Origin of the sequence: Mesorhizobium sp. CA15 (assembly GCF_020165215.1) — a bacterium.
Taxonomy (GTDB): Bacteria; Pseudomonadota; Alphaproteobacteria; order Rhizobiales; family Rhizobiaceae; genus Mesorhizobium.
The window spans coordinates 675619-730738 of sequence record NZ_JAIUHQ010000001.1 but is presented as its reverse complement, the minus strand read 5'-3'; the positions used below and the strand labels follow the sequence as shown (position 1 = coordinate 730738).

Annotated in this window: 55 protein-coding genes, 2 tRNA genes and 1 pseudogene (1 of these 58 cut by a window edge); 32 read left to right on the top strand and 26 right to left on the bottom strand. The window is 62.8% G+C overall.

What is annotated here, in order from left to right; genetic code table 11:
- Positions 1-129: 129 nt before the first annotated feature.
- From LB515_RS03525 to erpA, 4 genes are all read right to left on the bottom strand, one after another.
- Entirely contained in the window at positions 130-423 is a 294-nt protein-coding gene (locus LB515_RS03525; RefSeq protein WP_095765009.1) for a hypothetical protein, read from the bottom strand.
- A 71-nt stretch (positions 424-494) separates the two neighbouring features.
- On the bottom strand, positions 495-1289 hold the full coding sequence (gene xth / locus LB515_RS03520; protein WP_095765010.1) for an exodeoxyribonuclease III: 795 nt from the start codon (positions 1287-1289) through the stop codon (positions 495-497).
- Between the two features lie 7 nt (positions 1290-1296).
- A complete protein-coding gene (locus LB515_RS03515; RefSeq protein WP_224631787.1) occupies positions 1297-1689 on the bottom strand; it encodes a VOC family protein in 393 nt (130 codons plus the stop codon).
- 4 nt (positions 1690-1693) lie between these two features.
- Positions 1694-2041: an iron-sulfur cluster insertion protein ErpA gene (erpA, locus tag LB515_RS03510; RefSeq protein ID WP_042644753.1), complete on the bottom strand. Its 348-nt coding sequence runs from the start codon at positions 2039-2041 to the stop codon at positions 1694-1696.
- Positions 2042-2111: 70 nt separating this feature from the next.
- Between erpA and LB515_RS03505 the strand changes: the two genes are divergently transcribed.
- The 13 genes from LB515_RS03505 (at position 2112) to LB515_RS03445 (ending at position 18219) form a co-directional block, all read left to right on the top strand.
- A complete protein-coding gene (locus LB515_RS03505) occupies positions 2112-3341 on the top strand; it encodes a deoxyguanosinetriphosphate triphosphohydrolase (protein ID WP_224706751.1) in 1230 nt (409 codons plus the stop codon).
- A gap of 61 nt (positions 3342-3402) precedes the next feature.
- Complete coding sequence (gene argS / locus LB515_RS03500; protein WP_224706750.1) at positions 3403-5160, top strand: arginine--tRNA ligase; 1758 nt, start codon at positions 3403-3405, stop codon at positions 5158-5160.
- 103 nt (positions 5161-5263) lie between these two features.
- Entirely contained in the window at positions 5264-8776 is a 3513-nt protein-coding gene (locus LB515_RS03495; protein WP_224706749.1) for an SPOR domain-containing protein, read from the top strand.
- Positions 8777-8909: 133 nt separating this feature from the next.
- A complete protein-coding gene (nagZ, locus tag LB515_RS03490; protein ID WP_224706748.1) occupies positions 8910-9929 on the top strand; it encodes a beta-N-acetylhexosaminidase in 1020 nt (339 codons plus the stop codon).
- 62 nt (positions 9930-9991) lie between these two features.
- Entirely contained in the window at positions 9992-10792 is an 801-nt protein-coding gene (locus LB515_RS03485; protein ID WP_095765568.1) for a segregation and condensation protein A, read from the top strand.
- Positions 10789-11544 carry an SMC-Scp complex subunit ScpB gene (gene scpB / locus LB515_RS03480; protein ID WP_095765016.1) on the top strand — a complete coding sequence of 252 codons (756 nt, stop codon included), beginning with the start codon at positions 10789-10791 and terminating at the stop codon, positions 11542-11544. Before LB515_RS03485 ends, scpB begins: the two co-directional genes overlap by 4 nt.
- Before the next feature lie 179 nt (positions 11545-11723).
- Positions 11724-11942 carry a twin-arginine translocase TatA/TatE family subunit gene (locus LB515_RS03475; protein WP_027167260.1) on the top strand — a complete coding sequence of 73 codons (219 nt, stop codon included), beginning with the start codon at positions 11724-11726 and terminating at the stop codon, positions 11940-11942.
- An 83-nt stretch (positions 11943-12025) separates the two neighbouring features.
- Complete coding sequence (gene tatB, locus LB515_RS03470) at positions 12026-12733, top strand: Sec-independent protein translocase protein TatB (RefSeq protein WP_224636235.1); 708 nt, start codon at positions 12026-12028, stop codon at positions 12731-12733.
- A complete protein-coding gene (tatC, locus tag LB515_RS03465) occupies positions 12730-13593 on the top strand; it encodes a twin-arginine translocase subunit TatC (RefSeq protein WP_224602759.1) in 864 nt (287 codons plus the stop codon). Before tatB ends, tatC begins: the two co-directional genes overlap by 4 nt.
- A 206-nt stretch (positions 13594-13799) precedes the next feature.
- Positions 13800-15104 carry a serine--tRNA ligase gene (serS, locus tag LB515_RS03460; RefSeq protein ID WP_224706747.1) on the top strand — a complete coding sequence of 435 codons (1305 nt, stop codon included), beginning with the start codon at positions 13800-13802 and terminating at the stop codon, positions 15102-15104.
- Between the two features lie 4 nt (positions 15105-15108).
- Entirely contained in the window at positions 15109-15867 is a 759-nt protein-coding gene (surE, locus tag LB515_RS03455) for a 5'/3'-nucleotidase SurE (protein ID WP_224706746.1), read from the top strand.
- 31 nt (positions 15868-15898) lie between these two features.
- On the top strand, positions 15899-16552 hold the full coding sequence (locus LB515_RS03450) for a protein-L-isoaspartate(D-aspartate) O-methyltransferase (protein ID WP_224706745.1): 654 nt from the start codon (positions 15899-15901) through the stop codon (positions 16550-16552).
- A 137-nt stretch (positions 16553-16689) separates the two neighbouring features.
- Positions 16690-18219, top strand: coding sequence for a peptidoglycan DD-metalloendopeptidase family protein (locus LB515_RS03445; RefSeq protein ID WP_224601708.1), 1530 nt, complete (start codon positions 16690-16692; stop codon positions 18217-18219).
- Between the two features lie 110 nt (positions 18220-18329).
- Here the strand turns inward: LB515_RS03445 and LB515_RS03440 are convergent, their stop codons facing one another.
- On the bottom strand, positions 18330-19220 hold the full coding sequence (locus tag LB515_RS03440) for an NAD-dependent epimerase/dehydratase family protein (RefSeq protein WP_224706744.1): 891 nt from the start codon (positions 19218-19220) through the stop codon (positions 18330-18332).
- A gap of 111 nt (positions 19221-19331) precedes the next feature.
- Between LB515_RS03440 and LB515_RS03435 the strand changes: the two genes are divergently transcribed.
- A complete protein-coding gene (locus LB515_RS03435) occupies positions 19332-20153 on the top strand; it encodes a helix-turn-helix domain-containing protein (RefSeq protein ID WP_411969118.1) in 822 nt (273 codons plus the stop codon).
- A gap of 10 nt (positions 20154-20163) precedes the next feature.
- Here LB515_RS03435 and LB515_RS03430 read toward each other — a convergent pair whose 3' ends face one another.
- Positions 20164-21036 (bottom strand): ATP-binding protein, encoded by an 873-nt coding sequence (locus tag LB515_RS03430; RefSeq protein WP_224706742.1) that lies wholly within the window; start codon positions 21034-21036, stop codon positions 20164-20166.
- A gap of 267 nt (positions 21037-21303) precedes the next feature.
- Between LB515_RS03430 and yajC the strand changes: the two genes are divergently transcribed.
- The 6 genes from yajC to LB515_RS03400 all read left to right on the top strand — a co-directional run bounded on the left by yajC (position 21304) and on the right by LB515_RS03400 (position 26979).
- Complete coding sequence (yajC, locus tag LB515_RS03425) at positions 21304-21642, top strand: preprotein translocase subunit YajC (RefSeq protein WP_095765024.1); 339 nt, start codon at positions 21304-21306, stop codon at positions 21640-21642.
- Positions 21643-21696: 54 nt separating this feature from the next.
- Entirely contained in the window at positions 21697-24237 is a 2541-nt protein-coding gene (secDF, locus tag LB515_RS03420; RefSeq protein ID WP_224543651.1) for a protein translocase subunit SecDF, read from the top strand.
- A gap of 28 nt (positions 24238-24265) precedes the next feature.
- Entirely contained in the window at positions 24266-24655 is a 390-nt protein-coding gene (locus tag LB515_RS03415) for an Mth938-like domain-containing protein (RefSeq protein ID WP_224636242.1), read from the top strand.
- Positions 24656-25522 carry a phytoene/squalene synthase family protein gene (locus tag LB515_RS03410; RefSeq protein WP_411969117.1) on the top strand — a complete coding sequence of 289 codons (867 nt, stop codon included), beginning with the start codon at positions 24656-24658 and terminating at the stop codon, positions 25520-25522. It abuts the gene before it with no gap.
- Between the two features lie 81 nt (positions 25523-25603).
- Complete coding sequence (locus tag LB515_RS03405) at positions 25604-26029, top strand: hypothetical protein (protein ID WP_095765027.1); 426 nt, start codon at positions 25604-25606, stop codon at positions 26027-26029.
- The gene (locus LB515_RS03400) at positions 26029-26979 is read left to right on the top strand and encodes a sterol desaturase family protein (protein WP_224706741.1); all 951 of its coding nucleotides are present in this window, start codon (positions 26029-26031) and stop codon (positions 26977-26979) included. The genes LB515_RS03405 and LB515_RS03400 overlap by 1 nt, the downstream gene beginning before the upstream one ends.
- Before the next feature lie 8 nt (positions 26980-26987).
- Here LB515_RS03400 and LB515_RS03395 read toward each other — a convergent pair whose 3' ends face one another.
- From LB515_RS03395 to LB515_RS03375, 5 genes are all read right to left on the bottom strand, one after another.
- Positions 26988-27320 carry a type II toxin-antitoxin system RelE/ParE family toxin gene (locus LB515_RS03395; protein ID WP_224706740.1) on the bottom strand — a complete coding sequence of 111 codons (333 nt, stop codon included), beginning with the start codon at positions 27318-27320 and terminating at the stop codon, positions 26988-26990.
- Positions 27292-27594: a type II toxin-antitoxin system ParD family antitoxin gene (locus LB515_RS03390; RefSeq protein WP_224706739.1), complete on the bottom strand. Its 303-nt coding sequence runs from the start codon at positions 27592-27594 to the stop codon at positions 27292-27294. The genes LB515_RS03395 and LB515_RS03390 overlap by 29 nt, the downstream gene beginning before the upstream one ends.
- A gap of 70 nt (positions 27595-27664) precedes the next feature.
- Positions 27665-29074, bottom strand: a complete 1410-nt coding sequence (gene trmFO / locus LB515_RS03385; RefSeq protein WP_224706738.1) for a methylenetetrahydrofolate--tRNA-(uracil(54)-C(5))-methyltransferase (FADH(2)-oxidizing) TrmFO — start codon at positions 29072-29074, stop codon at positions 27665-27667.
- A 406-nt stretch (positions 29075-29480) separates the two neighbouring features.
- Positions 29481-29621, bottom strand: a complete 141-nt coding sequence (locus LB515_RS03380) for a DUF1127 domain-containing protein (RefSeq protein WP_071031998.1) — start codon at positions 29619-29621, stop codon at positions 29481-29483.
- A gap of 50 nt (positions 29622-29671) precedes the next feature.
- Positions 29672-29812 (bottom strand): DUF1127 domain-containing protein, encoded by a 141-nt coding sequence (locus tag LB515_RS03375; protein ID WP_095765031.1) that lies wholly within the window; start codon positions 29810-29812, stop codon positions 29672-29674.
- Positions 29813-30046: 234 nt separating this feature from the next.
- Here LB515_RS03375 and LB515_RS03370 point away from each other — a divergent pair, with 234 nt between their 5' ends.
- Both LB515_RS03370 and LB515_RS03365 read left to right on the top strand, forming a co-directional pair.
- Positions 30047-31165: a DUF2157 domain-containing protein gene (locus tag LB515_RS03370; protein WP_224706737.1), complete on the top strand. Its 1119-nt coding sequence runs from the start codon at positions 30047-30049 to the stop codon at positions 31163-31165.
- Positions 31162-31742: pseudogene (locus LB515_RS03365) on the top strand (GDYXXLXY domain-containing protein). Before LB515_RS03370 ends, LB515_RS03365 begins: the two are co-directional and overlap by 4 nt.
- 46 nt (positions 31743-31788) lie before the next feature.
- Here the strand turns inward: LB515_RS03365 and LB515_RS03360 are convergent.
- Together LB515_RS03360 and LB515_RS03355 are read right to left on the bottom strand one after the other, a co-directional pair.
- Positions 31789-32721 (bottom strand): hypothetical protein, encoded by a 933-nt coding sequence (locus LB515_RS03360; RefSeq protein WP_224706736.1) that lies wholly within the window; start codon positions 32719-32721, stop codon positions 31789-31791.
- Positions 32722-33033: 312 nt separating this feature from the next.
- A tRNA-Leu gene (locus LB515_RS03355) sits at positions 33034-33118 on the bottom strand.
- A gap of 444 nt (positions 33119-33562) precedes the next feature.
- Between LB515_RS03355 and tig the strand changes: the two genes are divergently transcribed.
- The 3 genes from tig to LB515_RS03340 all read left to right on the top strand — a co-directional run bounded on the left by tig (position 33563) and on the right by LB515_RS03340 (position 36376).
- A complete protein-coding gene (gene tig / locus LB515_RS03350; RefSeq protein WP_224628181.1) occupies positions 33563-35077 on the top strand; it encodes a trigger factor in 1515 nt (504 codons plus the stop codon).
- 195 nt (positions 35078-35272) lie between these two features.
- Complete coding sequence (locus tag LB515_RS03345) at positions 35273-35782, top strand: hypothetical protein (RefSeq protein WP_224628202.1); 510 nt, start codon at positions 35273-35275, stop codon at positions 35780-35782.
- 213 nt (positions 35783-35995) lie between these two features.
- The gene (locus LB515_RS03340; RefSeq protein ID WP_224543661.1) at positions 35996-36376 is read left to right on the top strand and encodes a c-type cytochrome; all 381 of its coding nucleotides are present in this window, start codon (positions 35996-35998) and stop codon (positions 36374-36376) included.
- 347 nt (positions 36377-36723) lie between these two features.
- Here LB515_RS03340 and LB515_RS03335 read toward each other — a convergent pair whose 3' ends face one another.
- From LB515_RS03335 to map, 8 genes are all read right to left on the bottom strand, one after another.
- A complete protein-coding gene (locus tag LB515_RS03335; RefSeq protein WP_095765573.1) occupies positions 36724-37197 on the bottom strand; it encodes an aminoacyl-tRNA deacylase in 474 nt (157 codons plus the stop codon).
- 129 nt (positions 37198-37326) lie between these two features.
- Positions 37327-37719, bottom strand: a complete 393-nt coding sequence (locus LB515_RS03330; protein WP_095765038.1) for a cytochrome C oxidase subunit IV family protein — start codon at positions 37717-37719, stop codon at positions 37327-37329.
- Between the two features lie 26 nt (positions 37720-37745).
- Complete coding sequence (locus LB515_RS03325; RefSeq protein ID WP_095765039.1) at positions 37746-38465, bottom strand: heme-copper oxidase subunit III family protein; 720 nt, start codon at positions 38463-38465, stop codon at positions 37746-37748.
- A gap of 10 nt (positions 38466-38475) precedes the next feature.
- Positions 38476-39180, bottom strand: a complete 705-nt coding sequence (locus LB515_RS03320) for a cytochrome c oxidase subunit 3 (RefSeq protein ID WP_224706735.1) — start codon at positions 39178-39180, stop codon at positions 38476-38478.
- On the bottom strand, positions 39177-40946 hold the full coding sequence (gene ctaD, locus LB515_RS03315; RefSeq protein WP_224706734.1) for a cytochrome c oxidase subunit I: 1770 nt from the start codon (positions 40944-40946) through the stop codon (positions 39177-39179). The genes LB515_RS03320 and ctaD overlap by 4 nt, the downstream gene beginning before the upstream one ends.
- A gap of 21 nt (positions 40947-40967) precedes the next feature.
- Positions 40968-41852 carry a cytochrome c oxidase subunit II gene (locus tag LB515_RS03310; RefSeq protein ID WP_224706733.1) on the bottom strand — a complete coding sequence of 295 codons (885 nt, stop codon included), beginning with the start codon at positions 41850-41852 and terminating at the stop codon, positions 40968-40970.
- Positions 41853-42000: 148 nt separating this feature from the next.
- Positions 42001-42762 carry a RadC family protein gene (gene radC / locus LB515_RS03305; protein ID WP_095765043.1) on the bottom strand — a complete coding sequence of 254 codons (762 nt, stop codon included), beginning with the start codon at positions 42760-42762 and terminating at the stop codon, positions 42001-42003.
- Positions 42763-42797: 35 nt separating this feature from the next.
- Positions 42798-43625 carry a type I methionyl aminopeptidase gene (map, locus tag LB515_RS03300; protein ID WP_224706732.1) on the bottom strand — a complete coding sequence of 276 codons (828 nt, stop codon included), beginning with the start codon at positions 43623-43625 and terminating at the stop codon, positions 42798-42800.
- A gap of 406 nt (positions 43626-44031) precedes the next feature.
- Here map and LB515_RS03295 point away from each other — a divergent pair, with 406 nt between their 5' ends.
- Complete coding sequence (locus LB515_RS03295) at positions 44032-44337, top strand: DUF982 domain-containing protein (protein WP_140840426.1); 306 nt, start codon at positions 44032-44034, stop codon at positions 44335-44337.
- A gap of 12 nt (positions 44338-44349) precedes the next feature.
- On the opposite strand, the gene LB515_RS03290 is transcribed toward LB515_RS03295, so the two are convergent.
- Positions 44350-45036: an aspartyl/asparaginyl beta-hydroxylase domain-containing protein gene (locus LB515_RS03290; RefSeq protein ID WP_224706731.1), complete on the bottom strand. Its 687-nt coding sequence runs from the start codon at positions 45034-45036 to the stop codon at positions 44350-44352.
- 220 nt (positions 45037-45256) lie between these two features.
- Between LB515_RS03290 and LB515_RS03285 the strand changes: the two genes are divergently transcribed.
- Positions 45257-45550: a hypothetical protein gene (locus tag LB515_RS03285; RefSeq protein WP_224543668.1), complete on the top strand. Its 294-nt coding sequence runs from the start codon at positions 45257-45259 to the stop codon at positions 45548-45550.
- A gap of 462 nt (positions 45551-46012) precedes the next feature.
- Here LB515_RS03285 and LB515_RS03280 read toward each other — a convergent pair whose 3' ends face one another.
- Positions 46013-46984: a LysR family transcriptional regulator gene (locus LB515_RS03280; RefSeq protein ID WP_140840422.1), complete on the bottom strand. Its 972-nt coding sequence runs from the start codon at positions 46982-46984 to the stop codon at positions 46013-46015.
- Positions 46985-47083: 99 nt separating this feature from the next.
- Between LB515_RS03280 and LB515_RS03275 the strand changes: the two genes are divergently transcribed.
- Positions 47084-47530, top strand: a complete 447-nt coding sequence (locus LB515_RS03275; RefSeq protein ID WP_224706730.1) for a cupin domain-containing protein — start codon at positions 47084-47086, stop codon at positions 47528-47530.
- Positions 47531-48700: 1170 nt separating this feature from the next.
- On the top strand, positions 48701-48886 hold the full coding sequence (locus tag LB515_RS03265; RefSeq protein WP_141245283.1) for a hypothetical protein: 186 nt from the start codon (positions 48701-48703) through the stop codon (positions 48884-48886).
- Between the two features lie 464 nt (positions 48887-49350).
- Here LB515_RS03265 and LB515_RS03260 read toward each other — a convergent pair.
- From LB515_RS03260 to phaC, 3 genes are all read right to left on the bottom strand, one after another.
- Positions 49351-49425, bottom strand: a tRNA-Glu gene (locus LB515_RS03260).
- 479 nt (positions 49426-49904) lie between these two features.
- Positions 49905-51065 (bottom strand): D-Ala-D-Ala carboxypeptidase family metallohydrolase, encoded by a 1161-nt coding sequence (locus LB515_RS03255; RefSeq protein WP_224706729.1) that lies wholly within the window; start codon positions 51063-51065, stop codon positions 49905-49907.
- Positions 51066-51391: 326 nt separating this feature from the next.
- The gene (gene phaC, locus LB515_RS03250) at positions 51392-53227 is read right to left on the bottom strand and encodes a class I poly(R)-hydroxyalkanoic acid synthase (protein WP_224706728.1); all 1836 of its coding nucleotides are present in this window, start codon (positions 53225-53227) and stop codon (positions 51392-51394) included.
- A 97-nt stretch (positions 53228-53324) separates the two neighbouring features.
- Here phaC and LB515_RS03245 point away from each other — a divergent pair, with 97 nt between their 5' ends.
- The 3 genes in view from LB515_RS03245 to LB515_RS03235 are tightly spaced (at most 57 nt apart) and all read left to right on the top strand, a layout consistent with a single transcriptional unit that may run on beyond the window.
- Complete coding sequence (locus LB515_RS03245; protein WP_224706727.1) at positions 53325-53729, top strand: hypothetical protein; 405 nt, start codon at positions 53325-53327, stop codon at positions 53727-53729.
- 41 nt (positions 53730-53770) lie between these two features.
- Positions 53771-54988 carry an LL-diaminopimelate aminotransferase gene (locus LB515_RS03240; protein ID WP_095765055.1) on the top strand — a complete coding sequence of 406 codons (1218 nt, stop codon included), beginning with the start codon at positions 53771-53773 and terminating at the stop codon, positions 54986-54988.
- Between the two features lie 57 nt (positions 54989-55045).
- Positions 55046-55120: the 5' portion of a homoserine dehydrogenase gene (locus tag LB515_RS03235; protein ID WP_095765056.1), read on the top strand. Its footprint extends 1239 nt past the window's final position; only the first 75 of its 1314 coding nucleotides appear in the window; the start codon lies at positions 55046-55048; its stop codon lies beyond the right edge, outside the window.

Genomic DNA, 55120 nt, shown 5'->3' with positions numbered 1-55120 from the left:
AGGTGGCGCTGCGAAGCAGCGACGGATTGGGGGAACCACCTGGCAATCAAGCCTCGGCCTGATCAGTCGCGCCAGTCTCAGAAGATGTGTGCATAGCGTAACCTGGATGGTGGGGAGATCAACGAGGCCTCAGTTCTCGGTCGGCTCCGTCGGCGTCTGGCCGGGCGTCGGGGTCGAAAGCGATGTCGGGTGCGGCTTTGGCGCTTCACCCGGACATTCGTCCTTGATCCTGGTCCAGGACGTGTTGTTGAGAACCATGTCGCAGCGGGCGAGGTAACTCTCGCCGGCCAGCGTCAGGCACGCTGTCTCGCCGACGTTGAAGGATTTGCCGTTGGCAAGACAGGTTGGCGCCGCCAGCAACGGCGCCGGCGCGGCAAGCGCCAAGGCAAGGCCGGCTGGCCAGAAAAGAAATCGGATCGCCATTCAACCCCCACAGCAAGCCGCATCAAAGACGGGATTTGTGGCGATACTGGGTCAGGGTGCCTGGCAACGTCTCAGGCGGGCTGCAGGCTGAGGTCGATGGCGACCGGCACGTGGTCGGACGGCTTTTCCCAGGCGCGGACGTGCTTTTCCACCGAGGCCGACGAGAAGCGGTTGGCGGCTTCGGGCGAGAGCAGCAGGTGGTCGATGCGGATGCCGTTGTTTTTCTGCCAGGCGCCGGCCTGATAATCCCAGAAGGTGTAGACGCCGGCCGAGTCGGTCACGGCGCGCACTGCTTCGGTGAAGCCGAGATTCTTCAGCCGGCGAAAGGCCTGCCTCGTCTGTGGCTGGAACAGCGCGTCACCCAGCCAATTTTCGGGAAACCGGGCATCGGCGGGTTCGGGAATGACGTTGTAGTCACCGGCCAGCACCAGCGCTTCCTCGAGCCGCAGCCGCTCCTGCGCCCAACGCTCCAGCCGCGCCATCCAGGCGAGCTTGTAGGAAAACTTCCGTTCATCGTCGACCGGATTGCCGTTCGGCAGATAGAGCGAAGCGACGCGCAAGGCGCCCTGGTCGGTGGAAAAAACGCCTTCGATGAAGCGGGCATGATCATCCGCATCGTCGCCCGGCAGGCCGCGATTGACCTCGTCGAAGGGAAGCTTCGACAGAAGAGCGACGCCGTTAAAACTCTTCTGGCCGTTGGTCTCGACATTGTAGCCCAGCGCCTCGATCTCGGCGCGCGGGAACTGGTCGTCGACAGTCTTGATCTCCTGCAGGCACACGATGTCCGGCGCGCTTTCGGTCAGCCAGTGGGTGAGGTTGCCGATGCGGGCGCGAACGCCGTTGATGTTCCAGGTGACGATCTTCATGAGGACCTCAATGCTCTTCGGGCGGCAGGCGTTCGACGAGGCCGATCGTATTGCCTGCGGGGTCCTTTAGAAAGGCCATCCATTCGCTTTCCCCCGCCGGGCCGAACCGCCCCTCGGTGTCGCGGTGGACGAGCGTCGGCGGCGCGGTGAAGGGAATGCCCGCGGCTTTCGCCTCGGCGTGGAAGGCTTCGAGGCCGGCGATGTCGAAATAGACGGTGCCGGCCGGAACGCCGTCAGTGAAGAGGAGGCGCACGTCACCGGCCATAATGAAGGCAATACCGGGCGGGTCGTAGCGAGCGTGCACGTTCAGACCAAGCACGTCGCGCCAGAAAGCAAGCGTCGCATCGAAATCGCGGCCAGCCGAGAGCGCGACCTGACGGACCGCGCCGATGGCAGGCATCGGACTATATGGAAAAGCTCGTGCCGCAGCCGCAGGAGGCGACCGCGTTCGGGTTCCTGATCTGGAAGGACTGGCCCATCAGATCGTCGACGAAGTCGATCACCGAGCCGCCCATATAGACCAGCGACAGGTCGTCGATCAGGATGGTTGCGCCGTCCTTCTCGATGGCGACATCGTCATCGTTGCGGTCGCCTACCAAATCGAATTTGTAGGAAAAGCCGGAGCAGCCGCCGCCTTCGACGGAAACGCGCAGCGCCGTCTTGCCCGGTTCGCCGGAAACAATCCTGGCGATCCGCTTCGCCGCGGCATCGGTCATCTCGACCTTCATGGCAGTCTTGGCATCCGCGCCCATCGGCGTCACCTTGCTTTCGGTTTCACATGATAGGTATGAAGCGGGCGGGGCCAAGTCAACTGGTGGATCAATGGACGAGCGGCAGGGCAAGGATGCTCTCGGCGACATCGGGTTCGGCGACCGGCCGCGCGCCGTCTATGCGAGCGATCCGGCGCGCTCGCGCGGTCGCCTGTTCGACGAGCCGGAAAGCCCGACGCGCACACCGTTCCAACGCGACCGCGACCGCATCATCCATTCCACCGCCTTTCGCCGGCTGAAGCACAAGACGCAGGTGTTCGTCGCGCATGAGGGCGATCACTACCGCACGCGGCTGACGCATTCGATCGAGGTGGCGCAGATCGCCCGCGCGCTGGCACGGGCATTGCGCGGCGACGAGGATCTCGCCGAAGCCGTGGCGCTGGTGCATGATTTCGGCCATACGCCCTTCGGCCATACGGGCGAGGACGCGCTCAACGAGAAGATGGCGACCTGGGGCGGCTTCGATCACAACGCCCAGTCGCTGCGTATCGTGACGCGGCTCGAGCGGCGCTATGCCGAATTCGACGGGCTGAACCTCACCTGGGAAACGCTGGAGGGGCTGGTCAAGCACAATGGCCCGCTGGCCGACGCGAGCGGGAAGGGGCTCAAGGGCCCGGTGCCGCAGGCGATCCGCGACTATTCGGAGCTGCACGATCTCGAGCTCGACCGCTTCGCCGGCATCGAGGCGCAGTGTGCGGCGATCGCCGACGACATTGCCTACAACGCCCATGACATCGACGACGGCTTGCGCGCCGGCCTGCTGACGCTGGATATGCTTGGAGAGGTCGGTCTGCCCGGCTCGATCCTGAACAGCGTGCGTGCCAAATATCCTCAGCTCGACGATGTTCGCACCGGCCACGAACTGATGCGCCGGCAGATCACGCTGATGGTCGAGGATGTCATCGCATCGACCATCGCCAATATCGAGCGGCTCAAGCCGGACAGCGCCGATGCGGTGCGCGCGGCCGGCGAGACCCTGGTGACCTTCTCGGCCAGCATGGCGGCGGCCGAAAAGGAATTGAAGGCCTTTCTCTACAAGCATCTCTACCGGCATGCGGAGGTTATGCGGGTGCGGGCCGATGCCGAACAGATCGTGCGCGAGCTGTTCGACGTCTATTTCGCCGATCCACGCGCTATGCCCGACGGCTGGCGCGAAGGGCTCGACCGGGCCGAGGACCGCATCAAGGCGCGCAGCGTCGCCGACTTCCTGGCCGGCATGACCGACACCTATGCACTCAAGGAACATCGGCGTCTGTTTGACCATACGCCCGATTTGAGCTAGGGCGAGCCTCGATTTTGCCGGCCATCGAGCCGGTCGCCTCTTAAAGCCCAGAGCACTTCCGATGAATATCTTCGCCGATTTCAACGCGCGGATCATAAAAGCCGTCGAAGCCCTTGACCTGAAAGACAAGGATGGGGCCGCGCCCGACCTGTCGCGTGTCGCGGTCGAGCCGCCGCGTGACGCCAGCCATGGCGACCTCGCGACCAACGCGGCGATGGTGCTGGCCAAACCCACCGGAGAGAACCCGCGCGCGCTTGCCGAAAAACTGGCCGAAGCGCTGCGGGGCGACGCTGATATTGCCTCGGCCGAGATCGCCGGGCCGGGCTTCGTCAATCTCAGGCTGAAGGACGCATTCTGGCACACGCACCTGGCGGCGTTGCTCGGCGAGGGGCGCAATTATGGCCGCTCGACCATCGGCGGCGGCCGCAAGGCCAATGTCGAATATGTCTCGGCCAACCCGACCGGCCCCATGCATGTCGGCCACTGCCGCGGCGCCGTGGTCGGCGATGCCTTGGCCAATCTGATGGCCTTCGCCGGCTACGACGTGACCAAGGAATACGTCATCAACGACGCCGGCTCGCAGATCGACGTGCTCGGCCGCTCGGCGTTGCTGCGGTATCGCGAGGCGCTTGGCGAAGCCATCGGTGAGATACCGCCCGGGCTTTATCCGGGCGACTACCTGATCCCCGTCGGCCGGGCGCTGGCTGAGGAGTTCGGACTCGGCCTGCTGGAGATGCCGGAAGAGGAGGCGCTGGCGATCGTCAAGGACCGCACAGTCGACGCGATGATGGCGATGATCCGCGAGGATCTGGCGCTGCTCAACGTGCATCACGACGTGTTCTTCTCCGAGCGCACGCTGCATGCCGACAACGCCAAGAAGATCCGGGCGGCGATCGCCGACCTGACGCTGAAGGGCCACATCTACAAAGGCAAGCTGCCGCCGCCCAAGGGCGAGAAGCCGGACGACTGGGAAGACCGCGAGCAGACGCTGTTCCGCTCGACCGCGGTCGGCGACGACATGGACCGGGCCCTGGTCAAGTCGGACGGCTCCTTCACCTATTTCGCCGCCGACGTCGCCTATCTCAAGGACAAGGTCGACCGCGGCTTCGTCGACCTGATCTATGTGCTCGGAGCCGACCATGGCGGCTACGTCAAGCGGCTCGAAGCGCTGGCGCGCGCGGTTGCCGGCGATGCCGTCAAGCTCACCGTGCTGCTTTGCCAACTTGTAAAACTGTTCCGCGACGGCGAGCCGGTCCGCATGTCGAAACGGTCCGGCGATTTCATCACGCTGCGCGAGGTCGTGGAAGAGGTCGGCCGCGACCCGATCCGCTTCATGATGCTTTACCGCAAGAACGACGCGCCGCTCGATTTCGACTTCGCCAAGGTCACCGAGCAGTCGAAGGACAATCCGGTGTTCTACGTGCAGTACGCGTCGGCGCGCTGCCATTCCGTTTTCAGGCAGGCGAGCGAGCAGCTCGGCGAGGCGAACTTCGATCGCAACCGGCTCGCGGCCTCGGTGGCTGCGCTGGCCGACGAGGGCGAGATCGCGCTGATCCGGAAGCTGGCCGAATATCCCCGGCTGATCGAATCCGCGGCGCTTTCGCTGGAGCCGCACCGGCTGGCATTCTACCTCTACGATCTGGCTTCCGGCTTCCATGCACAGTGGAATCGCGGCAACGACAACCAGGACTTACGTTTTGTTAAGGTTAACGACCGAGAATCAACTTATGCCAGACTAGGGCTGGTGCAGGCTGTTTCGGATGTTTTGACTTCCGGCTTGACGCTTATCGGGGCAGACGCGCCCATCGAAATGCGTTAGGTTTAACTAAAAAACCTGTCACCTTTTGCCCACATTGCGCTGGTAAGGGCCAACCCTGCGCGACGTCCATGGCGTCCGACTGTGTGCGAGTTCGGGAACAATAATGGCAGACAGAACCCCGCTGAAAGTAGCCGACCACAACGACATCGCCGACGATGATCCGTTCGCTGAACTGACCCGGATCATGGGTTTCGATCCGCGCCAGCCGGTGCGGCAGCCGGCCCCCGCGGCCGAGAAGGCCAATCAGGTCGTGGAGGCTGACGATTTCGACATCGACCTCGAGAAGGAGTTGATGGGCGAGTTCGATTCCGTCGAGGAAAGCGCGCCGGTCGTTCAGCAGGCTGCACTGCATCAGATCAGCAAAGAGCCGGCCTTCGAGGCTGCCAGCGCCGCCGCGAATGACGACGAGCTTACCGCTTCCTTCGAGCAGGATTTCGTATTCGACGACGCGGCGGATTATGCCGACTTCGCGGTGGCCCGTGCGCCGGAGCCGGATTTTGCGCCGCAGCCGCAGGCGGCGCCCGAACCGGAAGGCGCGCCAGAGGCGCATTTTGCATCTGAGGCGCATTTCGCGCCGGTGCCAGAAGAAGCTTCCGAGCCGGAGGTCGCTTTCGACGACGATTTCGACAAGGCCGTCGCCGGTTCGCTCGATGTCTCGCCGGTCGAAGATGATCTTGCGATCGACCGGGAAATGGCGGCTTCGCTGGACCAGGATTTCCAGCTCGACCATCACGAGCCTGCCAACCTCGACGATCAAGAGCTCGCCAACCTCGACGATCAAGAGCCGGCTGACGCGCGTCAGGACGCCGTCGAGGCCATGCAGGCCGCAAGCGAGGCGGCGTTCGACGCCGATTTCGACAACGCGGTCCAGATGTCGCTCGAAGACGAGCTGTCGTTTGAGAGCCAGGAGCCGGAGCAGCATGCGCAGGCCGCCGAGCCGGTCGAAGCTCACGCAGCCGCCCCGCTGATTTCCGAGGATGATTTTGCCGGTCATTTCGATCACGCGATGACCGATGTCGATATCAATCTCGGCCAGGATATGGATCTCGGCCAGGGTCAGGACCTTCAAGAGCCTGAGCTGTCGCTTGACGACGAGTCTGCGCCGGCTGTCGAGGCGCCGGCCGAGACGGCCGCCGCCGAGCCGGAGCTCGCCGCGCCCGAACCTGCCGCCGCGCTGACCCTCGATGACGATTTCGAGCTGAGCTTTCGCGATGCGTTGAACGAGGAGCCGCAAGCTCCGGCCGTCGAGCCTGTTGCCGCGCTGCAGCCGACCGTCGCCGAGGCGGCTCCCGTCGTCGCCGCTCCGGTTCCGCCGAGCGCCGCCGTTGAACCCGTGAAACCGGCCGCCAGCGAGCGCAGCCTGGAAGACGAACTCAATGCGCTGCTTGGCGCCATGACCGCGCGGCCGATGCCGGCTGTCAGGGAGCCTGTTCCGGCGCCACGGCTGGTCGCGCAACCTGCGAGCTACGAAAGCGAGAAGATCGAGGCCGACGATCTCGACTGGACTCTCGACGAGCAGCAGCCGTCGCAGAGCGGCCAGGGCGGTCAGCCGGTCGAAAGCGACCTGGACGACCTGCTCGCCAGCGAGCTCGATCACCAGGATTTCGCAACCTCGGCCAAGGCAGAGCCCGCGGTCGATTTTGATGACGACGAATTCGGCGCCGCTTTCGCCCGGAGTATCGAAGCCGAGCAGGAGGCCGCCCGGGCGAGGGCAAATTCGTCCGATTGGCTGCATTCGACGAACGCCGAGCCGGCAAGGTCGTGGAGTCGCTCGACCCCGACCGCCGCTCCGCCGGTGCAGGTTTCGTTTGCTGCGCAGCCGGCAGCCTCGACGGCGGTGCAGATGACCGCGCCTTCAGCGCCAATGCAGGTGGCGGCGCCGGCCTACCGCAGCGAACCGGCTACGGATTATTCCGCCTACGCCAAGCCGGCGCAGGCGCCTGTGCCTCCACAACACCCCCACGAGCATGATGACATTCCCGACGTCGAGACGGTCGACGTGCCGGAGCGCGTGGTCGCGCTCGCGGACGACCTCGACATTCCGGAGCTCAGCTTCGAAGAGGACCAGCCGGCGGCACCCGCATATGACGATCTCGATGCGGAATTCGCCAGCTTGCTCACCGACATGAACGCGACGGAGATCGCGTCGGCGCCGACACAGAGCCGCAGCTATGACGACGAATCCTATAATGCCGGCTTCAATGGCTATGATCGTCGCGACTTGCGTGTCGAGGCTCCGGCGGCTCCGGTGACCCCAGCTGCGCTTGCCGCCGCGAATGATTACGATGCCGATGATTTGCCCGGCAGCCGGCCGGTTTCGCAGGCGGACGAATTCGCCGCCGATGAGCTCGACTATGATCCCGAGCTCGAAGAAGCGATGGCGATCCCCGGGCTCGCCGAGCGCGAGGCGGCGCAGCCGCGCCGGCGCGGCGTGATGATCGCGGCGCTCGTCGGCGCAGTGGTGGTTTTCGGCGGCCTTGGCGCGCTGGCCTTCTCCTTCGGCGGCAAAAGCGGCAGCGCGGCCCCGGTGATCGTCAAGGCCGACAATTCGCCGATCAAGGTGAAGCCCGAAAATCCGGGCGGCACGGTGGTGCCGAACCAGGACAACAAGGTTTACGACGCGGTCGCCAAGGGCGGCGGCGCGGCCAAGCCGGCCGAGCCGGTGCAGCAGAAGCTGGTGAACACCACCGAGCAGCCTGTGGACCTGGCATCGAAGGAACCGCCGCAGAGCCGGGTGGTCGACCTTTCGCCCAAGGATAACGGCGCCGCGGCCGGCACTGACGCCCCCGGCGATCCAGGCACAGCATTGCCCGGCGTCGAGCAAACGGCTGTGCCCGCAAGCACGCAACCTGCCGCGCCCGCAAACGCGCAGCCTACCGCGCCGGCAAGCGCGCAGCCGGCGGCACCGGCGCCGAAGTCGGAAGACCGCATCGCCCAGGTGCTGCAGCAGGATGCCGAGAACACCGCCAACAACGATGTCGTCGCCGTCGCGCCGCGCAAGGTGAAGACGATGATGGTGAAACCCGACGGCTCGCTGGTGCCGCGCGAGGACCCGGCTCCAGCCGCCGCGCCGAAGGTCGCCGCGGCCGAACCGAACGATCCGGCGCCGCAACATGTCGCGCCGGCCTCTGACGGCCAGCAGACGGGAACGGTGGCTTCCGACGCGGGCCAGGCCGTTACGGACCAGGCCGATGCGCCGGCCGTCAAGCCGGTGAAACCCGCGAAGAAGACTGAAGCCAAGGCGCAGTCGGCCAACACGCCGGCAGTGGCGCCGGTGGCGCCGGCGCGTCCGTCCGACCAGCCGGTCGATATCGTCGGCGAGGTCAAGCCGGACCAGGTCGCTTCGATCGATCCGGCGGCGGCCGCCGGCGGCGGCTCGTGGTCGATGCAGATCGCATCGCAGCCGACGGTCGAAAGCGCGCAGTCGACCTATCAGGACCTGCAGCGCCGCTATGGCGGCGTGCTGTCCGGCCGCACGGCCAACATCGTCAAGGCCGAGGTCGCGGGCAAGGGTACCTTCTACCGCGTCCGCGTTGCGGCCCAGTCGCGCAACGATGCAATCAGCCTTTGCACCAGCTACAAGGCGGCCGGCGGCAACTGCTTCGTATCGCGCTGATTAAATCAAGCCTATCAAAGCCGGCGCCGCCGAAAGGCCGCGCCGGCTTTTCGTTGTGGACGGTTGCGGGCTTTGGCTGGTCCGAGGGCAGGGGTGATTCCCTTTGCTCGCTCAAAGCCTTAAGCTTCCGGGCATGAGCGAATCAAAATCCATGATCCTCGGCTGCGCCGGGAAATCCCTCACCGAGGACGAAATCCGCTTCTATCGGGACGAACGTCCCTGGGGCTTCATCCTGTTTGCGCGCAACATCGGCGAAGCCGGGCAGATCCGCGACCTTGTCGCCTCGATGCGTGACTGCGTCGGCCGCCCGGGCGCTCCGGTCTTCATCGATCAGGAAGGCGGCAGGGTGCAGCGCCTGCGTCCGCCGCTGGCGCCGAACTATCCGGCCGGGGGTGCGCTTGGCGCATTGTGGCGCGAGGATAAGGAAGCCGGCCGCCGCGCCGCCTGGCTGCTGGCCCGGCTGCATGCCTTCGATCTCTCGCGCCTGGGTATAACGGCCGACTGCCTGCCAGTGCTCGACGTTCCGGTCGAAGGCGCCAGCGACGTTATCGGCGCGCGCGCCTATGGCAAGGAGCCCAATGCGGTGATCGAGCTTGGCCGGGCCTCGGCCGAGGGATTGATGTCGGGCGGCGTGCTGCCGGTGATGAAGCACATTCCCGGCCACGGCCGCGCCTTTGCCGACACGCATTTCGCGCTGCCGACCGTCGATACGCCGCTCGATGAACTCAGACGGCATGATTTTGCCCCGTTCAAGGCGTTGAACGAGCTGCCGATGGCGATGACGGCGCATGTCGTCTACAGCGCGGTCGACCCCGACAATCCGGCGACGACGTCCGCCAAGGTCGTGGATCAGGTGATCCGCGGCGAGATCGGCTTCGACGGGCTGCTGATGAGCGACGACACGTCGATGAAGGCACTTTCTGGGGATTTCCCGACAAAGGCGGCCTCGATCCTTGCGGCCGGCTGCGATCTCGTCCTTCACTGCAACGGCGTTTTCGAGGAGATGTCGGGGATCGCGTCGCGCACGACGGCGCTGTCAGGCAAGTCTTTGCAGCGCGCCGAGCGGGCGCTGACCTATATAAAGGATCGCGACGTCGCCGACGAAACGGCCATACGCGCAGAATTCGCCACCTATTTCGAAGCGGTGGCCTGAACCGAAGGGACGAAAGGCAAGTGGCGGAGACATTGGAAGGCAAGGCCGCGAAGGCCGCACCGATGGACCGCCTGTGGGCCGAGAACGACGATTCCCGCCTGACTGGCGACCCGTCGCTGGTCGTCGACGTGGCGGGTTTCGAAGGCCCGCTCGATCTTCTTTTGCATCTTGCCCGCAACCAAAAGGTCGATCTGGCGCGCATTTCTATCCTGGCGCTCGCGGAGCAATATCTGGCCTTCGTCGAAAAAGTGCGGGCGCTTAGGTTAGAGCTTGCCGCCGACTATCTGGTGATGGCGGCGTGGCTGGCCTTCCTGAAGTCGAAGCTCTTGATCCCGAAACAGCCGGGCGAGGAGGGCGAAAGCGGCGAGGAACTGGCGGCGGTGCTGCAATTCCGGCTGAAGCGCCTTGAAGCCATGCGCGACGCCTCGGCGCGGCTGGTGAACCGCAACCGTCTTGGGCGCGACGTCTTTGCGCGCGGCATGCCGGAAATGGTCATTGTCGAGAAGCGCAACAGCTTTTCGGCTTCGCTCTACGATCTGCTCACCGCCTATGCGCAGCAGCGCCAGCGGCAGGCGATCAACAATGTGACGATCGCCCGGCGCGCCGTGTGGTCGCTCAAGGATGCGCGCGAGGTGCTGGCGCGGCTGATCGGCTCGGTCGGCGACTGGACGACGCTCGACAGCTTCCTGATCGAATATCTGGCGGCGCCGGAGGAGAAGCGCACGGCGATGGCCAGTTCTTTCGCGGCGACGCTCGAGATGGTGCGCGAGGGCAAATTGGAAGTTCGGCAGGATCAGGTGTTCGCGCCGATCTATCTGCGCGGCCGCGCGCAAGGGGTAAGGGCAGTCGAGGTGGTATCATGAGCGAACGCGCCAACGCTTCGGTCATCCCGTTCAAGGTCGAGGACGAACCGGAAGACGAGATGGCCGAGCAGGGTTCCATCGAAAACCCCGCCGAGCGGCTGCAATTGTCGGAAGCCGTGCGCATGGCCGAGGCGATCATTTTCGCCAGTGCCGAGCCGGTCAGCGAAAAGCAGCTTGCCGCGCGCCTGCCGGAAGGCGTCAACATTGCCGCCGCAATGGCGGATTTGCAGGAAATCTATGCCAAGCGCGGCGTCAACTTGGTACGGGTCGGCGATGCCTGGGCCTTCCGCACCGCCGGCGACCTGGCTTTCCTGATGAGCCGGGACTCCGTGCAGCAAAGGAAGCTCTCGCGCGCGGCGCTCGAAGTGCTGGCGATCATTGCCTATCACCAGCCGGTGACGCGCGCCGAGATCGAGGACATCAGGGGCGTCGAAACGTCGAAGGGCACGCTCGACACGCTGCTGGAAACGGAGTGGGTCAGGATGCGCGGCCGCCGCCGCACGCCCGGACGGCCGGTGACCTACGGCACCACCGACGCTTTCCTCGATCATTTCGCGCTGGAGGAGATCCGCGATCTGCCCGGCATGGAAGAGCTGAAGGGCGCTGGCCTGCTCTCGACGCGCATGCCTGCGAATTTCTCGATGCCGGTGCCGCCGGCCGATCCGGACGCGCTCGCCGAAGACGAGGACGCGCTGACGGATATCGACCTCGAGGAGCTCGGGCTGCTGACGCCGCGCGTCACCGACGAGTGATCATCAAATCGCCGCGAATGGTCTATTAGCAGAGGCTGCGCGGATTCGTAGCAAGCCGCTCACGCCGAAAGTGCGTGACATCCGCTAGCCATTTTATCAACTTCGTAGCGGTTGTGTTTGAATCCCTGAGCGAAAACGCATAGATCATCGCCGAGGGAAACCATTCGAGAGAGATTGTTATGGGTTCATTTTCGATTTGGCACTGGATGATCGTGCTGGTCATCGTGCTTCTGGTGTTCGGCCGCGGCAAGATCCCGGAACTGATGGGCGACATGGCCAAGGGCATCAAGAGCTTCAAGAAGGGCATGGCCGACGACGACGCCGACGACAAGCGTACCGTCGAGCATCGCGCTGACGAGACTGTTTCGCCGGCCAAGGAAAAGGTCAGCAAGAGCTGATCTTGGTTGTTGCTTTGAGCATGCCGTTGTCCCAAAACCGCTTCGCATTTTTGGGCGGCAGGCACCCGTCGGAATAGATTGTCATGTTCGAAGTCGGTTGGAGCGAGCTGCTGGTGATCGCGGTCGTCATGATCGTGGTCGTCGGGCCGAAAGATTTGCCCAACATGCTGCGCACCTTCGGCCGCACCGCGGCGAAATTGCGCGCCATGGCCGGCGACTTCCAGAAGCAGTTCAACGAAGCGCTGAAGGAAGCCGAGCTCGACGATGTGAAGAGCTCGATCGATAGTCTTCGCGGCCTCAATCCGATGAACGAGGTGCGCAAGCAGCTCAATCCGTTCGAGCAGGCCGCGGCCGATGTGCGCGCCGGCGTCGATACGATGATGAAGCCCAAGCCGGCCGCCGATCCGGCGGCGCCGGCAGCGGAAACGCCGCAGGCCGCCGAGCCGCTCAAGAACGGTGCGACGGACCTGCCTGGCGTCGGTGGGCCCGAGGCTAGCTCTGCCGCTCCAGCCTTCCCGGCCATGACCGACGCCTCCGTCACCGCACCGGTTTCTGACACCGCCGTGCCGGCCAGGCCGGCGAAAAAGGCGGTGACCGCCAAGGCAAGGACCGCCAGCACGGCGGCCAAACCGGTCGCGGCAACTAGGGCACCGGCAGCAAAAGCGCCGGCCAAAGCCGCAGCGCCTGCAACGAAGGCAGCGCCGAAGGCTGGGGCAAAGCCTGCCGCGGCGAAGAAGCCGGCCGCGAAGAGGGCAACCGACGGCAAGAAGATGACGGGCGGCACCAAGTGAGCGTTTCGGACAAGGAGCGGGAAGAAATCGAGAAATCGTCAGCGCCGCTGATCGAGCATCTCATCGAGTTGCGCCGCCGCCTGATCTGGTCGCTGGGCGGCTTCTTCGTCGCCTTTCTCGTCTGCTTCTTCTTCGCCAAGCGCCTGTTCAACCTTCTGGTCGTCCCCTTCAAATGGGCGACGCAGTGGGCAGGGCTCGACCCGCATAAGGTCGAGCTGATCTATACCGCGCCGCAGGAGTTCTTCTTCACCCAGGTGAAGCTCGCCATGTTCGGCGGCATGGTGATCGCCTTCCCGCTGATCGCAACGCAGATCTACAAGTTCATCGCGCCCGGCCTCTACAAGAACGAGCGCAGCGCCTTCCTGCCGTTCCTGATCGCATCGCCCATCCTGTTCCTGATGGGCGCCTCGCTGGTCTATTTCTTCTTCACCCCGATGGTCATGTGGTTTTTCCTGGCCATGCAGCAGACCGGCACCAACGACCAGGTGCAGATCTCGCTGCTGCCGAAGGTGTCGGAATATCTCAGCCTGATCATGACGCTGATCTTTTCCTTCGGCCTGGTGTTCCAGCTGCCGGTGGTGACCAGCCTTTTGACGCGCGTCGGCATATTGTCGTCGCAGGCGCTGGCCGAGAAGCGCAAATGGGCGATCGTCCTTTCCTTCGTCGTTGCCGCCGTGCTGACGCCGCCCGATCCGATGAGCCAGTGCGGCCTCGCCATCCCGACCATCATTCTCTATGAGGTCGCCATCTGGTCCTCGCGCATGATCGAGCGCAGCCAGGCGCGCGACCGCCTGGCGCGCGAGCAGGCGGAGGCGGGGAGCTCTGCCGCCAGCAACACGCCGGACGCCTCTTCCACCTAAGCGGGGCTTTCCAGCCGAGAAATCGCAGCTGTCGGCCTGGTCGCCGTCTTGCATCGATGGCGGATGCGGTTTACCCCCTCGATCCTTAAGGCGCGTCGCGCTCAATGTTTTAAGCGACGCGCTTTTAAGTCTCTATTTTCATGCATGTCGTTTTCCAAAACCGCTGCACATTTTTGGGTGACATGCATCTAGTTTGAGGATCGACCATGCTTGACATCAAATGGATTCGCGACAACCCGAAGGCCCTTGTCGAGGCGCTGGTGAAGCGCTCGTGGTCGGCGGGCGAGGCGCAGTCCACGGTCGACGATCTGATCGCGAAGGACGAAGCGCGGCGTTCGCATCTCAGTGAGCTGCAGGTCAAGCAGGAACGCCGCAACGCCGCCTCGAAGGAGATAGGCAACGCCATGCGTTCAGGCGATTCAGCGCTCGCCGAGAAGCTCAAGGGCGAGGTCAGCGAGATCAAGGCGTTCATCCAGAATGGCGAGGCGCGCGAGCGCGAGCTCGACAAGGCGCTGGACGACGCGCTGGCGGTTCTGCCCAACGTGCCGCATGACGATGTGCCGGTCGGCAAGGACGAGCACGATAATGTCGTCAAGCGCATCGTCGGCGAGGTGCCGACGCGTCCGAATTGGGTGAAGGAGCATTTCGAGATAGGCGAAGCGCTCGGCATGATGGATTTCGAGCGGGCGGCGAAATTGTCCGGCTCGCGGTTCACGGTGCTGAAGAGCCAGCTGGCGCGCATGGAGCGGGCGCTAGGCCAGTTCATGATCGACCTGCACACGACAGAGCACGGTTATGAAGAGATCATCCCGCCGCTGATGGTGCGCGACGAGGTATTGTTCGGTACCAATCAGCTGCCGAAATTCGAACTCGATCTGTTCTTCACGCCGCATGGCGACAGTCGGCTTGGGCTCATTCCGACGGCCGAAGTGCCGCTCACCAATCTCGTGCGAGAAGAGATCACCGCGCATGAAAAGCTGCCGCTGCGCTACACCGCGCTGACGCCATGCTTCCGCTCGGAAGCCGGCTCGGCCGGCCGCGATACGCGCGGCATGCTGCGCCAGCACCAGTTCTACAAGGTAGAGCTGGTCTCGATCACCGACCAGGAAAGCTCGCTCGCCGAGCATGAGCGCATGACTGAATGCGCCGAGGAAGTGCTGAAGCGGCTCGGCCTGCCGTTCCGCACCGTCACGCTTTGCACCGGCGACATGGGTTTCGGCGCGCGCAAGACCTACGACATCGAGGTCTGGCTGCCGGGGCAGAACGCCTATCGCGAAATCTCGTCCTGCTCGGTCTGCGGCGATTTCCAGGCCAGGCGCATGGATGCCCGCTACAAGGACAAGGATGGCAAGGGCAATCGCTTCGTCCACACGCTCAACGGTTCGGGCACCGCGGTCGGCCGGGCTCTTATCGCCGTCATCGAAAACTACCAGAATGAGGATGGCAGCGTAACCATTCCTGAAATGCTGCGGCCTTACATGGGTGGTCTCGCCAAGATCGAAGCGAAGTGACTTGATGCGCATCCTGCTGACCAATGACGACGGCATCCATGCCGAGGGGCTGGCATCGCTCGAGCGTATCGCCCGCACGCTGTCGGACGACGTCTGGGTGGTTGCGCCGGAGCAGGACCAGTCCGGTTACGCGCATTCGCTGTCGATCTCGGAACCGCTCAGGCTGCGCAAGATTGGCGAGAAGCACTATGCCGTGCGCGGCACGCCGACCGACTGCGTCATCATGGGCGCGAAAAAAATCCTGCCTGGACCGCCGGATCTGATCCTGTCCGGCGTCAATTCCGGCGCCAACATCGCCGACGACGTCACCTATTCCGGCACCGTTGCGGGCGCCATGGAAGGCGCGCTGCTCGGCGTCCGCTCGATCGCGGTGAGCCAGGCCTATTCCTATGTCGGCGAGGATCGCGTCGTGCCTTACGAGACGACCGAGGCGCTGGCGCCGGCGTTGCTCAAGCGACTGGTGGAGACGCCGCTGCCGGAAGGCGTGCTGCTCAACGTCAATTTCCCGAACTGCGCGCCCGACGAAGTGGAGGGGACCGTCGTCACCGCGCAGGGCAAGCTGGTGCACAGCCTTTGGGTCGACGAGCGGCGCGACGGGCGCGGCCTGCCTTACTACTGGCTGCGCTTCGGCCGCGAGCCGGTCGAAGGCAAGAAGGGCACGGATCTCCATGCGCTGCGCAACCGGCAGGTTTCGGTGACGCCGCTGCAGCTCGACCTCACCGCCCATGAGCTCCGCGACCAACTGACCAAGGCGCTGTCATAAAATAGGGTTTTGGCATGAACACGGTTTTGGCATGAATACGGGCATCGACGACCGCGAAGGTTTTGCCGCTTTCCTGCTCAGGCTGCGGGGCAGGGGCGCGGCGCCCAAGGCGCTGGTCGCCGCCTTCGAGGCGACGCCGCGGCGTGGTTTCCTGCCGGCGCAGTTCCATGCGGTCGCGTGGTCGGACGGCATGCTGCCGATCGAATGCGGCGAGGCGATCGAGGGCGCCGATCTGCAGGCGGCGGTGATCGCCGCGCTTCACATCGAGCCGGGCAACCGCGTGCTCGAGATCGGAACCGGTTCGGGCTATACGGCCGCTGTCATGTCGAGGCTTGCGGCGCGCGTCATCACCGTCGACCGCTACAAGACGCTGGCCGAGCAGGCAAAGCAGCGCTTCGAGGCGCTCGCGATCAGCAACGTCATCGCCCGTCAGGCCGACGGGTCCAACGGCCTGCCCAATGAAGGGCCGTTCGACCGTATCGTCGCCTGGGCCGCCTTCGACAGCCTGCCGCGCTTCCTGCTCGACCAACTGTCGAGCGGCGGCATCGTCATCGCGCCGATCGGTCCGGAAGAGGGCGAGCAGGTGCTGGCCAAGCTCACCAAGGTCGGCAGCCGCTTCGAGCGCGAGGACATCGGCATGGTCAGGCTGCAGCCGATCCTGCGCAGCGTCGCGATGGTGATTTAAGGGCTTCACAGCCCTCGCCAAAATTTCCGCCAATGTTTTAAGAAAATTTTTGTCGGATTCTAATGGGTTAACCGCCCAGTAACATTAACGCGCTTTAATCGTGATCAGTTTGTACCGGGTCTGTGCGGGTTAGTGCGATGCAATTCAATCACTTGAAGGCAAACAGACGTAATCTGGCGCGCGGTTGCGCTGTCCTGATGATTGCCGGCGCGGCGGCCGGGTGCAGTTCCCAGTCGATGCGCTTCAACGGTGTCGACGACGTGTTCACGTCGTCCACCAACAATCAGCGCGCCATCATAAACAAGCAGAATGTCGACCAGCCCTATCCGGGCGACACAGTCGCGCCGGCCCCTGTCGACGGCACCCACACCCAGTCGGTGAGCCGCTCGAGCCTCGAGCCGGTCACGGCGCAGCAGCTGCCGCCGCCCTCGCAGCCTGCCGCCGCGCCGGCCAGGCCGATGCGCACAGCGTCAGCCCCCGCCCTTGCTCCGGCTCCCGCGCTTGCCCCCGCACCGCATGTCGACAGGACGACCACCAACACCGTCGCGCCGGCCAAGCCGTTCAAGACGGCCGAGCCCGACGCCGTGCGCAACGCCAGTGCTGCCCCGCATGCGACCGAAATCGTGGTCAGGGACGGCGAGACGCTTTCGGGCCTGTCGCAGCACTATCACGTGCCTGCCGATGCCATCGCCAAGGTCAACGGGATCGATCCGAAGAAGGGCATCCGCAGCGGCCAGAAGATCGTCATTCCCGCCTATGCCTATTCCAGCAAGGAGCCGAAGGTCGCCGAGGGCAAGCCGGTGAATACGCCGAAGCAGCCTGCCGGCGCGCCGGAGAAGGTCGCGGTGCTGCCGCAGCAGCCGAAAATCAAAGACGGCAAGTCGGCCGCTCAGGTCGATACGTCGGCCGCGGCCAGCGGCTCGAAGGACCCCAAGCCAGCGGCGCAGATGGCTGAGGCCAAGCCGGCCGGCGCCGGCGGCTCCTACACGGTACAGCAGGGCGACTCGCTGTCGTCGATCGCCAGGAAGACCGGCGTCGGCGTCGTGGCGCTGAAGAAGGCCAACGGCATGCAGGACGGCCTGCTCAAGATCGGCCAGACGCTCAAGGTTCCGGCCGGCGGCACGGTCGCCGTTGCCGCGGCAAAGCCCGCGGCCACCAAGCCGGCGGTCGATCCGGTGACGACGGCAACGACGCCGCCGGCGGCCAAGACCACCGAGACGCTCGCCTCCTATACGCCGCCGAAGAAGGACGCCAAGGTCATCCAGCAGGCCGAGGACGACGATGCGGTGGCGCCCGACGCGACCGGGATCGGCAAGATGCGCTGGCCGGTGCGCGGCCGGGTCATCTCGGGCTTCGGCTCCGGCAAGGACGGCGTCGACATAGCGGTGCCGGAAGGAACGCCGATCAAGGCAGCCGAGAACGGCGTCGTCATCTATGCCGGCGACGGCCTCAAGGAATTCGGCAACACCGTGCTGGTGCGGCACGAGAACGGCCTGGTCACCGTTTATGGCCATGCAAGCTCGATCGAGGTGCAGCGCGGCCAGAAGGTCAAGCGCGGTCAGGAAATCGCGCTCTCCGGCATGAGCGGCACCACCGACTCGCCCAAGCTGCACTTCGAAGTGCGCAAGAACTCGGCCCCGGTCGATCCGAGCGGCTACCTCGAATAGAACAAGAACCGTTTGCGGGCCGCCTGACCTCCAGTCCGGCCCGCCGTCTTCAGCCCGCTCCGCAAGGAGCGGGCTTTTTCAGATTCGTGCAACATGCCTGCCCGCAAGGTTCAGAGATGATCACGGAGCGTATCGGCGATCATCTCTTCAAGGCTGCTGGCCTTCACGCCAAGAAGTGTCTCCGCGTCGGAGCTATCAACCAGCAAGGGGCTCTCGAAGAGGTACCGCATCTCGACGAGCTCATGCATGCCAAGGGCTTCCATCTCGGGGACGGAATAGGAGCGTGTCTCTGGGGTCTCGTGTCCGAGCATTGCCGCGGTTTTCCGGATAAGCTCGCGGGGCGAGGCGTATTGCGAAGGAACATGAAACGCCCGTCCCCATTCACCCGTGTAGCGGGAAGCCGCGACAAGCGTGCTCGCGACGTCCTTGGTGAAGGCCCAGGCATGAGTTGCGTCGAGGTCCCCAATGAAGGCGGTGGGCTTGCCTTCGATAATGGAAGGCAGCGCGACCAGCGAGAAGTAGCTGATCGCGCCATGTCCGAGATAGTCGCTGGACCGCACTTCGATCGCCGGCACACTGGCGCGGACCGCCCGCTGCCACATGATGGTCCTGGCGGTTCCCTTCTTCGAAGTCGGGTCTAGAGACATGTCGGAGCGAAGCGGACGGTCGGCATTTCCCCCATAACCATAGAGGTTGCCAAGCACGACGAGCTTCGCGCCGACGGCTTCCGCCGCGCGCACGGTGCCGTCGATTATTGGGAAAAAGTCGGTGGGCCACCGATGATATGTGGCCATGGCGCACATGAAAATGGCATCGGCGCCTCGGCAAACGCGTGACAGCTCCGCGGCGTCCGTGGCGTCAGCCCGTATCGTCCGCACATTCGGCAACGCGTTCGAACCGACGCTTCGGCTTGTGAGCACGACATCGTGTCCTTCTTCGCCAAGACGACGAGCCGTCTCGCGCCCAACGGGGCCCGCGCCGACAACAACATAGAAACTCATTGCAACCTCTCTTCCAAGCTTGATGGAGAGGCGTGAGTACGAGTTCACGGCGTTGAAAATCGCGCGGCAATTGCCAAATCTTGGACAGGTTCCGCCATGAATCGAGAGAGCATGCCTTCGCAATTCGAGCCGGCCCGATCCTCGTCCGACGTAGCAATGGTCTCCCGCCGTGTTGAAGCAGGCGTCCATCGCCTGTCCCGGGCGCCACACCATCGCATCATGGTGCATGCAAGCGCGGCAACGCGCTCCTACTGCAATCAGGTTGGGCGATATTTCGTCAGGCGCGCCGGCGATATCGACCTTGTGCCGGCTGGGGAGGAGGGCGGCTTCGAGGCCGAAACCCCGTTCGACACGATCGAGATCATCTTGCAGCCGGCGTTGATGGAAAGGGTCGCCGCGGAACTTGGCGGCAGGGCGCGAGCGTCGCGGCTCGACACGCGCCATTTGCTTCGTGACCAGCGCATCGAACATCTCGCCCGAGCGCTGCAGAGCGACCTCAATGCCGGCGCGCCGAGCGGCCCTTTGTTTGCCGACAGCATCGGCGCGGCCCTTGCGGTAAGGCTGCTCGGTCTCGATGGGCCGGACATTGTTCAAACGAACCGGTTGTCGGATGCGCAGCTCAAGCGGGTTCTGGAACACATAGAGACCGCTCTCCACGAGCCGCTTTCGATTGACCGGCTGAGCCGGGTTGCCGGCGCGAGCAGCTCGCACTTGCGGACGTGGTTCAAGGTGACGACGGGCGTCACCCTGCATCGCTACGTGCTGCGACGCCGCGTGGAAAGGGCGCGCGTTCTGCTCAAGCAAGGCGATCTGAGCACGAGCGAGGTGGCAGCATTGACGGGCTTCGCGCATCAGTCACATCTGGCGCATTGGATGCGTCGCGAAATCGGCCAGACGCCGCGCGACTTGCGACGAGCGCAGTCGCCCAGTTGACGTTAACGTTTCAATCCTTGAGCGGCTTGCCGAGCCTCCCGGCGAGGTCCTGCGTGAATTGCCAGGCGACACGGCCGGAACGGCTGCCGCGCGTGGTTGCCCATTCCAGCGCCTCCGCGCGCAGCTGCTCGGGGTCGATCGCCAGATCGTGGTAGCGGACATAGCCGTCGATCATGTCGAGATATTCGTCCTGCGAGCATTTGTGGAAACCGAGCCACAGGCCGAAACGGTCGGAAAGCGAGACCTTTTCCTCGACCGCTTCCGAAGGGTTGATGGCGGTGGAGCGCTCATTGTCGATCATGTCGCGCGGCAGCAGATGCCGCCGGTTGGACGTGGCGTAGAAGATGACGTTGCCGGGCCGGCCCTCGACGCCTCCTTCGAGCGCCGCCTTCAGCGACTTGTACGACGTGTCGTCGTGATCGAAGGAAAGGTCGTCGCAAAACAGGATGAAGCGCCAGGGGGCGGCCTTCAGGAGACCCATCAGCTTGGGCAGTGTGTCGATGTCCTCGCGGTGGATTTCGATCAGCTTCAGCGGCCGCTCGAGCTTGTCGGATGCGTTCACCGTGGCATGCACGGCCTTGACCAGGGACGATTTGCCCATGCCGCGCGCGCCCCACAAAAGCACGTTGTTGGCCGCATAACCGGACGCGAAACGCTCGGTGTTGTCGAGCAGGATGTCGCGCACGCGGTCGACGCCGCGGATCAGGCCGATGTCGACGCGGTTGACCTTGCGCACCGGATCCAGAAAACCAGGGTCCGCCTGCCACACGAAGCAGTCGGCAACACCGAGATCGGTCTGAGGAACCGGCGGCGGAGCGAGGCGAGCGACTGCCTCGATCAGGCGATCGAGTTTCTTGTTCAAGGCATCCATGCTGTCGGTCATATCAGGTCTTTTTGTTTAGGCATTTCAGCGTGTGGGAGCAGCTTCCATGACATCGCTGCAAGAACCAGCTCCAAGCTTTTGTTGGAGCATGATCTTTTCGGTGGCCTCGAAGCCGCTTCCGCTGCGACGCTCTAGCACGCCGCAAACGGCTGGAAAAGCAACGGATCGGGCTCGCAGCGCAGTTGCATTGGCAAGTTTACCGACTATATTCCGGCCAAATTTTCGCGGGGCCGCCGCAGCGGTATTTCACCATCCAGGAGTTTCTTGATGTTCGTTACACCGGCATACGCCCAGGGCGTCGGCGCCTCGCCAGACATGTTGATCTCGATTTTGCCGTTTGTCCTGATTTTCGTGATCATGTATTTTCTGATCATCCGGCCGCAGCGCGCGCAGTTGAAGAAGCGCCAGGAAATGCTGTCGGCGGTGCGCCGCGGCGACACGGTGGTGACCGGCGGCGGCTTCGTCGGCAAGGTGACCAAGGTGATCGACGACAACGAGCTGGAGATCGACCTTGGCGGCGGAACCAAGGTGACGGCGCTGCGCTCGACGATTTCGGACGTGCGCGTCAAGGGCGAGCCGGTGGCGAACCAGAACGCCAAGAAGTAATCCTAACCTCGATGGCGGAACGCTGCCGCTTGTACGCCTGAACGGATAAAACGAATGCTCTATTTCTCGCGCCTAAAGATGATCCTGATCTGGCTCGCGGTGGCCGTCACAGTGATCCTCGCCGCGCCCAATCTCTTCCCGGCAAGCATGCTGGCGCAATTGCCGAGCTGGGTGCCGAAGCGGCAGATGACGCTGGGCCTCGATCTTCAGGGCGGCTCGCACATCCTGCTGCAGATGGATCAGAACGACCTGATCAAGGATCAGCTGCAGACGACGCGTGACGAGATCAGGACGCTGCTGCGCGACGCCAAGATCCAATATACCGGCCTTGGCGGAACAGGCCGAACCGTGCAGGTGCGCATCAACGATGCGAGCCAGGTCGAAGCCGCCAAGACAGCGCTGAAGCCGATAACTAATCCGGTCACTGCCGGCCTCTTTGCCGGCGGTTCCGTGCAGTCGATGGCGCTGGACGATTCCGAGCCTGGGCTGTTGAAGTTCACCGTCACGGATGCGGGCATCAAATACCGCACCACGACCGCTCTCTCGCAGGCGATCGAGGTGGTGGAGCGACGCGTCAACGCGCTTGGCACGACCGAGCCGATCGTGCAGCGGCAGGGCGACGATCGCATCCTGGTCCAGGTGCCCGGGCTCCAGAACCCGCAAAGGCTCAAGGACATTATCGGCCAGACCGCCAAGCTGACGTTCCAGATGGTCGACACGTCGGTGCCGGTCCAGGACGCGATGAAGAATCGTCCGCCGGCTGGCGACTCGGTGCTTTATTCGCAGGACGATCCTCCGGTTCCTTACCTCGTCGAGAACCGCGTTATCGTCTCGGGCGAAGACCTGTCGAATGCGACGCCAACGTATAATTCACAGACCAATGAGCCGGTGGTTTCGTTCACCTTCAATTCCCGCGGGGCGACCAGGTTCGGCCAGGCGACCCAACAGAATGTCGGCAAGCCGTTCGCCATCGTGCTCGACAACCAGGTGATTTCGGCACCGGTGATCCGCGAGCCGATCCTTGGCGGCAGTGGCCAGATCTCCGGCAATTTCACGACCGAGAGCGCCAACGACCTCGCCGTCTTGCTGCGCGCCGGCGCCCTGCCGGCCAAATTGACGATCATCGAAGAGCGTACGGTCGGCCCGGGCCTTGGTCAGGACTCCATCCACGCCGGCAAGGTGGCTGGCGTGATCGGCTCAATCCTCGTCGTCGCCTTCATGTTCGTCGCCTATGGGTTCCTCGGTTTCCTGGCCAACATCGCTCTGGCTGTGCACGTGGCGATGATCGTCGGCGCGCTGTCGCTGCTCGGCGCCACGCTGACCTTGCCCGGCATCGCCGGCATCGTGCTCACCATCGGCATGGCGGTGGACTCCAACGTCCTAATCTATGAGCGCATCCGCGAAGAGCGGCGCAACGGCCGTTCGGTGATCCAGGCGATCGACACCGGCTTCTCGAAGGCGCTGGCGACGATCATCGATTCCAACGTCACCTCGCTGATCGCCACCGTGGTGCTGTTCTGGCTGGGCACAGGGCCAGTCAAGGGCTTTGCGATCACCTACGCGATCGGCATTCTGACCACGGTCTTCACCGCCTTCACCTTCACCCGCATGCTGGTGTCGATCTGGCTGCGCCGCGCCCGGCCGAAGGAACTGCCGCGCGCGCCGGTCACCTTCATTCCGCCGGGCACGAAGATCCCGTTCATGGGCATCCGCCGCTGGACCTTCGCTCTCTCCAGCACGTTGTCGATCCTGTCTGTCGTCGGGTTCCTGACTCTTGGCATCAACTACGGCATCGACTTCAAAGGCGGCTCGATAATCGAGGTGCAGTCCAAGAAGGGCGATGCCGATCTCGGCGACATCCGCAACAGGCTCTCCGAGCTCAATATTGGCGAGATCCAGGTGCAACAGTTCGGCGCGCCGAACGACGTGCTGATCCGTGTCGGCACGCAGGACGCCGGCGAAAATGCCGAGCAGACCGTGATCGACAAGGTGCGGGGCGAACTGCAGGACCAGTATGACTTCCGCCGCGTCGAGGTGGTCGGGCCGACGGTCTCAGGCGAGTTGGCCAAGCAGGGCACGATCGCCATGCTGATCGCGCTGGCGGGCATCCTGCTCTATGTCTGGTTCCGCTTCGAATGGCAGTTCGCCGTCGGCGCCATCGTGGCCACGGTGCACGATGTGGTGATGACGATCGGCTTCTTCGTCTTGACAGGGCTGGAGTTCAACCAGTCGTCGCTGGCGGCCATCCTGACCATCATCGGCTATTCGCTGAACGACACCATCGTGGTCTATGACCGCGTTCGTGAGGATCTGCGAAAATACAAGAAAATGCCGCTGCCGCAGCTCTTGAACAATGCCATCAACGAGACGCTGTCCAGAACCACGCTGACATCCGTCACCACGTCGCTGGCGCTGTTGGCACTGGTGCTGTTCGGCGGGGAGGTGATCCGCTCCTTCACGCTGGCGATGCTGTTCGGCGTGGTGTTCGGCACCTATTCGTCGATCTTCATCGCCGCGCCGCTGCTGATCCTCTTCAAGCTGAGGCCGCAGGCCTCGGCTGAGGAGCCGGTGAACGGCAAGGCGGTGGCGACCTGACGCCGTTTCGGCATCATGTTCTAGAGCCATGGCCAAAGGCATCATCATCCGCGAGGCGCATTTCCCGGGCAAGGCGCCGATCGAGGCCTATGGCAATGGCGGCTTTCGCTTTGCCGATATGTCGCATCGCGGATCGCTGCTCGTCCTGCCGTCCGGCATCCATGGCTGGGAGCCCGCCGATCCGCTGGCGCTGAAGGCCACGGATTTCGACAAGCTGTTCGCCGAGGCCGGCAAAGTCGAGATCCTGCTGGTCGGGATGGGCAAGGAACTGCGGCCGCTGCCGGCGGCGCTGCGCGCCGCGCTAAAGGAGGCCGGGATCTCGGCGGACCCGATGTCGACGGGAGCGGCGGTGCGGACCTACAATGTGCTGCTCGCCGAAGACCGCGCCGTGGCCGCGGCGCTGATCGCCGTCGATTGAATGGCCGGCACGTCCAAGATCATCAAGAATGGCGACATCGTCATGGGTGCGGTGCGCGCCGTCGACCATGACCGGTATCTGTCGGCGCTTTACGCGCCGGCCGACAAGCGCGACGCGCTGCTCGCGCTCTACGCCTTCAATGCCGAGATCGCCGGCGTGCGCGATCGCATCCATGAGCCGCTGCCGGGCGAGGTCAGGCTGCAATGGTGGCGAGACGTCATTTCGGCCGAAGGGGATGCCGAGACAGGCCACCCGACAGCCGATGCGCTGCGCACGACGATCGCCGCCTGCCGGTTGCCGAAGGCTGCTTTCGAGAACATGCTCGAGGCGCGCATCTTCGATCTCTATGACGACCCGATGCCGTCGCGGACCGATCTCGAAGGCTATTGCGGCGAGACGGCCGCGGCGCTGATCCAGCTTGCGGCCATGGTGCTCGATCCCGCCGCGGCGCCCGGCTTTGCCGAACTGGCTGGCAGGGCCGGCTGCGCGCAGGCGATCACCGGCCTGTTGTTGCTTCTGCCGCTCCATCGTCGGCGCGGACAGTGTTTTGTGCCCGCCGACATCCTTTCGGCGGCCGGCACGACGCCGGAAGAGTTCGTCAAAGGCGAAGGCGGGGCAGCCGCCGAGCGCGCGGTTGCGGCGATGATTGCGCTGGCGCGCGAGCATCTCAACGCCTTCGAGAAAGGTGCGCCGGCGCTTCCCGTTGCGCTGCGGCCCGCCTTCCTGCCGCTAGCGCTGACCCATGCCTATCTCGACAGGATGGAGAAGACGGGCAGGTCGCCGCTCAGTGCGACGGCAACGCTCTCAACCTTGCGCCGGCACTGGCTGCTCTTGCGTCATGCGATGCGGGGCTGGACGCGCCTTTGACGTAAACGTCAACCGTGATAGGGATTCCGTTGCGTGGACTCGCGTCGAAGAAATGCGGGCCGCCGGAGCAGCCGTCTTTCCATGAGCCTGCCAGTCCTGGTCGTCCTTGTCGTGTTCGGCATCGCGCTGTCGGTCGCGGCCGTGCATTTCACCGGCGGCACGACGACCGCGACGCTTGCCGGCGCCGATCATGCGCTCGCACGCTTTGCCGAGGATTTTCCCGACGAAAGACCGGGTTCAATACGGCTGACAGCCGACAGCCATGCCGCGTTTCTCGATCTTGGCCCGCAGCGCTGCGGCATCGTCCGGAGCATAGGCGATTGTTTTCTGACGCGCATCGTCACGCCCCACGACATTCTGGCGCTGACTAGGGAAGGCAATGTGGTCTCGCTGCGGCTCAATGATTTCACCTGGAAAGGCGGGCGGTTTGCTTTTGCCGACGAAGCCGGCGCGCTGGCCGTGGCGGCGGCATTGCAAAGCCATGATCGGATCCGGGAGGCGGCGTGATGGACGAGTATAATTTCCCGCAGGTCACCCAGCTTGCGATCCCATTCTTCGTCGCGGCGATCCTGATCGAGCTCTGGCTGGTGCGCACCGGCCGCGCCAGGGGATCGTTCGAAACGCGCGACACGCTGACCAGCCTGATGATGGGGACCGGCAATGTCGTCGCAGGCTTGCTGCTCGGCGTCGTGTCCTATTGGGCGCTGCTGTGGCTGTGGCAATTCCGCTTCTTCAACCTCGGCCTGTTGATCTGGGTGTTCGTCGCCGCCTTCCTGCTCGACGACCTGCGCTACTATGTCTATCACCGCATCGCGCACCGGGTGCGATGGGTGTGGGCCGAGCACGTCAACCATCATTCCAGCCAGCACTACAATCTCTCGACGGCGCTGAGACAAAGCTGGACGGGCCTGTTCACCTTCACCTTTACCCTGCAGGCGCCGCTGGTGCTGCTCGGCTTCCATCCTGCGGTGATAGCCTTCGTCTTCGGCTTCAACCTGGTCTGGCAGTTCTGGATCCACACCGAGACGATCGGCAAGATGTGGGGCTGGCTCGAATTCATCTTCAACACGCCTTCGCACCACCGTGTCCACCACGCCACCAATCCGCGCTATCTCGACGCCAATTATGCCGGCACGCTGATCGTCTGGGATCGCATGTTCGGCACCTTCGTCGAGGAATTGGAGGAGGACCGGCCGCGCTACGGCATCGTAAAGAACATCGGCACCTTCAATCCGCTGAAGGTTGCGTTCCACGAATGGATCGGCATGTTCAAGGATGTGCTGGCGCCGGGGCTGACGCTCGGTCAGCGTGTCAATTATCTCATCCAGCCGCCAGGCTGGAGCCATGACGGTTCGCGCGATACGTCGCAGACGCTGAAGGCGGCTTATGTGCGGAGGAATCCGGGAGAGGCGGGCAAGCCGGGCTTGCCGAGGGCAGGCGCGGAGCCGGCGGAGTAATCAACGCCTTAGGATTGATCGCCAGAACCACCGTCGCGCATCAATGTCTCGTAGTCGCGGCCGCCGTAGAAGATGTTGAGTATGAGAACGACATCGCTTTCGACAACATAGGTGATGACCGCGGAATGTTCGAAAGGGACGGTTCGTAGCCCGGGTGCGATGTCATCGCGCGAGCGGCCGCCGCGAGGTGCGTTGCCGATGCTTCGGCAGCGCTCTCTAACCCGATCCATGAAGCCATTGGCGACGTTTTCGCTGCCGCCCTTCTCAAGGATGTAGCTGCCAATCGCTTCGAGATCGGAGATCGCGTTTTCGCTAAGAACGACGACGAGGCGCTGGATCATCACGGCCTTGCGCCAGCTGTGAAATTCGGTTCTTCACCCGGTCGATTGCTTCATCGAGCGGGACGGCGGGTCTCTTGTCCTCGATCGAAGCCTTTACGCGCGCACGGATCGATGCCATGCGCTCGGCATGCTCTTGCTCCTCGCGCTGGAAGGCGCGGAGCGCGGCGCGGATGACTTCGCTAGCGGAGCCGAAGGAGCCGTCCTCGACTTTTTCGCGGATCATACGTGCCATGGCTGGCGTGACGGTGATGGACATTTTCTCAGCGGATTCCATGGCATTGCTCCACGCATAAAGTGGGATAGTATCCTACTTTATATGGGCCGTCCAACCCGCACCGAAAACCCTACTCCGCCGCTTCCGCCCGCGCCGGCAGCCCCAGCCACACCCTGCAATCGGCCAGAGCGCGCGAGGTGATGGCATGGCGCTTGGCGACGGTCTTGTCCTTGCCGCGCAGGCGCTTGCCTTCGGTCTTCGGCGCCTCGACCGGCGGAAACAGGCCGAAATTCACGTTCATCGGCTGGAAGGAGCGCTTGCCGGGCTCGTCATCCGAGACGATATGACCGCCGGTGATGTGGTTGAGCAGCGCACCGAAGGCGGTGGTCGAGGGCGGCAGCGATAGCGCCTGGCCGAGGCGTTCGGCGGCGGCGAAGCGGCCGGCGAGCAGGCCGATGGCGGCGCTTTCGACATAGCCTTCGCAGCCGGTGATCTGGCCGGCAAAGCGCAGGCCGGGGCGCGATTTCAGCTGCAGCGAAGGATAGAGCAGCGTCGGCGAGTTGATGTAGGTGTTGCGGTGCAGGCCGCCGAGACGCGCAAAGTCCGCGTTCTCAAGCCCGGGGATGGTGCGGAAGATGCGCACCTGCTCGGCATGCTTCAGCTTGGTCTGGAAGCCGACCATGTTGTAGAGCGTGCCCAGCGCATTGTCCTGCCGGAGCTGCACCACCGCATAGGCCTTGACCGACGGATTGTGGACGTTGGTCAGCCCCATCGGCTTCATCGGCCCGTAGCGCAGGGTCTCGACACCGCGCTCGGCCATCACCTCGATCGGCAGGCAGCCGTCAAAATAGGGCGTGCCTTCCCATTGCTTGAACTCGGTCTTTTGGCCGTCGAGCAGCGCCTGGACAAAGGACAGATACTGCTCCTTGTCCATCGGGCAGTTGATGTAGTCCTTGCCGGTGCCGCCGGGACCGACCTTGTCGTAGCGCGACTGGAACCAGGCGGTGTTCATGTCGATCGTGTCGAAATGCACGATCGGCGCGATCGCGTCGAAAAAGGCGAGCGCATCGGCGCCGGTAGCTTCGGCGATCGACTGCGCCAGCGAAGGCGCCGTCAGCGGGCCGGTGGCGATGATCGCCTGGTCCCAATCCTCGGGCGGCAGCCCCGGCACTTCCTCGCGCTGGATGGTGATCAGCGGATGCGCCTCGATCCTCGCGGTGACCGCGTCGGAAAAGCCGTCGCGGTCGACGGCCAGCGCGCCGCCGGCCGGCACCTGGTTCGCATCGCCGGCACTCATGACCAGCGAGCCGGCAAGCCGCATTTCGGCGTGCAGCAGCCCGACGGCATTGTTTTCGGCATCGTCGGAGCGGAAGGAATTGGAGCAGACCAACTCGGCCAGGCCGTCGGTCTTGTGGGCGTCGGTGCCGCGTACCGGGCGCATTTCATGCAGCACGACCGGAACGCCGGCTTGCGCAATTTGCCATGCGGCTTCGGAGCCGGCGAGGCCGCCGCCGATGACGTGTACGGGATTTTTGCTCATGAGCGCCGGAATAATCGCTTGGGGACGCGATTGCAATTGCCAGCTGACAACGCACGAGGCCGGTGCCTGCGCCAGAAACAACAACACCCGCCGGGGGAGGAGGTCCGGCGGGTGTCGTTTTGGGGGTCGATCCTCGGGAGGAGGTGAAGATCGACCTTCATTCGTCATTGCCGGGGAGGAGGTCGGCTTTGACGAAATTCCTTATCGCCCTTGAGGACGAAAATTCTTTTCGCCTTTGAGAAGGGGCGAAGCCTTCGAAGACGAACTGCGTTCGCTTCGGGAACAACGCCCGCCGGGGGAGGAGGTCCGGCGGGCGCCGTTTTGGTGGTCAACCCTCGGGAGGAGGTGAGGGTTGGCCGTATCCGTCAGGGTCGGGGAGGAGGTCGACCCTGGCGAAATGCCCTGCTTAGATCGCCTTGCGGGCGACCATCTTGATCTCGTCGCGAACGATGCCGAGATCGTGGAGCTGGCGGTTCGAAAGCCGACCCAGCTCAGCAACGGTGTCGCGATAGACGCGCCAGTTACGATAGCTGCGGATCAGGTTCATTGTCTTAACTCTCTTCAAAACTGGTTCGGACCATTTGCGGTCCGAGCGGATTAGACCGCCTTGCGGGCGACGTAGTGAATGTCGCTGCGGCTGATGCCGAGGTCGGTCAGTTCACGGTTCGACAGGCGGTTCAGCTCGGAGACGGTGTCCCGGTAGCGGCGCCAGTTGCGGTAGTTGCGGATCAGGTTCATGGTAGTTCTCGTTTCGTCTTTAACTTCGGATCATTCCGTTGTGTACGAACAGAAAATAGGTGGGATCATATCGGTTTAAAAGTGCCGTTGGCGCATGGCAGCAATGCAAATTGTGCAATGCAACATTAACGGCCGTTCACGCCTGCGTCGCAAAGAAGGCCGAATCGGAAAGTGCCGCCGCATCAACGGTTTGGCTGCCCCGGTTGAGGAAATGACCAGGCTTTGGGGGAAAGCATGGCGAGCTATACGACACGGCTAAGGGCGGATATCGCCCGCTGGCGGGAGAGAGGGCTGATCGATCCCGCCACGGCGGAGGCATTGACGCGCGACGTCGCTGCCAACGAGCGCGCGTCGCTGAGTTTCGGCTCGATCCTGGCAATGATGGCGGCGCTTCTGTTCGGTGCAGCGATCCTGATTTTCGTCGCCGCCAACTGGGAGGCCATTCCGCGTGTCGTTCGTGTGGCGGCGCTTTTCGCCGTCATCCTGGCCGGCTATGTCGGCGGCGCGGTGCTGAAGACGCGCGACCATGCCGCGATCGGCGAGGCGCTGTGGATCATTGCAGCCGCCGCCTTCGGCGGATCGATCGCGCTGATCGGCCAGATGTACCATCTTTCTGGCGACGAGGCCTCGGCGCTGGTGACATGGTGCGCCGGCACTGCGCTGGCGGCAGTAGCGCTGCGTTCGAACCCACTGACGGTGGCTGCGGTCGGCATTGCCGATGCCTGGCTGGTTCTCAAGGGGTTCGGCTTCTACTGGCGCGCGGAAATTCCTCATCTCTTCATCGTCATGGCGATCATCCTGTTCGCCATTTCGTTCTGGACGCGCAGCCGGGCAGCGCGCCACCTCATCGTCCTGTCTGTCATTCTGTATCTGGTCTTGCTGGCGACGGATCACGACACGCTGCCGGTGGCGATGTCGCTGGCCATCGCGTCAGTGCTGCTCTTCGCCGCTGCGGTCTTTGCCGGCGATCCGATCGACAGGATCCTGCAACTCGGCGGCCGGCTGTCCTTGCACGCCTTGCTCGGCTTCCTGACCGGCATGGCGATGATCCAGTTCGAGCTGGCGGATGAAAGCACCTATAACAGCGGTTTCGCCCTCGCCTCGATCGTAGCGCTTGCCGGCATCGTGGCGGCGATCATGTTGGCCGGCCGCGAGAGCAGGGGCCTGCGCTGGCTGGCCTATGCCGGCTTCGCCTTCGAACTCGCCATTATCTATAGCGTCACCTTGAGGTCGATGCTGGATACGGCCGGCTTCTTCCTGGCGGCTGCCGTGCTGCTCGGCGTACTGGCGCTGATCATCATCCGTATCGAGAAGCGCATGAGAGCGCCCGCCGAGACAGGAGCAGCAGCATGACCGGCAAGAAGCTGATCATCTCGGCGTTGGTGCTGGCGCTCGTCCAGATCGGCTTTCTCAGCTGGATCATCGCCGGCCGCGCCGCGATCCTGCGCAACGGCAAGGAAGTGCTGCTGAAAGTCCAACCGGTCGACCCGCGCGACCTCCTGCGAGGTGACTATATCTCCCTCAACAACAACATTTCGCGCATCCCGGTGAAGCTGATCGTCAACCTTCCGCAAGGCAAGTTCTCCAGCGACGACACAGCGATCGTGGTGCGGCTGAAGAAGGGCTCCGACGGCTATTGGCAGCCGACGGCGGCGTGGTTCGGCAAAGCGCCGGCCCAGCAGGCGCGGACGAAGCAGACATTGCCGGCCATGTCGGGGAAGGCTGGGGCCTCAGCGATCCGGAAGCGACGATCGCGCCCGACTACGGGATCGACCGCTTCTATCTGCCGGAAGGCGAAGGAATGGCGATCCAGGACGACATGCGCGTGCGGCCGTTCGGCATCAAGCTCGCGCTGTCGGCAGACGGCACGGCGCAGATCAAGGCGCTGATGGACGGCGACAAGACGCTGTTCGAGGAGCCGCTTTATTAAGTGTATAGGGGCTTGACGTCTGTGTCCGGGCTAACGGTGGTCCCGCTTATCGCTGGACACTCCCTGTCTCTGCGATAATTTTGGGATAGGGACCGATCGAAATCGTGTAGCTAAAGTTTGCCACGCCTTTTTCCTGCTTGTGTTTCGAGGGGCTGCGCACAACCCAGTCGTAGACGCCCGAGACCATGCAGCGATCGTTAGTGCAGTTGACCACGATGCTGTCCTTGCGGACGCTATATCTGCGTTCAGGCCATCGCCGGTAATAGTTCCTCTTGTCCTGAACGATCGACCTCAACTTCGTCAGCTTGCCATAATAATCGACCTTGGGAGCGTAGGATGCCTGAACTTGGGCAAGAGCGAAATCGTCGTTGTCGCCATGATGCTCGATGAGATCCCTGACGAAGGCGACCGCAATGCTTTCCGGCAGTTGCCTGGGGTCGGGTGCAGGGGCGGACATGGGCGCAGGATTGGGCCTCGTTAACACCTGTGAAATATCTGCCGGCGACTGGTTCGCTGCGGCATTGGTCACATGCAAGTCAGCCATTTCGCTGGCCGATAGATATCTTATGTCATGCTTGCCATAGCTCGAAGCCAATTCTATCAGCTTGGGGTCCACTCCCATCTCGACCACATAGGATGTGATTGCTGCCGTTCCGAGCTGGACGCGGGCCTTCGCTTCTTCGGTGGACATCCCGTCAGCCGGTTTGAGAAACGCCCGGTGGATGCCGATGGAACTTGGTTCGGCAACACGGTGGATGCCACCCAGGAAGGCCAGTGAGCAGGCTGAAGCGCACTGCAATTGGCCAACCTGAAGCGTATCCAACCCTGCTGCGCGGATCATACGCCCCAAACGAATAGCACCGCCGACATTGCCACCAGGGGAGTTGAATACAATCACCTTGGCCCCGCTGCTCGCAACCGCGCGGCTGAAGCCGTTCAAGGACTCATTGGCGCTAAACTCACCGGAGACAATGAGCATTGGCCGCTGACCCGGAAGAGAAGCCGGAGTGTACTCCAAAGCCTCAACCTGAGACGCCGCCGCGAGAGCTGACCCAAGCCCCAGAACCAGAGAAGTTACGCGCACGATCTGACAGAGCCCCGACCCGCCTGTTGCAACTAAGAACCTGTTAAAGGGCTATTTCAAGTGCGTCGGATGCGCAAAGCGGGACGGTCTCCGAGAGCGTGAGGGCCTTGCTTGCGCCGCCAGGAGATAGCCAAGGCTTCGGAGGACACCTTCGGCTCTTCGAGCCTCAGGTGGTGGCCTGCCATCCGAAGCTCGAAGAGCGAAGGATGGTGCGGATGAAGGGACTCGAACCCCCACGCCTTTCGGCACTGGAACCTAAATCCAGGGCGTCTACCAATTCCGCCACATCCGCTTTCCCCGGCAATCCCATGTAGCCATCATTCTGTCAATGTCGAGGCTCAAGTCATGCTTATCCGGCTAAAGCGCGTCATGTCGAAACGGCTCGGGTGACGCGCTTCAGGCCTAGTCTTGATGCATGCCGTTCTCCCAAAACCGCTGCGCAGTTTTGGGCGACATGCATTGGAGCGAAGATAGTTGAAAATTAGCCTAGCCTGTGACAAAAGGCGTGTCGAATGTGACGGAAAGTGAGTTTCCGCTTTCGCAAGATGTGAAAAGTTATAGGAAAAACAAAGACTTATTCGCATCCGGCAAGGCGCAGTTCAGGAGAATTTGAGCCGCATTCGCGGTCAAATCGCCAGGTTCCGTCCCAAAAGCCATTTCCGGCAAGATCATACCGGCAGGCTGTAAACGGCTAAAACCGTTCGGCAGTCTCATTGTTGAAAACAAAGGTTCTAGGATGCAGGTCACCGAAACGCTCAACTCCGGTCTCAAGCGCGAGATCAAGATCACCGTGCCGGCCGGTGACATGGAAGCCAAGCTGATGGCGCGGCTGACCGATGCCCGCGGCAAGGTGCGCATCAACGGCTTCCGCCCGGGCAAAGTGCCGGTGCAGCACCTGCGCAAGGTGTACGGCAAGTCGTTCATGGCCGAGGTCGTCAACGAGATCCTCAATGACTCGACCCGTTCGATCATCTCGGGGCGCGGCGAAAAAGCCGCCATGCAGCCCGAAGTGATCATGACCGAGGACGAGAAGGAGGCCGAGAAGATCCTGGCCGGCGGCGCCGATTTCGAATTCAGCCTCAACTACGAAGTCATCCCGCCGATCGAGATCAAGGATTTCTCCGACATCAAGGTGACGCGCCAGGTCTATGACGTGCCGGACGCGGAAGTCGAGGATCAGGTCAAGCGCGTCGCTGAATCGGCGCGCAGCTACGAGCCGAAGACCGGCGAGGCCGCCGAGGGCGACCGTGTGACCATCGACTATGTCGGCAAGATCGGCGGCGAGGCCTTCGCCGGCGGCGCCGGCACCGACCAGCCGCTGGTGCTCGGCTCCAAAGAGTTCATCCCGGGCTTCGAGGAGCAGCTGATCGGAACGAAGGCCGGCGACGAGAAGCAGGTCACCGTCACTTTCCCCGAAAACTACCAGGCGGCGCATCTGGCCGGCAAGGAAGCCACCTTCGACGTCACGGTCAAGGAAGTGTCGGCGCCCGGCGCGCTCGAGATCAATGACGAGACGGCCAAGAATCTCGGTCTGGAATCGCTCGAGCGCCTGCGCGAGATCGTGCGCGGCCAGATCGAGAACCAGTTCGGCTCCATGACCCGCCAGAAGGTGAAGCGCCAGTTGCTGGACCAGCTCGACGCATCCTACTCCTTCGAGGCGCCGTCGAAGCTCGTCGAGGCCGAGTTCAACAACATCTGGGGCCAGGTCAACCGCGACCTGGAAGCCGCCGGCCGCACTTTCGCCGACGAAGAGACGACGGAAGAAGAAGCGCGCGCCGAATATATGCGCCTTGCCGAGCGCCGCGTGCGCCTCGGTCTGGTCCTGGCCGAGATCGGCGAGAAGGCCGGCGTCACCGTGTCGGACGAGGAACTGCAGCGCGGCCTGTTCGAGCAGGTGCGCCGCTTCCCGGCCAACCAGCAGCAGGAAGCCTTCGAGTATTATCGCAGCAACCCGGAAGCCATCAACGCGCTGCGCGCGCCGATGTTCGAGGAGAAGGTGGTCGACTATCTGCTTGGCCAGATCTCGGTCAACGACGTCAAGGTCGGCAAGGACGAGCTGATGGCCGACGACGAGGAGGCCGAAACCGCGACCAAGGCGAAGCCGGCCAAGAAGGCTTCCTCGAAGAAGGCCGAAGCCAAGGCAAGCGACGCAAAGGCTGGCGAAGCAAAGGCAGGCGAAGCCACCGACGAGGCGGAAGAGCCGAAGAAGAGGGCCGCGCCGAAGAAAAAAGCCGCCAAGGAAGCCGAGTAACAGGTTTCAATGCCGAGACTTCGAAAGGCCGCCTCCGGGCGGCCTTTTTCATTAGGAGCTACTTTATTGTGGCGGCGCGGCAACACAGACAACTTGTCTTGAAGGCCTGCCGCTGGCGATACCAACGGTTGAACATTATCTGCGCTTCATCGCATTCGCGGGTGTATGGAGGCATTGGTGAGGCTGGGATTCACGATGAGAGACGTGGTCGTCGCCGCGGCGCTCATGTTTGCCGCAGCCGCCGGTGTCGCTCGGGCCGAGCCGGCTCTCGGCAACTGGAGCGTTGGCGCCGGCAATGATGGTCAGATCACGGCGTCGCTCCACGCCAGCAACAAACTGATCACCGGCGGCGGAGCGTTGGGCTACAGCCCTGTGCTGACATTGGCTTGCCGGCCCGACGGCGAACCACGCTGGAGCGAGTGGCTCCAGCTCAACGATGCTGTCTCCGCCAGCCGCAAGATCACCATCTCCGTCGCGGTCGACGGCGGCGGCAAAACCGATGAAAGCTGGTCGGTCGGCCCGCGCGGCAGAACACTGGTCAGGGATGGAGACGACGGCATCAAGCGTCTGGCTTCAGCGAACCGGCTGACGCTGTCGTGGCGCTTCGGCCTTTTGTCGGGACGCGGCGAAGCCGATTTCGAGCTTGCGGGCCTTTCGGACGTGATCGGGCAGATCGCGGCAAGCTGCAATACCGACCCGCCCTGACCGTCGCCGTTCAGAAGGCTTGGACCGCTTTTTGGGCAGTTAGTCCTCGTGCATGGCCTAAGCCTTCGCAGGCCGGCAATTTTTGCTCATTGGTTCGATTCTGTGGTATGTAGGTGCCGCAATTCCACTGAAGAGACGCGGCCGCCCGCCATGCAGGATACGCCAGCGTGGCGCGGGCCGTCCGACGTAAATGACGATCAGGGAGGAAGTGCCATGCGCGTAACCGCACTTTTCATCGTCTTGTCAGCTACGACCTTCTTTGCAAGTCCGTCGCAGGCGCAAGACGCCGCCGCAGGCGAGAAGGTGTTCACCAAGTGCAAGGTGTGCCACATTGCCGACCAGGACCAGAATAAGGTCGGCCCGTCTCTGCACGGCGTCATCGGGCGCACCGCGGGCACGCATCCCGGTTTCACCTATTCCACGGCCATGATCGAGGCCGGAAAATCCGGCATCAAATGGGACGAGCCTACGCTGACAAAATATCTTCACGACCCCAAGGCGATGGTCAAAGGGACGAAGATGGCGTTTCCCGGCCTCAAGAACGATCAGGACATAGCCAACGTCATCGCCTACCTGAAGCAGTTTTCCAAATAAACACCGCCGTCCAGACTCTTTTGATGGTCGCCTGCTTATCCGGAAGGAAGACGCCGGCAGTTGCGCAGATGAATATCGCCCCCAGTACCGTCACGCCGGCAGCGCAAAAAAACCCAATAGCAGCAGAATGACTATGCCAAGGCCGAGTATGAGAAGCGTCCGCGTGTCCATGACGTTCACCTTCGCATCTTGAGAATACCGAAAAAGCAGCCCTGGACGACTGGCGGTCGTGCTGCCGATCCTCGGCCCTGGCATGTTTTTACCGCAAGGTCGTAGAGCCGCCGGCTGCCCCAGACCGTCGAAGCAATCAGGCCCTGCCGTGACGCAGCGGCGGGAGTCTCTATGCGTCAGAAGGCCGGATAGCTGAACCGCGCCTGGCGCGCGTCCGTCGTCAGGTTGCGGAAATCCTTGCCGCTGACATGCACAAGCGTCTTGTGGTCGCCGCCCTCGAAATAGATATCGGCGGCATCACGCAGGCTTTCGTCCAGAATGACCGGCACATCATAAGCCGCACCGATCGGCGGTATGGCGCCGACGTCGCAATCGTCAAAGAGCGATACCACTTCGTCTTCGGAAGCGAGGCCGAGGCGTTTGTCCATGACGTCCTGCAGCTTGCCGAGTTCGATTCTGTGGGTGCTTGGCACCACGGCCAGCGCATAACCGAGTTCGTGGTGAACGACCACGGACTTCGCCATGATGCTGCCGGGCACGTGCGCGGCAATGGCGGCCTGCCTGCTGGTGGCAGTTCGATGATGCCCCACGGTATCGTAGGAGATGCCCTTGCGGTCGATAAAGTTTCTCAGTCTGTTCGCTATCGTCATTGTCCGCGTCCTTTGCTTGAGTTCACGGCGCATACGCCAGATCAAAATTGGCCGGCGGCCTGTTGTTTCAAGCCATCGGAACCGGCCGTCCCCGGCCCGTCATGCTGCGGCTGGACCCCGTATCGGGTGTCAGGGGCCAGGCCCGAAAAACGCGATACGAGTCAGCAGCGTATAGTCGGCCTCGAAGACCATCATCGCCACGAAAACCAGCACCAGTATCGGCGGCAGGATGATTGCATACATCATCGCCAGCCGCTCCCAGGCCATGTGCATGAAGACGGCGACGATCAGTCCTGCCTTGAGCATCATGAAGATCAGGATCAGCGACCACCTGAGATAGCCGTGGAGGCCGAAATAGTCGACCAGATAGGAGCAGGTGCTGAGAATGAACAGCCACGCCCAGACGACCAGATAGAGCTTGATCGGGTGCTCCTGATGCGTCTCCGCCTTGGCGACGATCGCCGCATCATGGGCGGGATGCAGTGCGTGTTGTCCAAGACCGTTTGCGGTTGCTTCAGCCATGTCTTCCTCTCAACAGAGCCTGCCTCTCACCACAGATAGAAGAAGGCGAAAATGAACACCCAGACCAGGTCGACGAAGTGCCAGTAGAGCCCCATGATCTCCACGTTCTCGTAGCGGCCCCTGCGGCTGGTGAAAAAGCCGGGCCGGCCGGTGTCGAAGTCACCACGCCAGACTTTTCTCGCCACGATGATCAGGAAGATCACCCCGATCGTGACGTGCGTGCCGTGGAAGCCGGTGATCATGAAAAAGCACGAGCCGAATTGCGCGGCTCCCCAGGGATTGCCCCACGGCCGGACCCCTTCGGTGATCAGCTTGGTCCATTCGAAGGCCTGCATGCCGACGAAGGTCGCGCCGAGCGCGGCGGTCAAAAGCATCAGGATCGCGGTTTTGCGCCGATCGCGGCGATAGCCGAAATTGACCGCCATGGCCATGGTTCCGCTGCTCGAGATGAGAACGAATGTCATGATGGCGATCAGGATCAGCGGGATCTCCGAGCCGCCGATGCGCAAGGCGAAGACCTCGCTTGGATTCGGCCACGGCACGCGCGTGGAGATCCGCGCCGTCATATAGGAAAGCAGGAAGCAACCGAAAATGAAGGTGTCGCTGAGCAGGAAGATCCACATCATGGCCTTGCCCCAAGACACGTTCTTGAACGCGCGCTGATCCGAGGCCCAGTCGGCGGCGATCCCGCGTAAGCCCTGGGGGCGATCCATCTGGCTGGTATGCGTCAGTGTGGTCTCGGCCATCGCCAGTCTCCTAGGTCAGCAGCCGTTGGCAAATGCTCACGAACGTCGCCGCCCAACCGGCCAGGACGGCGAAGATGCACAGCCAGACGAAAAGCAGGAAATGCCAATACATGGCGCACAGCTCGACGCTGAGGCGCAGCCGCTCCCGCCGCGTTCCGTTCCAGGCGCCGGCGCTCGTCCTGCCAAGGCCGACCAGCCCGCCCAATATGTGCAGGCCATGCATCGCCGTGATCAGATAGAAGAAGCTGTTGGCCGGGTTGGAGGCCAACAGGTAGCCGTCCTCGGTCAGCTGCCGCCATGCAATCAACTGGCCGGCGAGGAAGGCGAGGGCGGTCAACCCCGCCGTTGCAAGACCGAGCCTTACCATGTCCACCTGGCCTCTGCGCGCGGCGACCACCGCACATTGCAGCGCGACGCTGCTCAGCGCGAGCACGCCGGTGTTGAGCCAAAGCAGGCGCGGCAGCGGCAGCGGCCGCCAGTCCGACAGGTCCATGCGCATGAAATAGGCGCTGGTGAACAGCGAAAACAGGCAGCCGACGACGGCGAGGAAGACGCCGAGGCCGATCTTGGCGGTGGGCAGGGAAGACCGGTCGAAGCCGACGACGTCCCCGGCCACGCCTTGCTCCAGCCACGGCTTGGCTGTCAACCGCTGGTGCGAAAGCCACCAACCGGCAAAGCCGGCGATCACCAACATGAAGACCAGGATGACGCTCATGCCGGCTCCCTGGAGGGGCCGAAGGAGCCCGGCACGTTCTGCGGGATGAAGTCCTCCTTGGCGCCCGGCACGCTGTAGTCGTAGGCCCAACGATAGACGATCGGCAGTTCCTTGCCGAAATTGCCGTGCTCCGGCGGCGTCTCAGGCGTTTGCCATTCGAGCGTCGTTGCCCGCCACGGATTGCCGCCGGCCTCACGGCCATGGCGAATGCTCCAGATCAGGTTGAACAGGAACACCATCTGGGCGAAGCCGACGATGAAGGCCATGATACTGATGAACGAGTTCAGATGGTGGGCCGATTCCGTCATGATATTCATGTCGGTGAGTTCGGCGTAGCGCCGCGGAACGCCCATCAGGCCGAGATAGTGCATGGGGAAGAAGATCAGGTAGGCGCCGAGGAAGGTGATCCAGAAATGGAAGCGGCCGAGTGTCTCGTCCAGCATCCGTCCGGTGACCTTCGGATACCAGTGATAGATCGCGCCGAAGATCACCAGGATCGGCGCGACGCCCATGACCATGTGGAAATGTGCGACGACGAACATCGTGTCCGACAGCGGCACGTCGACGACGACGTTGCCGAGGAACAAGCCCGTCAGGCCGCCATTGACGAAGGTGACGATGAAGGCGAGCGCGAACAGCATCGGGATGGTGAGATGGATGTCGCCGCGCCACAACGTCAGCACCCAGTTATAGACCTTGATCGCGGTCGGCACCGCAATGATCAACGTCGTGGTGGCAAAGAAGAAGCCGAAATACGGATTCATGCCGCTGACATACATGTGGTGCGCCCAGACCACGAAGCTCAGCGCGCCGATGGCGATGATGGCCCAGACCATCATGCGATAGCCGAAGATGTTTTTGCGCGCATGCGTGCTGATCAGGTCGGACACGATGCCGAAGGCCGGCAGCGCCACGATGTAGACCTCCGGGTGGCCGAAGAACCAGAACAGATGCTGGAACAGGATCGGGCTGCCGCCATTGTGTTGCAGTTGCTCGCCCATCTCGACGATTGCCGGCATGAAGAAGGAAGTGCCGAGCAGACGGTCGAGCAGCATCATCACACAAGCAACGAACAGTGCCGGGAAGGCCAGAAGCGCCATGACCGTGGCAGTGAAGATGCCCCAGACGGTGAGCGGCAGGCGCATCAAGGTCATGCCGCGGGTGCGGCCTTGCAGCACCGTCACCACATAGTTCAGGCCACCCATGGTAAAGCCGATGATGAACAGGATGAGCGAAGAGAGCATCAGGATGATGCCCCAGTCCTGGCCGCCCGGCGTGCCGGTCATGATCGCCTGCGGCGGGTAGAGCGTCCAGCCGGCGCCTGTCGGCCCGCCCGGCGCGAAGAAGCTCGACACCAGGACCAGCACGGCAAGCAGATAGACCCAATAGCTCAGCATGTTGACATAGGGAAAGACCATGTCGCGGGCGCCGACCATCAGCGGAATGAGATAATTGCCAAAGCCGCCAAGGAAGAGCGCGGTGAGCAAATAGATCACCATGATCATGCCGTGCATGGTGATGAACTGATAGTAGGCCTCCGGAGTGATGAAATCGAACGTGCCGGGGAAGCCGAGCTGCAGGCGCATCAGCCAGGACAGCATCAGCGCGACGAGGCCTATAGCCATGGCCGTCGCCGAATACTGGACTGCTATGACCTTGGCGTCCTGTGAAAAGACGTATTTCGTCCACCAGCTGTGCGGATGGTAGAGTTCCATCTCCGCGACTTCGGCGGGTGGAACGGCATCTGCGGGTGTGACGTCGACCATGGGAGCACCTCCGCACCCTGTTCAGCGGGCCTCGAGCGTTTCGAGTTTTGCCGCGACGCCCAAACTGGACGCCATCGTCTTTTCCGACGGTTGGTTCGCCGAGCCCGTTTGCTGGGGCGCGGACAATTGCGCAAAGGTCTGTTGCTGGCCGAGCCAGGCCAGATAGTCCTGCTCGGTATCGACCATGACAACGCCATGCATCAGCGGATGTCCCTGGCCGCACAGCTCGGCGCACAAGACCTGGAAGGTTCCGGTCCGCGTCGGCGTGAACCAGAAATACGTCACCGATCCCGGGATCATATCCATCTTGGCGCGGAATTCCGGGATGTAGAAATCGTGCAGCACATCGATCGAGCGCAACAGCACTTTGACCGGCGTGCCGACCGGCAGGTGCAGGTCCGCCGCCTCGACCACGACGTCGTCCTGGCCGTTCGGGTCGCCGGGTACGATGCCGAGCGGGTTTTCAGCCGAGACGATACGGGTGTCGGAGGTGCCGAGCTTGCCGTCTTTGCCGGGCAAACGGAAGCTCCATTGCCATTGCTGGGCGACAACCTCGATATCGGCGGCCTCGCCGGGAACGTTGACGAAGCGGCTCCAGACGAAGAGGCCGGGAACCAGCAAGGCGGTGACACCGGCCGCCGTTGCGATCATCAGCCACGATTCGAGCCGCCTGTTCTCCGGTTGATATGCCGCGCGATTGCCTTCCCGATGCCGGAAGCGGAAGACGCAATAAGCCATAAAGAGCACGACAGCGGCAAAGACGATGCCGGTGATCCAAAAGCTGATGGTGATGGTGTTGTCGATGTAGTCCCAGTTCGAGGCGATGGGCGTCCACCACCATGGGCTCAGGAGGTGGAACAGCACCGAGCCCACAACGATCAAAACGAGTACAAGCACAATGGCCATGTCCCGTCCTCCCGGTATTTCACGGGAGCGCGAAGCATCCCAGGAAGATACCAAGTGCCATCATGCTTGATTTCCTGCTGAAATTCCAGAGCCGACTATCTGATGAGGCGACGATGTCCCGGCAATCCCGAAATGCCGGGCAAACGCCTCAGATCAGCAGCAGACCCTTCATCGAGGCGTTGCCCTTGCGGCCGATGATGATGTGGTCGTGCACGGCGATGCCGAGCGGCTTGGCCGTATCGATGATCTGCTTGGTCATCTCGATGTCCGCGCGGGAAGGTGTGGGGTCGCCAGAAGGATGGTTGTGCACCAGGATGACGGCGCTGGCTGAGAGCTCGAGCGCGCGCTTGACCACCTCGCGCGGATAGACCGGCGTGTGGTCGACGGTGCCGGTCTGCTGTACCTCGTCGGCGATCAGCCCGTTCTTCTTGTCGAGGAACAGGATACGGAACTGCTCGCGGTTCTCGAAGGCCATGGCGGAGCGGCAATAGTCGAGCAATTGCGTCCAGTTGGACAGGACTTCGCGGCCGCGCACCTCGCCGCGCGCCATGCGCTGGGCCGTCGCGGCGATGACCTTGAGATCGGCCGCAACGACCGGTCCGATGCCTTTGACTTCTTCAAGCAGGGATGCCGGCGCGCCGAGCACCTCGGCCAGCGAGCCGAAGCGGGCGATGAGCGCCTTGGCGATGGGCTTGGTGTCGACGCGCGGGATCAGCCGGAAGAGTAGCAGCTCGAGCAGTTCATAGTCGGGCAGGGCGTCCGGTCCGCCGGCGACAAAGCGCTCGCGCAGGCGGTCGCGATGGCCGTGATAATGCGGTTTCTCGGTAGGTGCCGCCTTCTTTTGCACTGCCTTAGGCGGTTCAATCCAGCCTTCGGAAAAGAATGCCCGCTCGTCCTCGACTTTGCCCATGGTCCGCCCGCTCCCCTCAGGCTTAGGTCGAAGTGCTACGCCGGCAGGCCGGGGCGGTCGAGCTTTTTCGGCGACAGCGTGAAGATCTCGCAGCCTGTGTCGGTGACGCCGATCGTATGCTCATACTGCGCCGACAGCGAGCGGTCGCGCGTGACTGCCGTCCAGCCGTCCGACAGCACCTTCACATGCGGCCGGCCGAGATTGATCATCGGCTCGACGGTAAAGATCATGCCCGGCCGCATCTCGACGCCTTCATTGACGGTGCCGTAATGCAGGATGTTCGGCGCGTCGTGGAAAAGCTGGCCGACGCCGTGGCCGCAGAAGTCGCGGACCACCGAGCAGCGCTCGGCCTCGGCATAGCTCTGGATCGCGGCGCCGATGGCGCCTGTGCGGGCGCCGGGCTTGATCGCGGCTATGCCGCGCATCAGGCACTCATAGGTCACTTCGAGCAAGCGCTCGGCGGCGCGCTTGATCGTGCCCACCGGATACATGCGCGAGGAATCGCCATGCCAGCCATCGAGGATATAGGTGACGTCGATGTTGACGATGTCGCCTTCCTTGAGCGGCTTGTTGTCGGGGATGCCGTGGCAGACGACATGGTTGATCGAGGTGCAGGACGATTTGGTGTAGCCGCGATAATTGAGCGTTGCCGGCAGCGCACCATGGTCCATGCCGAATTCGAAGACGAAGCGATCGATCGTTTCCGTGGTCACGCCGGGCTTCACGATCGGCACAAGCTCGTCGAGGCAGCGCGCGGTGAGATCGCAGGCCTTGCGCATGCCGGCGAAGCCTTCCTCGCCATAGAGGCGGATCTGGCCGGTATTTCGAAGGGGCGCGGTGGAGGCGTCGAGATAAGTAACCATTTTGTCCGTTTGCCGGCGTAGGCTTCAAAGGAGCCGAACGCGAAAAATCTGCTCCAGATTTGGCACCGCAAGCCGCAAGGTTCAAGGACGAAGTGCAGTTGCCGCGCCCATTGCGGCCTTCCCCTGGCCATTTCCATGGTCAGGTCGGTCCTGATGTTCGGAAGAAGGAACGGCAGCGATCGTGCTCGGCGCCATCCTCGCACTGCCGTCCGCCTATCTGCTGATGGTAGTTACCCGCATGACCTATGACGCGAAGGAGGATCCGGCCAACCAGTAGCGGCAAGGGTCTGATCCGCGCACCGGTTCTTCACCGCACTGAGGTCACATTTGCGAGTCAGAAGGCCGCAAAAGCAACTTTTCAGAACGAACGGCGTTGCTCCGGCTACGCCAGTTCGGGAGACAGGGGATGGACAGATTGCAATTCGAGGTGCCGGTGCGCATCACGCCCGCGCCCGGCCTGCCGATCGAGGAAATCTACAGCGTCGAGCAGGCGCTCGATTTCCTGCAGGATTGGCCGAAGCGCCGCCAAGGCAAGGTCTACGAAGCCGCGTTCAATGCCTGCTTCGGGGCGACGGTCGACGTGACCAGCGCCGAGGAGGCCTGCCGCGCGTTCGCAGCCTTCTGCCGCGTCAGCGGATTGCTGGCGAGGGACGCGATGTTTCCCGGCAAGCGTCGCAGCGGGGCAGGGACGTATCGCGAGGCGAGAGCGTAGATTTCGATCGGTTCAGCCGCCGAACGACACGCCCCGATAGCGCATTCCCACCTGCACGCCGCGCACGATCACGCGCGACAGGATTTCCATATCCAGCGGCATTTGCGGACGCCACACGTCGAGCAGGAGAGCGACGCGGGGCTGATCCGAGTTGTTCATCACTTCGTGCTCGAAAGTATCGTCCCACAGCAAGCACTCGCCGTCGGCGATGCGCCTTTCGTCATGATTGATCATCATGATCGTTGCCGGACGGCCGTCAGGCTGTTGGGGGATGACCAGGCCGAGATGGAACCGCATGATGCCGCGAAAGGGTCCGCGATGCGGCGGGATGTGCTTGCGCGGGGCGAGGAACGAGACGGCGGCCGATTTGACCTCGGGGCACTCCGAAAGCAGCCGGCTCAGGACCGGCATGCGCGTGAGGTTCGCCGGGATCGTCATGTCATAGGCCTTGAGCACGCACATGCGCCAGTCGAGACCGTCATTGGCCGAGATATTGGCCTGTTCCGGCATGATGTCGTGGAAGCGCGGGGCCTTATTCAGCTTCGCCGCCAGCGCCTCATCGCGGATATCGCGCCAGGCGGCGGTGAACTTCGCGGCATTGGGAAAATGCGTGCCGGCATCAAGAATGGCCGGTGCATCTATGCGCTTTTCATAGATACGGCGGACCAGATTGGTTCCGAGATCGTAGGCGCCTGACATCTCATTACCTCAACGATGCTTTTATATAGTGGGATATTGCTTACGGGCCATCACTCACGGAGATTTGCTCGGGCCGTCAACACGGAGATGACATCGCAGGCCGCCATGCCAAAATCGAAACGATGTCGGTCTCGCTCGCTGCATCGTGACAGCGCGATCATTGCGGAACTGCGACACAAGATGCGAATTTGGCGATACGATGTTTTGCCAGGACGCCACCATGCCCGGACGCAAGATTATGCTTTGCGCGGCAGCCATGCTCGTTGCTGCTTCAAATTTCGCCGACGCCCGATCCGATACGCGCAAGATGACGTGTGAACAGACGCAGGCACTGATCCAGAGCCAGCATGCTGCGGTGCTGAGCACCGGACCGAATACCTATGACCGCTATGTCCGCCAATTCGGCAATGAGTGCGACGCTCCTTACGCGCCGATGGTCGACTATGTTCCGACCAGCGACGGCCGGTGCATGGTTTACCGGTGCGAGGAGCCGGCTCCAATGGTTCCGGATTGACCGAAGGCCTGTGAGCTCTCCCGGCTTTTCACGGGAGCCTCAGACACTGGCCGATGCGGCTTACTTGACCTTTTGAATCTCCGGTTGAATCTCCGGGCTCGGCGTCTGATCAGTTGCCGGGGCCGGCGTGCAATCCGGGCCCTTGCAATCCAGCACGGGATCGTCAGCCGGAGGAAGACAATTTTGCCCTTGGCAATGGACTGCCGGCGGCCGCGGCATTGCTTGGCTATTCGGCTGGGCAGGCTGATCTGCGTGAACGGGCGGCACGCCTGCCAGGCCGGTCATTGCCGCGCATAAGAGCGCTGTCCGAAGCATCTTCATTCCCGCCTCCACGGCCGAGAGCGGAGGGAATTTTACACTTTCGAGTCGAGGACGGCTCCTGTCGTCCGCGAACGGCGTTAACAGCGCGTTTCCGCTTGCGTCCTGTCTTGTTACCGACAAGGCACGACGCTGGCCCGCCATTCAGACCGGGCGTGGTTTATGGGCGCTGCTGCCGGCTTCGCCGGCGCTCAGTTGCGAGAGCAGCTTCAACACGATTTCCCGCAGCCATCGGTGCGTAGGATCGGTTGTGTTGCGTTTGTGCCAGACGATGCAGATGAGGGCAGGATCGATCGGCATGGGCGGACTGTAGATCGCCAGTCCCAAGCGAGATGCTACCTTGCGCGCGAGCTGTTCCGGAACGAGAGCGACCAGATCGCTTCCCGCCACTGCGCTACAGACGCCGCCGAACACCGGCATCGTCATGGCCACCCGCCGTTCGCGCCCCATCCGGGCCAGCGCCGCGTCGCCCATGGCCTTGAGCTTGCCCTCGGGCGAGAAGACGACGTGGCCGAGGTCGCAGAAAAGGTCGATCGGAATGACGTCTCCGGGGCTCACCTTCGCCCGCTCGAGTCTTGGGTGCCCAGCGCGGGCGATCGTCACGAATGTCGACCGGAAGGCAGGAAGATAGTCGATCCAACTGGGGAAATCGACCTTGGGAACGAGGGCAAGGTCGATACCGTGCTTTTCGAGCGTGCCGACATAGTCGTCGGGCACAAGATCCACCAGTTGGATCAGTATTTTGGGAGCAAGCCCAGAGATTGCATTGGCCAGGGCAGGCATCAGCATCTCGGCAAAGAAATCCGAACCTGCGATCTTGAAGCTTTGCTCGGCTTCGGCCGGATTGAAGCTGCCAGGCCCGGCAAGCAGCGCCGACAGTTCATCGAGGATGCGGCGAAGCGGAAGCTCGAGGTTCCGGGCGTATTGTGTCGGCACGATGTGCTGTCCCTGGCGCACGAACAGCGGATCGCCGAGAAAATTCCGAAGTCGTCCCAAGCTGGCCGATATCGCCGGTTGCGACAGGCCGATGCGTTCTCCGGCCTTTACGGTCGATTGCTCGCGCAGCAGCGCGTCGAGCACCCGCAGGAGATTGAGGTCGAAGCTCGATAAATTCATTCGCCGAATATATTTTATAGTAGCTATCGATTTCAATTATGAAATCGGTTCTGGCAACTTCGCAGCATCGAAAATGGCGTCGGATCGCGGGAGGTTTCGGTGGCTGCGTCGGTACCCTACAGCGTCCAGTGGCTTGGCACGTCCTACCGGATTTGCCTCACGGCGGAGCAAACGGCCTCGCGGCTCGGAATGTTCGAAAGCCTCGATCAGCCCGGTTACGGTCCTCCGCGCCATATCCACAATAACGAGGACGAGACCTTCCAGATCCAGTCCGGCGAAGTAGAGTTCTGGATGAACGGTCAAACGCGCATAGTCGGCCCGGGCTGTGTCGTGCACGTTGCGCGCGGAATCGAGCATGCATTTCGGGTGATCGGCGATCGACCCGCCAGAATGCTCACCATCATGACTCCCGGCGGCTTCGAAGGCTTCTTCGCGGAGATGGCGAAACACAAGTGCCGAATCCCGGATGACATGGATCAGGTCGCGGCAATCGGGGCGCGTTTCGGTCTGACCTTCACAGGCCCGCCTCTGGGCGCGGCTAGATAACTAACTGCGCGATAGCTAACTGCGCGTCCTTGGCGGCTCAGAGACGAGTTTCTTGAGGGAGTGCGAAAAATGGCTGAGCGATCTTCACGAGCTCGACCGCATCGCCGACAGCGCTATCCGCCTAGTGCGCGAGGAGGTGAACCAGGACGCGGTGGAACTGGACCGGCTGATCCGCGACATCGAGACCGAGATAACGGCGCTCCGGCGCGCTCGGCCTGCGCCGCCGCGCGCTGCGCAACCTGATTGTCAACGCTGCCACAACCCTGGAAGCTCTCGACGGCCATTGGTGCTGGCGACGAACTTACAGTCACGCTGAACGCAAAGAATGATCAGCTATTGCGTGAGTTCGTGAGCGGCGGATTTGCTGAAAAAGAGGTTTTGCTGTAGTCGGGCAGGTAGTTTACTGCACGATATTTAATCACGATCACATGTCGGATTTCGCTTTTTATGTCGAGCCGAACTCTAACAGATTCCGGCGGCCGATATCAAATATGAGGGCCTTTTATCGAGTGCCCATCGAGCCGCGGATCGCAAAGTTCTTGTCGAGATGCAAAACAGCGAAGGCTTGAGCTGTGATGCCTAGTCTAGTGAGAACCCGACATGTGTCGCAATTGACGCGGCTGCTTAGGTGGCCGGGCGTACTGGCTTGCTGAAGGTGACTCCGCCCACATCCAACACACGCAGCGCGCCTTCCGCGACCGGGTCATTATACAGCAACGCGCGGAATTCCAGCACAGCGTAAGGGGGACGCCTTAGCCATAGAGCGGCCCGACAGTTCCGCGTTGGGGTTTGCGTTGGGTGAACCGCCGGGCCTTAGCCGACTCGGTAGGGGTGGGTAGAGTCGGCTAAAGCGAGGCTAAATTAGCATCTATGCATTGATATAGGTTTCTATACCTTTTCCACCGATTTCCAGGCGCCGGAATGCGGTCATTGCGTAAAGGTTTGGTCAACTATCGCACATTAGAATTCGCTAATGCGCTTTACTTTGGTGCTCTTTTGTTGGGCTGCGTTCTTCGGCTGGGATTTGGCCGCCAACCATGGTGAATTCATGCTCGCGATCGGCCATGGGGTTTTTCGGCTCGTCCACATGACGGGGCTGGCTTGAACTAAGCTCATAAGTGCGGAGAGCGTTACTGACGGGCGGCGGTGGTGGTGGCAGCGAGGGTCTCGATGGCAGCCAATCTGTTCCGGGTGTCTTACTTCGTTAACCAGCGCGCCTGTGATGGGAGCCAGGAACGCGTTTGCGTGGCGAAATTCATTGTGACTGCGGAGACGATGAAAACCATGGCGGCAGAGACGTTCGGCCGTCAGGAGGCGCGGCGCCTGACCGGCGAGACGCATTCGGCAATCAACTAAACCACAATCTGCACCACCGATCTTTGAGCGGCCCGACGCCTCACGGTGGCGGGCACGCCAGTAACTAAAGTCCGAAAGAGAACACTTCGGGACGGCTCGTCTCGTAGCCAAGGCGGGGCTTGGAACTGCCCACCTCGGTCTGTGGTGAATTGGCGGTTCCGGTCGCAGTACAGTCAAGTTTGGCCGCTGCAGTCGCCTTGATCGACAGCCCTGCACATGTCTTTTGGGCAGTGAGCGTTGGCTTCTTATCGTGGGCCACAGCGGCACTTGACGCCGCGAGAACGAGAGCCGCACAAACGATTGCCGTTTTCATAGCGTTACCCCTTCTTTAGCAGCAGCTAATGAGAAGGTAACGTAACGTTAACCAACCGTCAACGCGACACCGGACCAAGCCGGATTCGAGCCCGATATTGGCCAAAGATTGGACAGAGTCGGCATAAGCGTCGCTAAGTTCTTGAAAAGTCTGGTACGCCCAAGGGGAATCGAACCCCTGTTACCGCCGTGAAAGGGCGGTGTCCTAACCGCTAGACGATGGGCGCGCTCAGACGAAGCGGCTTATAATTGCGTTGTTGCCAACCGGCAACCCATCTGCCGCCATATGCGACAACTTTTTTCAACGGCGGCACAACGCCCCTCGGGTGGCGGTTTCGCTTGGCCGCGCATCCCTGGAGATTAGCCGGAACATCCTCGCGATCGTCATTCTATGGCGGAGCAAGGAGCGAAGCGACGCGCGCAGACCATAGACTCCGCGAGGCTGACGTGCCGCACCGGTGCAGAACTTGCGCCGCTGCACTCCGCGGTCAAGGTCAAGGATGGATCCTCGGTCTGCGCGTCCGCTTCGCTCCCGCTCCGCCCGTGGATGACGAAGTTCGAAGGGCTTCGGCTAATCGCCGACGTCTGTGGTGGCGTGTTGAAACTGACGTCTGTGGTGACGTGTTGAGACGAATGTCGGCGTTGGCGGCGATCGGCTCGCAACCGGGTAAAACCGGCCATGCCGCTCCAGACCAGGCCAAACGTATCAGCCGTCCTCGCCGCCGCCGCTGCGCCTGCGGCAGCGCCAGTTCCAGTCGCGCTCGGGGCCGACGTCGATATGGACGGATTCGGTGTGGCAGTAGGTGCCGACGCCGCCGCGACCGGGCATCGAGCGGACGTAGCTCGCCAGTTCCCATTTCGACACGCCGGGCAACTGGATGTCGGCGGCGGCGCAATACATGTGCAGCGAGTTCTTGGCGCCGTTGGCGCGGCGGTTGCGCGAGGGATCGCGATAGCCGGAGGTGACGATCATCTTGCGGCCGAAATGGCCCTCGATCGTCTTCAGCACCCGTACCAGCGACGGCTTGAGGCAGGCGACGTCGACGCTTTCGTTCTGTTTCAAAAGGCCATTGGGCGCGAGCCTGGCCAAGCCGGCGGCCGACGCCACCTGGTAGGAACCGCCGCCGCCTTCGTCCTCGTTGAGGTCGACGTCGCTCTCGTCGTCGATGCCGGATTTGCGCTTGATCTCGAACAGCGCCGTCTGGCGCACGCCGGGAAGAGCGTCGGCGCCCGTGATGTGATTGCTCGGGTTGTCGAGCGAGGCCAGTTGCACCGGCTTTTCGGCCGGGGTCGCCGAGGCCAGCGTCACGATCGGCTTGGCCGGCGGCGGCGTGGTCTTGGCCTGCGCGGCGGGCTGGTCGCCGGAGCGCGCATTGTTGATCAGGGGGGCGGGGGCGGCCGAAGCCGGCGTGGTGCTGAACAGCGAGGCGAACAGGCTCTTCTTCGGCGCGGCGATCTGCGGCTGCGCCGGCTCGGCCGCGGTCACATAGACGCCGTTGCTCATGGCCTGCGTGGTCGCCTGCGCCTTCGACGCGACGGTGGCGGCATCGCCGGCGGCGACCTGCTTGGCGACGGCTAGCGTCTGTTCCGCCGTTTGCGCCTGCTGAACCAGCGGTTGCGGCGCGCTCCCGGCAATGGCCTGGGCGCCGGCAGGAATGGCGATGGGGAACGTGCCGTCCGGCCGCGTCTCCGGCACATAGGCGACCTTCTCGGGCAAAGGCGCATCGCCCTCGCTCATCACGGTCGACGTCGCTTCGGCCGGCGCCGATGCCTGCAAGGACGAATCGGCCGAAGTCGCAGTCTTGGCGCTGGATGTCGCGCTCATTTCGCCGGCAGTTGAATTGTAGGCGGGCGAAACGACCGACATCGTTGGGTCGCCGGTCGATGTGCAGGAGGCCAGGAGCACGGAGAAAAGCGCTGCCGCAATGCTGCAGCTTCCCCCTCGTGCAAGACGCCAACCTGCTGATTTCAAAACAAATTCCCCCTCGAGATCCGGTCGGTTCGTCATCGCCGCGCCACTCCAGTATCGCGCCGCGATAACCCTCCTGTTCCCAACCGGAAACGGGACGTGTGTCGAATCTGCAAGCCTCGGAATTATTCTGCGTCGGAAGGTGATTTGAGGCCGCCGAACGATTGACGCCATCATTTCGCCCTGTTTTGGCGGCCCGTCAACTCACCACACATTACAGCCCGTTACACACGCACCTTGACATAGGTGCCCGGCGCATCTCCCAAGGTTTTCATACGCTTGCCGGGTTTGCGGGCGGGTACGCGGATGTCGTCCTGGGCCTCGATCCAGTGCTGCCAGTGCGTCCACCATGAACCAGGATGCTCGTGCGCCGCGGCAAGCCACGCGCTGAAATCGCCCACCGGCTTGCCGCCGGTCCAGTACTGATATTTCCTGGCGGCAGGCGGGTTGACGACGCCCGCGATGTGACCGGATCCCGCCATTACATACTCAACGTCGCCGCCGAAAAACTGCGACCCCAGGAACACCGAAAGCGCCGGCGCGATGTGGTCTTCCTTCGTGGCCAGGTTGTAGACGGGGATGGTGATGTCGGCCAGAGAGACCGTGCGCCCGGCAAGCTCCATTGTGCCGCGCGAGAGATTGTTTTCGAGATAGCAATTGCGCAGGTAGAACGAGTGATTGGCCGCCGCCATGCGCGTGGAATCGGAATTCCAGTAGAGCAGGTCGAAGGGCAGGGGCTCCTTGCCGCGCATGTAGTTGTTGACGACATAGGGCCAGATCAGGTCGCCCGAGCGCAGCATGTTGAAGGCGGTGGCCATCTTGGTGCCGTCGAGATAGCCCTTTTCGTTCATCGAGCGCTCGACCGCGGCGACCTGGTCCTCATCGACGAACACCTTGAGGTCGCCGGCATAGGTGAAGTCCACCTGGGTGGCGAAGAAGGTGGCCGATCTGATGCGGTGATCGCCTTCCTGCGCCAACAGCGCCAGCGCGGCAGCCAGGAGCGTGCCGCCGACGCAGTAACCGATGGCGTTGACTTCCTTTTCGCCGGTCGCCTTTTCCACCATGTCGAGGCCGAATTGCAGGCCTTCGCGGATATAGGCCTCCCAGCCCTTGGCGCCGTGACGCTCGTCGGGATTGATCCAGGAGATGACGAAGACGGTGTGGCCCTGCTCGATCGCCCAGCGGATGAAGGACTTTTGCGGGTTGAGGTCGAGAATATAGAATTTGTTGATCCATGGCGGGCAGATCAGCAGCGGCCGTTTCAGCACTGTCTCCGTCACCGGATCGTACTGGATGATCTCGGCTACATCGCTGCGGCCGATGACCTTGCCGGGCGTGGTGGCGATGTTCTTGCCGATCTCGAAGGGCGTGTAATCGGCCTGGCGCAGCTTCAGGTCGCCTCGGCCCGCGGCGATGTCCTCGGCCAGCATCTTCATGCCGCGCACCAGGTTCTCGCCATTCGAGGCCATGGTCTCGCGGAACAGCTCGGGATTGGTCAGGATGAAGTTCGACGGGGCGATCGCGTTCGACACCTGCTTGACGTAGAAGCTCGCCTTGTGGCGGGTGTGCTCATCCAGGCCCTCGGCATGCTCGACAAGCTCGTTCGCCCAGCGCGACGTGACCAGATAGGCCTGCTTGAGGAAGTCGAAGAAGGCGTTGCGGCCCCATTCGGGGTCCTGGAAGCGCTTGTCGCCGCGCTCGGGCTGAACCGCGTCCTGTGGCGCTTCGGCGTTGGGATTGACCTTCTGGATGGCGTTCGCCCAAACGGTCATGTAGCCGGCAAACAGCCGCGTCTGCGCTTCGAGCGCGCGTTGCGGGTCGCCCAGCCAGTATTCCGAAAGCTTGGAGAAGGTCTTGACCATGTCGACGACGGGTTCGGCGACATGGTCGCGCACTTCGCCTTTCTCGCGCGGTTCGGCCCAGGCGGAAGCCGCCTTGCCAGCCTGCTCGACCATGCGCGCCATGTTCAGGGCGAAGCGCTCGGGATCCTTCACCAGATATTGCTCGATGGCCGAAGGTCCGCCATTTTCCGCTTTGTCCGAATCGTCAGGTTTGGACATGGTTCGCGGGGTTCCTCCCGGAGCGTTTTCTTGACATATTACCATGGGACATCTGACCGGGTCCAATTCGCTCTAACCCGGCTGCCAGGAAAACAATATGACGATTAATGTTGGCGGGACTTTTTTTCTCAAGCCGGGTTCGATTTGCCGCATGGCGCTGATGGCGGGGCTGGTCGGCATACTGCTGCCCGCTGCCGGCTGCATGAGCACCAGCACGAACAATGCGCCGACGGCGCTGACCGAAGGTCCGAGGGACACCGGTTCCTATCCGAACCTCAACATCCCGCCGCAGGTGGCCGCCAAGCAGCTCACCAAGGAAGAGACCGCGGCGAACCTCGCCCAGCTCAAGGCCGAGGAGCAGATGCAGATTGCCAAGGGCAGCAGCGTCAAGGCGCCGGCGAATTCGGCCGCGCTCAACACTTTGGCCAAGACGCATGGCGCCGACACGCTGAAGCAGATCGAGGGCAAATGCGACCCCGCCCTCGACCCTAGCTGCAATTAGGTCTATATCGCGCGCCGAAACTCTGATGGTCTGGAACTGAAATGGAAGAATTTCACAAGGTCCGCCGGCTTCCGCCTTACGTGTTCGAGCAGGTCAACCGGCTGAAGGCCAGCGCCCGTTCGCGCGGCGCCGACATCATCGACCTTGGCATGGGCAATCCGGACCTGCCGACGCCGAAAGCCATCGTCGACAAATTGTGCGAAGTCGTGCGCGATCCGCGCACGCATCGCTACTCCGCTTCGCGCGGCATTCCGGGCCTGCGCCGCGCCCAGGCCAATTATTATCAGCGCCGCTTCGGCGTGAAGCTCAATCCCGATACGCAAGTGGTGGCGACGCTGGGCTCGAAGGAGGGCTTCGCCAACATGGCGCAGGCGATCACCGCGCCCGGCGACGTCATCCTGTGCCCCAATCCGACCTATCCGATCCATGCCTTCGGCTTCATTATGTCGGGCGGGGTGATCCGTTCACTGCAGGTCGAGCCCGATGACGGCTTCATCCCGGCGGTCGAGCGCGGCATCCGCCATTCGATCCCCAAGCCGCTGGCGCTGATCCTCAATTATCCGTCTAACCCGACGGCGCTTGTCGCCTCGCTCGATTTCTACAAGGACGTGGTGGCCTTCGCGAAGAAGAACGACATCATCATCCTGTCGGATCTCGCCTATTCGGAAATCTATTTCGACGGCAATCCGCCGCCATCGGTTCTGCAGGTGCCGGGCGCGATGGATGTCTGCGTCGAGTTCACCTCGATGTCGAAGACCTTTTCCATGCCCGGGTGGCGCATGGGCTTCGCGGTTGGCAACGAGCGGCTGATTTCGGCGCTGACGCGGGTGAAGTCCTACCTCGACTATGGCGCGTTCACACCGATCCAGGTTGCGGCGGCGCATGCGCTGAACGGCGACGGCGCGGACATCGAGGAGGTGCGCGAGGTCTACCACAAGCGGCGCGACGTGATGGTCGATTCCTTCGGCCGCGCCGGCTGGACCATTCCCGCGCCGGCGGCCTCGATGTTCGCCTGGGCGCCAATCCCGGAGCCGTTCCGCCATCTCGGCTCGCTGGAATTCTCCAAGCTGCTCATCGAGCATGCGGATGTCGCGGTGGCGCCGGGCGTCGGCTTCGGCGAGCATGGCGACGACTATGTGCGCTTGGCGCTGGTCGAGAACGAGCACCGGATCCGCCAGGCCGCGCGCAACATCAAGAAGTTCCTCGCGACCACCGCCAAGCAGCCCAACAATGTGGTGCCTTTGGCCGCTCATCGTTGAGTTGCCTGACATTTTTTGCACCTGACATTTTTTGCAAGTTGAGGGGCGTCGCCGGTCATGGCTGAAGCATTGCGTGTTGGAATTGCCGGTCTTGGCACGGTGGGCGCCTCGGTGGCGCGCGTGCTGCGCGAC

Excerpts from the sequence above, each read along its gene's own strand:
- argS (WP_224706750.1), top strand. The coding sequence starts at position 3,403 with ATGAATATCTTCGCCGATTTCAACGCGCGGATCATAAAAGCCGTCGAA.
- LB515_RS03240 (WP_095765055.1), top strand. The coding sequence starts at position 53,771 with ATGGAAGAATTTCACAAGGTCCGCCGGCTTCCGCCTTACGTGTTCGAG.
- LB515_RS03495 (WP_224706749.1), top strand. The coding sequence starts at position 5,264 with ATGGCAGACAGAACCCCGCTGAAAGTAGCCGACCACAACGACATCGCC.
- trmFO (WP_224706738.1), bottom strand. The coding sequence starts at position 29,074 with ATGAGCAAAAATCCCGTACACGTCATCGGCGGCGGCCTCGCCGGCTCC.
- LB515_RS03405 (WP_095765027.1), top strand. The coding sequence starts at position 25,604 with ATGAGCCTGCCAGTCCTGGTCGTCCTTGTCGTGTTCGGCATCGCGCTG.
- LB515_RS03440 (WP_224706744.1), bottom strand. The coding sequence starts at position 19,220 with ATGAGTTTCTATGTTGTTGTCGGCGCGGGCCCCGTTGGGCGCGAGACG.
- scpB (WP_095765016.1), top strand. The coding sequence starts at position 10,789 with ATGAGCGAACGCGCCAACGCTTCGGTCATCCCGTTCAAGGTCGAGGAC.
- LB515_RS03325 (WP_095765039.1), bottom strand. The coding sequence starts at position 38,465 with ATGGCCGAGACCACACTGACGCATACCAGCCAGATGGATCGCCCCCAG.
- xth (WP_095765010.1), bottom strand. The coding sequence starts at position 1,289 with ATGAAGATCGTCACCTGGAACATCAACGGCGTTCGCGCCCGCATCGGC.
- LB515_RS03290 (WP_224706731.1), bottom strand. The coding sequence starts at position 45,036 with ATGTCAGGCGCCTACGATCTCGGAACCAATCTGGTCCGCCGTATCTAT.
- secDF (WP_224543651.1), top strand. The coding sequence starts at position 21,697 with ATGCTCTATTTCTCGCGCCTAAAGATGATCCTGATCTGGCTCGCGGTG.
- map (WP_224706732.1), bottom strand. The coding sequence starts at position 43,625 with ATGGTTACTTATCTCGACGCCTCCACCGCGCCCCTTCGAAATACCGGC.
- LB515_RS03400 (WP_224706741.1), top strand. The coding sequence starts at position 26,029 with ATGGACGAGTATAATTTCCCGCAGGTCACCCAGCTTGCGATCCCATTC.
- LB515_RS03245 (WP_224706727.1), top strand. The coding sequence starts at position 53,325 with ATGACGATTAATGTTGGCGGGACTTTTTTTCTCAAGCCGGGTTCGATT.
- surE (WP_224706746.1), top strand. The coding sequence starts at position 15,109 with ATGCGCATCCTGCTGACCAATGACGACGGCATCCATGCCGAGGGGCTG.
- LB515_RS03285 (WP_224543668.1), top strand. The coding sequence starts at position 45,257 with ATGCCCGGACGCAAGATTATGCTTTGCGCGGCAGCCATGCTCGTTGCT.
- LB515_RS03450 (WP_224706745.1), top strand. The coding sequence starts at position 15,899 with ATGAATACGGGCATCGACGACCGCGAAGGTTTTGCCGCTTTCCTGCTC.
- LB515_RS03335 (WP_095765573.1), bottom strand. The coding sequence starts at position 37,197 with ATGACGATAGCGAACAGACTGAGAAACTTTATCGACCGCAAGGGCATC.
- LB515_RS03505 (WP_224706751.1), top strand. The coding sequence starts at position 2,112 with ATGGACGAGCGGCAGGGCAAGGATGCTCTCGGCGACATCGGGTTCGGC.
- LB515_RS03255 (WP_224706729.1), bottom strand. The coding sequence starts at position 51,065 with ATGTCGGTCGTTTCGCCCGCCTACAATTCAACTGCCGGCGAAATGAGC.
- LB515_RS03280 (WP_140840422.1), bottom strand. The coding sequence starts at position 46,984 with ATGAATTTATCGAGCTTCGACCTCAATCTCCTGCGGGTGCTCGACGCG.
- LB515_RS03435 (WP_411969118.1), top strand. The coding sequence starts at position 19,332 with ATGCCTTCGCAATTCGAGCCGGCCCGATCCTCGTCCGACGTAGCAATG.
- serS (WP_224706747.1), top strand. The coding sequence starts at position 13,800 with ATGCTTGACATCAAATGGATTCGCGACAACCCGAAGGCCCTTGTCGAG.
- LB515_RS03370 (WP_224706737.1), top strand. The coding sequence starts at position 30,047 with ATGGCGAGCTATACGACACGGCTAAGGGCGGATATCGCCCGCTGGCGG.
- phaC (WP_224706728.1), bottom strand. The coding sequence starts at position 53,227 with ATGTCCAAACCTGACGATTCGGACAAAGCGGAAAATGGCGGACCTTCG.
- yajC (WP_095765024.1), top strand. The coding sequence starts at position 21,304 with ATGTTCGTTACACCGGCATACGCCCAGGGCGTCGGCGCCTCGCCAGAC.
- tig (WP_224628181.1), top strand. The coding sequence starts at position 33,563 with ATGCAGGTCACCGAAACGCTCAACTCCGGTCTCAAGCGCGAGATCAAG.
- LB515_RS03310 (WP_224706733.1), bottom strand. The coding sequence starts at position 41,852 with ATGGCCATTGTGCTTGTACTCGTTTTGATCGTTGTGGGCTCGGTGCTG.
- LB515_RS03485 (WP_095765568.1), top strand. The coding sequence starts at position 9,992 with ATGGACCGCCTGTGGGCCGAGAACGACGATTCCCGCCTGACTGGCGAC.
- LB515_RS03525 (WP_095765009.1), bottom strand. The coding sequence starts at position 423 with ATGGCGATCCGATTTCTTTTCTGGCCAGCCGGCCTTGCCTTGGCGCTT.
- LB515_RS03340 (WP_224543661.1), top strand. The coding sequence starts at position 35,996 with ATGCGCGTAACCGCACTTTTCATCGTCTTGTCAGCTACGACCTTCTTT.
- LB515_RS03515 (WP_224631787.1), bottom strand. The coding sequence starts at position 1,689 with ATGCCTGCCATCGGCGCGGTCCGTCAGGTCGCGCTCTCGGCTGGCCGC.
- LB515_RS03445 (WP_224601708.1), top strand. The coding sequence starts at position 16,690 with ATGCAATTCAATCACTTGAAGGCAAACAGACGTAATCTGGCGCGCGGT.
- LB515_RS03430 (WP_224706742.1), bottom strand. The coding sequence starts at position 21,036 with ATGACCGACAGCATGGATGCCTTGAACAAGAAACTCGATCGCCTGATC.
- LB515_RS03475 (WP_027167260.1), top strand. The coding sequence starts at position 11,724 with ATGGGTTCATTTTCGATTTGGCACTGGATGATCGTGCTGGTCATCGTG.
- LB515_RS03265 (WP_141245283.1), top strand. The coding sequence starts at position 48,701 with ATGGCAGCCAATCTGTTCCGGGTGTCTTACTTCGTTAACCAGCGCGCC.
- LB515_RS03390 (WP_224706739.1), bottom strand. The coding sequence starts at position 27,594 with ATGGAATCCGCTGAGAAAATGTCCATCACCGTCACGCCAGCCATGGCA.
- LB515_RS03395 (WP_224706740.1), bottom strand. The coding sequence starts at position 27,320 with ATGATCCAGCGCCTCGTCGTCGTTCTTAGCGAAAACGCGATCTCCGAT.
- LB515_RS03415 (WP_224636242.1), top strand. The coding sequence starts at position 24,266 with ATGGCCAAAGGCATCATCATCCGCGAGGCGCATTTCCCGGGCAAGGCG.
- radC (WP_095765043.1), bottom strand. The coding sequence starts at position 42,762 with ATGGGCAAAGTCGAGGACGAGCGGGCATTCTTTTCCGAAGGCTGGATT.
- LB515_RS03410 (WP_411969117.1), top strand. The coding sequence starts at position 24,656 with ATGGCCGGCACGTCCAAGATCATCAAGAATGGCGACATCGTCATGGGT.
- LB515_RS03375 (WP_095765031.1), bottom strand. The coding sequence starts at position 29,812 with ATGAACCTGATCCGCAACTACCGCAACTGGCGCCGCTACCGGGACACC.
- LB515_RS03330 (WP_095765038.1), bottom strand. The coding sequence starts at position 37,719 with ATGGCTGAAGCAACCGCAAACGGTCTTGGACAACACGCACTGCATCCC.
- LB515_RS03360 (WP_224706736.1), bottom strand. The coding sequence starts at position 32,721 with ATGCTCATTGTCTCCGGTGAGTTTAGCGCCAATGAGTCCTTGAACGGC.
- nagZ (WP_224706748.1), top strand. The coding sequence starts at position 8,910 with ATGAGCGAATCAAAATCCATGATCCTCGGCTGCGCCGGGAAATCCCTC.
- LB515_RS03295 (WP_140840426.1), top strand. The coding sequence starts at position 44,032 with ATGGACAGATTGCAATTCGAGGTGCCGGTGCGCATCACGCCCGCGCCC.
- tatB (WP_224636235.1), top strand. The coding sequence starts at position 12,026 with ATGTTCGAAGTCGGTTGGAGCGAGCTGCTGGTGATCGCGGTCGTCATG.
- ctaD (WP_224706734.1), bottom strand. The coding sequence starts at position 40,946 with ATGGTCGACGTCACACCCGCAGATGCCGTTCCACCCGCCGAAGTCGCG.
- erpA (WP_042644753.1), bottom strand. The coding sequence starts at position 2,041 with ATGGGCGCGGATGCCAAGACTGCCATGAAGGTCGAGATGACCGATGCC.
- LB515_RS03320 (WP_224706735.1), bottom strand. The coding sequence starts at position 39,180 with ATGAGCGTCATCCTGGTCTTCATGTTGGTGATCGCCGGCTTTGCCGGT.
- LB515_RS03345 (WP_224628202.1), top strand. The coding sequence starts at position 35,273 with ATGAGAGACGTGGTCGTCGCCGCGGCGCTCATGTTTGCCGCAGCCGCC.
- LB515_RS03380 (WP_071031998.1), bottom strand. The coding sequence starts at position 29,621 with ATGAACCTGATCCGCAGCTATCGTAACTGGCGCGTCTATCGCGACACC.